Source organism: Vibrio sp. 03_296, assembly GCF_002265885.1.
Genome location: NZ_NPKW01000052.1, coordinates 57,672 through 108,878, shown reverse-complemented (window position 1 = coordinate 108,878; position 51,207 = coordinate 57,672). Strand labels below are relative to the sequence as shown.

At 48.9% G+C, this 51,207-nt stretch carries 37 protein-coding genes (1 of these 37 cut by a window edge); 21 read left to right on the top strand and 16 right to left on the bottom strand.

Annotated elements, in window-relative coordinates; translation table 11 throughout:
* Positions 1-498: 498 nt before the first annotated feature.
* The 4 genes from csdE to CIK04_RS05370 all read right to left on the bottom strand — a co-directional run bounded on the left by csdE (position 499) and on the right by CIK04_RS05370 (position 3,616).
* Positions 499-927, bottom strand: coding sequence for a cysteine desulfurase sulfur acceptor subunit CsdE (gene csdE, locus CIK04_RS05385; RefSeq protein WP_038941322.1), 429 nt, complete (start codon positions 925-927; stop codon positions 499-501).
* Between the two features lie 80 nt (positions 928-1,007).
* Positions 1,008-1,817 (bottom strand): tRNA cyclic N6-threonylcarbamoyladenosine(37) synthase TcdA, encoded by an 810-nt coding sequence (gene tcdA / locus CIK04_RS05380; RefSeq protein ID WP_043877295.1) that lies wholly within the window; start codon positions 1,815-1,817, stop codon positions 1,008-1,010.
* 81 nt (positions 1,818-1,898) lie between these two features.
* Positions 1,899-3,002 carry a murein transglycosylase A gene (gene mltA / locus CIK04_RS05375; RefSeq protein WP_097352130.1) on the bottom strand — a complete coding sequence of 368 codons (1,104 nt, stop codon included), beginning with the start codon at positions 3,000-3,002 and terminating at the stop codon, positions 1,899-1,901.
* Positions 3,003-3,148: 146 nt separating this feature from the next.
* On the bottom strand, positions 3,149-3,616 hold the full coding sequence (locus tag CIK04_RS05370) for a DUF2850 domain-containing protein (protein WP_039561461.1): 468 nt from the start codon (positions 3,614-3,616) through the stop codon (positions 3,149-3,151).
* A gap of 144 nt (positions 3,617-3,760) precedes the next feature.
* Here CIK04_RS05370 and argA point away from each other — a divergent pair, with 144 nt between their 5' ends.
* Positions 3,761-5,098, top strand: a complete 1,338-nt coding sequence (gene argA, locus CIK04_RS05365; RefSeq protein ID WP_017420239.1) for an amino-acid N-acetyltransferase — start codon at positions 3,761-3,763, stop codon at positions 5,096-5,098.
* A 225-nt stretch (positions 5,099-5,323) separates the two neighbouring features.
* Positions 5,324-5,506, top strand: a complete 183-nt coding sequence (locus CIK04_RS05360; RefSeq protein ID WP_011079706.1) for a hypothetical protein — start codon at positions 5,324-5,326, stop codon at positions 5,504-5,506.
* 71 nt (positions 5,507-5,577) lie between these two features.
* On the opposite strand, the gene recD is transcribed toward CIK04_RS05360, so the two are convergent.
* From recD to recC, 3 genes are all read right to left on the bottom strand, one after another.
* Entirely contained in the window at positions 5,578-7,692 is a 2,115-nt protein-coding gene (gene recD, locus CIK04_RS05355; RefSeq protein WP_097352129.1) for an exodeoxyribonuclease V subunit alpha, read from the bottom strand.
* Positions 7,689-11,309, bottom strand: a complete 3,621-nt coding sequence (gene recB, locus CIK04_RS05350) for an exodeoxyribonuclease V subunit beta (RefSeq protein WP_097352128.1) — start codon at positions 11,307-11,309, stop codon at positions 7,689-7,691. Before recB ends, recD begins: the two co-directional genes overlap by 4 nt.
* A 309-nt stretch (positions 11,310-11,618) precedes the next feature.
* Entirely contained in the window at positions 11,619-15,107 is a 3,489-nt protein-coding gene (gene recC, locus CIK04_RS05345; protein ID WP_097352127.1) for an exodeoxyribonuclease V subunit gamma, read from the bottom strand.
* Between the two features lie 265 nt (positions 15,108-15,372).
* Here recC and CIK04_RS05340 point away from each other — a divergent pair, with 265 nt between their 5' ends.
* On the top strand, positions 15,373-17,196 hold the full coding sequence (locus CIK04_RS05340) for a DUF3413 domain-containing protein (protein WP_176463287.1): 1,824 nt from the start codon (positions 15,373-15,375) through the stop codon (positions 17,194-17,196).
* A 78-nt stretch (positions 17,197-17,274) separates the two neighbouring features.
* On the opposite strand, the gene CIK04_RS05335 is transcribed toward CIK04_RS05340, so the two are convergent.
* A complete protein-coding gene (locus tag CIK04_RS05335; protein WP_045611146.1) occupies positions 17,275-18,252 on the bottom strand; it encodes a TDT family transporter in 978 nt (325 codons plus the stop codon).
* A 108-nt stretch (positions 18,253-18,360) separates the two neighbouring features.
* Between CIK04_RS05335 and CIK04_RS05330 the strand changes: the two genes are divergently transcribed.
* The 8 genes from CIK04_RS05330 to CIK04_RS05295 all read left to right on the top strand — a co-directional run bounded on the left by CIK04_RS05330 (position 18,361) and on the right by CIK04_RS05295 (position 27,691).
* On the top strand, positions 18,361-19,257 hold the full coding sequence (locus CIK04_RS05330) for a LysR family transcriptional regulator (RefSeq protein ID WP_017790000.1): 897 nt from the start codon (positions 18,361-18,363) through the stop codon (positions 19,255-19,257).
* A 104-nt stretch (positions 19,258-19,361) separates the two neighbouring features.
* Positions 19,362-19,676 (top strand): YebG family protein, encoded by a 315-nt coding sequence (locus tag CIK04_RS05325; protein ID WP_017420245.1) that lies wholly within the window; start codon positions 19,362-19,364, stop codon positions 19,674-19,676.
* Between the two features lie 366 nt (positions 19,677-20,042).
* Positions 20,043-21,074, top strand: a complete 1,032-nt coding sequence (dapD, locus tag CIK04_RS05320; RefSeq protein WP_045594066.1) for a 2,3,4,5-tetrahydropyridine-2,6-dicarboxylate N-succinyltransferase — start codon at positions 20,043-20,045, stop codon at positions 21,072-21,074.
* Between the two features lie 494 nt (positions 21,075-21,568).
* The gene (locus CIK04_RS05315) at positions 21,569-22,420 is read left to right on the top strand and encodes an MIP/aquaporin family protein (protein ID WP_011079697.1); all 852 of its coding nucleotides are present in this window, start codon (positions 21,569-21,571) and stop codon (positions 22,418-22,420) included.
* Between the two features lie 67 nt (positions 22,421-22,487).
* Positions 22,488-24,005: a glycerol kinase GlpK gene (gene glpK, locus CIK04_RS05310; protein WP_011079696.1), complete on the top strand. Its 1,518-nt coding sequence runs from the start codon at positions 22,488-22,490 to the stop codon at positions 24,003-24,005.
* A gap of 180 nt (positions 24,006-24,185) precedes the next feature.
* Positions 24,186-24,953, top strand: coding sequence for a DeoR/GlpR family transcriptional regulator (locus tag CIK04_RS05305; protein ID WP_011079695.1), 768 nt, complete (start codon positions 24,186-24,188; stop codon positions 24,951-24,953).
* A 171-nt stretch (positions 24,954-25,124) separates the two neighbouring features.
* Positions 25,125-26,660 (top strand): glycerol-3-phosphate dehydrogenase, encoded by a 1,536-nt coding sequence (gene glpD / locus CIK04_RS05300; RefSeq protein WP_128824598.1) that lies wholly within the window; start codon positions 25,125-25,127, stop codon positions 26,658-26,660.
* 101 nt (positions 26,661-26,761) lie between these two features.
* Positions 26,762-27,691, top strand: coding sequence for a zinc transporter ZntB (locus CIK04_RS05295; protein WP_097352125.1), 930 nt, complete (start codon positions 26,762-26,764; stop codon positions 27,689-27,691).
* Here the strand turns inward: CIK04_RS05295 and CIK04_RS05290 are convergent, their stop codons facing one another.
* Positions 27,692-28,795: a GNAT family N-acetyltransferase/peptidase C39 family protein gene (locus CIK04_RS05290; protein ID WP_045594060.1), complete on the bottom strand. Its 1,104-nt coding sequence runs from the start codon at positions 28,793-28,795 to the stop codon at positions 27,692-27,694.
* 66 nt (positions 28,796-28,861) lie between these two features.
* On the opposite strand from CIK04_RS05290, the gene CIK04_RS05285 reads away from it, so the two are divergent.
* Positions 28,862-30,313 (top strand): RimK family protein, encoded by a 1,452-nt coding sequence (locus tag CIK04_RS05285; protein ID WP_017789994.1) that lies wholly within the window; start codon positions 28,862-28,864, stop codon positions 30,311-30,313.
* 91 nt (positions 30,314-30,404) lie between these two features.
* On the opposite strand, the gene CIK04_RS05280 is transcribed toward CIK04_RS05285, so the two are convergent.
* Positions 30,405-31,589, bottom strand: a complete 1,185-nt coding sequence (locus CIK04_RS05280; protein ID WP_097352124.1) for an NnrS family protein — start codon at positions 31,587-31,589, stop codon at positions 30,405-30,407.
* Positions 31,590-31,723: 134 nt separating this feature from the next.
* On the opposite strand from CIK04_RS05280, the gene CIK04_RS05275 reads away from it, so the two are divergent.
* Positions 31,724-32,278 carry a gamma-glutamylcyclotransferase family protein gene (locus tag CIK04_RS05275; protein ID WP_026060787.1) on the top strand — a complete coding sequence of 185 codons (555 nt, stop codon included), beginning with the start codon at positions 31,724-31,726 and terminating at the stop codon, positions 32,276-32,278.
* 14 nt (positions 32,279-32,292) lie between these two features.
* On the opposite strand, the gene CIK04_RS05270 is transcribed toward CIK04_RS05275, so the two are convergent.
* Complete coding sequence (locus tag CIK04_RS05270) at positions 32,293-32,625, bottom strand: tRNA-binding protein (protein ID WP_011151020.1); 333 nt, start codon at positions 32,623-32,625, stop codon at positions 32,293-32,295.
* A gap of 167 nt (positions 32,626-32,792) precedes the next feature.
* On the opposite strand from CIK04_RS05270, the gene CIK04_RS05265 reads away from it, so the two are divergent.
* Positions 32,793-33,794: a substrate-binding domain-containing protein gene (locus CIK04_RS05265; RefSeq protein WP_017789992.1), complete on the top strand. Its 1,002-nt coding sequence runs from the start codon at positions 32,793-32,795 to the stop codon at positions 33,792-33,794.
* A 13-nt stretch (positions 33,795-33,807) separates the two neighbouring features.
* Here the strand turns inward: CIK04_RS05265 and CIK04_RS05260 are convergent, their stop codons facing one another.
* From CIK04_RS05260 to galE, 5 genes are all read right to left on the bottom strand, one after another.
* Positions 33,808-35,409, bottom strand: a complete 1,602-nt coding sequence (locus CIK04_RS05260) for a methyl-accepting chemotaxis protein (protein WP_097352123.1) — start codon at positions 35,407-35,409, stop codon at positions 33,808-33,810.
* Between the two features lie 222 nt (positions 35,410-35,631).
* Positions 35,632-36,690, bottom strand: coding sequence for a galactose-1-epimerase (gene galM, locus CIK04_RS05255; RefSeq protein WP_097352122.1), 1,059 nt, complete (start codon positions 36,688-36,690; stop codon positions 35,632-35,634).
* A gap of 9 nt (positions 36,691-36,699) precedes the next feature.
* On the bottom strand, positions 36,700-37,860 hold the full coding sequence (galK, locus tag CIK04_RS05250; protein WP_097352121.1) for a galactokinase: 1,161 nt from the start codon (positions 37,858-37,860) through the stop codon (positions 36,700-36,702).
* 110 nt (positions 37,861-37,970) lie between these two features.
* Entirely contained in the window at positions 37,971-39,023 is a 1,053-nt protein-coding gene (locus CIK04_RS05245) for a UDP-glucose--hexose-1-phosphate uridylyltransferase (protein WP_039447058.1), read from the bottom strand.
* A gap of 83 nt (positions 39,024-39,106) precedes the next feature.
* A complete protein-coding gene (gene galE / locus CIK04_RS05240) occupies positions 39,107-40,126 on the bottom strand; it encodes a UDP-glucose 4-epimerase GalE (protein ID WP_097352120.1) in 1,020 nt (339 codons plus the stop codon).
* Between the two features lie 307 nt (positions 40,127-40,433).
* Between galE and ebgR the strand changes: the two genes are divergently transcribed.
* The 7 genes from ebgR to ygjK form a co-directional block, all read left to right on the top strand.
* The gene (gene ebgR, locus CIK04_RS05235; RefSeq protein ID WP_038941348.1) at positions 40,434-41,441 is read left to right on the top strand and encodes a transcriptional regulator EbgR; all 1,008 of its coding nucleotides are present in this window, start codon (positions 40,434-40,436) and stop codon (positions 41,439-41,441) included.
* Positions 41,431-42,306, top strand: a complete 876-nt coding sequence (locus tag CIK04_RS05230) for an SGNH/GDSL hydrolase family protein (protein ID WP_097352119.1) — start codon at positions 41,431-41,433, stop codon at positions 42,304-42,306. The genes ebgR and CIK04_RS05230 overlap by 11 nt, the downstream gene beginning before the upstream one ends.
* Positions 42,307-42,651: 345 nt before the next feature.
* Positions 42,652-45,750 carry a beta-galactosidase subunit alpha gene (gene ebgA / locus CIK04_RS05225; RefSeq protein ID WP_097352118.1) on the top strand — a complete coding sequence of 1,033 codons (3,099 nt, stop codon included), beginning with the start codon at positions 42,652-42,654 and terminating at the stop codon, positions 45,748-45,750.
* A gap of 3 nt (positions 45,751-45,753) precedes the next feature.
* Positions 45,754-46,206 carry a beta-galactosidase subunit beta gene (locus tag CIK04_RS05220; RefSeq protein WP_017428719.1) on the top strand — a complete coding sequence of 151 codons (453 nt, stop codon included), beginning with the start codon at positions 45,754-45,756 and terminating at the stop codon, positions 46,204-46,206.
* 107 nt (positions 46,207-46,313) lie between these two features.
* Positions 46,314-47,747 carry an amino acid permease gene (locus CIK04_RS05215; RefSeq protein ID WP_038969676.1) on the top strand — a complete coding sequence of 478 codons (1,434 nt, stop codon included), beginning with the start codon at positions 46,314-46,316 and terminating at the stop codon, positions 47,745-47,747.
* 161 nt (positions 47,748-47,908) lie between these two features.
* Entirely contained in the window at positions 47,909-49,345 is a 1,437-nt protein-coding gene (locus CIK04_RS05210; protein ID WP_097352117.1) for an amino acid permease, read from the top strand.
* 65 nt (positions 49,346-49,410) lie between these two features.
* Positions 49,411-51,207, top strand: the 5' portion of a protein-coding gene (gene ygjK, locus CIK04_RS05205) for an alpha-glucosidase (RefSeq protein WP_097352116.1). 567 nt of this gene lie beyond the right edge of the window; the window shows 1,797 of its 2,364 coding nt (coding positions 1-1,797); the start codon lies at positions 49,411-49,413; its stop codon lies off the right edge, out of view.

Here is a 51,207-nt window from a genome sequence, read left to right as displayed (position 1 = left end):
CGAGCAAGAGCCAAGGGCGGTAAGAAATTTCGCCACTTTCGATATCCGTCATTCCCGCGCAGGCGGGAATCCATTCCTCAGCAAACGCTGAACGCACTCTTTTCGTTGGTTTAATCGATTCAAAAACATCCTCTCGCTTTAAGATGGATCCCCGCGTTCGCGAGGATGACGAGCAAAAGCGAGGCGAGTAAGCACAAGCGAGGGCAGTAAGAAATTTTGCCACTGTCTACATTCGTTATTCCCGCGCAGGAGGGAGTCCATTCCTCAGCAAGCGTGAACGCACTCTTTTCGTTGATTTAATCGGTTCAAAAACATCCATTCGCTTTAAGATGGATCCCCGCGTTCGCAAGAATGACAAACCAAATGAGAAACGTCAGAAAAGCAAAAGTGGTGAGAAATAATAAAGAAAAGGAAACGCTGGAAGAAATCAGAATTGTCAGCACAGATCAGGCGTGCGAAAACCAACATGGATGCTCGCTACGCCCTCCGGGACGTAAACTAGCTCGCGATATTCTTAATCTGCTCAACAATTGCTTTAAGGCCATTGCCGCGTGATGGACTCAAGTGGGCAATTAAGCCTAGCTGCTCAAAGTAGGCTTCAATATCAAAGGCTTGGATCTGCTCTACCGTTTTACCATTGTAGGCAGCTAAAACTAAAGCAATTAAGCCACGAACGATTCTCGCGTCTGAGTCGGCACAAAACGTCCACATTCCGTTTTCTTGTTCTGCCACTAACCAAACTTGGCTTTCGCAACCTGCAACCATAACCTGCTCAGACTTTAGCGCATCAGGCATCACTGGCAATTTTTTACCCCATTGAATCACCTGGCGATAGCGGTCTTCCCAGCCTTTGAATTGCTGCATGGTGGCGACGATGTCCGAGCTGGTAATCTCGTTACCAAATGGAGAGGCTGGCAAATTCGACATGGCTAGGCTCCTACACAATAGGGATAAAAAGTGATGATGACATAAAGCGGTGTCAGAAAGCCGCTTGGTATTGGAGGCAGTTAGTTTTTATGCTTTTGAATCAACTTTTCAACGATACGTGCCACCGCAACAAAACCAAAGGTCGCGGTCACTACCGTCGCAGCACCAAAACCGCTGGCACAATCCATGCGTTTTGGACCTTCTGCCGTTGATTTTACGTTACAAACAGAACCATCCGCTTGCGGGTATTTTAGCTGCTCAGTGGAAAAGACACAGTCAATACCAAACTTTCGCGCGGGATTTTTTGGAAAGTTATGATGGCGACGCAAGGTATCCTTGATCTTCTTCGCCAGTGGATCTTGGATTGTTTTGGTCAAATCCGCCACTTGGATTTGTGTCGGGTCCACTTGGCCCCCTGCACCACCAACGGTAATCACTTTGATTTTGTTACTGCGACAATAAGCCAGCAAAGAAGCTTTCGCTTTGACGCTGTCAATGGCATCTAGCACGTAATCAAACTCTTTGCTGAGGTATTCGTGTTGATTGTCAGGCGTGATGAAATCGTCAATCAGGTTCACTTTGCACTCAGGGTTAATGAGTTTGACGCGCTCTGCCATCACCTCAATCTTGCTCTGGCCGACTGTTCCCGTCATTGCATGAATTTGACGGTTAATATTGGTCACACACACGTCATCCATATCGATGAGTGTCAGTTCGCCGATACCTGTGCGGGCAAGAGCTTCTACCGCCCAAGAGCCAACACCACCAATGCCAATCACACAAACATGGGCAGCACGAAGAATCTCAACTTCGCTGTTGCCGTATAAACGGCGCGTACCACCAAAACGTTGGTTGTAGCTATCAGAAGCAGGAGTATCAAGTTCGCGCATAGTGATGATTCCAAAGTCGCCAGAAAAACAAAGAGTGCGATTTATACGCACTCTTCAACAAAATGTCCAGATAGAGAAACGCTATTGTAGCTTTTCTGGTGGCAAAGCCCAAGGTGCTTGCGTTGGAGAGTTTTCCAAGCCCAGTTTCCACACGCGGCCAAAGTGTTTGTAATGGCCCGCTTCGGTGCCCGCTCGTGGGCCCATTCCGTGGTAGAGATCGAGATGATTCTGTTTTACTGCGCCACCGGTATCGAGCACGATCAACAAACGCAGTTGATGCGCACCACTCCAAGTACCGTCAGCATTCAGTAATGGCACTTCTGCCAAAATCGGCGTCCCCATTGGGAAAATCGTGCGATCGCCCGCCACCGATGCCATTGGAAGTAATGGAATCCCTGCAGAACCTGTTACAGGCGCCGCCGCTCTCGGCTCAAAGAAAACAAAAGAAGGATTTTGCTCAAGCAACTCTTGAACGGTGGCCTCATCGTTTGCAAGCACCCAGTCTTTGATCGCTTTCAACGACATCTTCTCTCTTGCAACTTGATCACGTTCAATCAACACGCGGCCAATGCTCACATAGGCTTTGTTATTTTTTCCCGCATAAGCGAAGTATTCCAATGTATCGTCATCTTCAAAATGGACAAAACCACTGCCCTGCACTTCCATGATAAACGGGTCAATCATGTTCTCTGCATAGCCCAGTTCAAGCCCTAATCCATCGAGTGCCCCATCGTAGATCTGAGCTCGCGTCGGGCAATCTTCACTGCAGTCAGGTTTAGCGTAAACTGGGTATTTAAAACGTTCATCGGCTTGATGGCGCAGCTCCATGACTGGTGAAAAATAGCCAGTAAACAGGACGTTACCTTGCTTATCTCCCCCACCTAACTGGGCCGTTTCAATGCCATAAGCACCGAGTTCGCTCGGGTCACCACTTTGCAGTACCCACTCATTTAAACGCTCATAAAGCGGTTGATACAAGTTGGCCAAACTAGGTGAATTGCTGATCACCGCTTCAGATTGACGTTGAAATTCGGTGAAGTCGCGAGGTTTGTCCGAGCTCACAAAGTCGACTCGATTGAGCACATCACTGAATTCATTGTCGAGATACTGCTGTGCACGATCGGTTGGCTGAGCACAGCCAAACAACAAGACCGATGCAAAGAGCGGAAAATAAGCTTTAATCACTGGTTACTACCCATCAAATAGAATTTGATGCAGCATGACAAAGTCGAATTTTAAGTGCAAATGAAAAAGGGACGCGATTGCAGTCCCTTACAAAAAAATGACGGATATTGAATGAGAAAACATCAATTTGGCAGCAGCATCACTGCTTATCTCAGCGAGAGATTCTGCTTCCCTTCTAATTGAAAAACGGGAAGGTAGTGCGCGTCACTATCCAACTTCATTTCGATGTACTGCTGACCAATGAATCGAAAGCGACGAGTTTCACCACCGACACGATACTCAAAATACTTGCCATCAAAATCAAAATTGGTCGTCACCAAAGAGCCGTTAACGGTGACACCACTTTCATTGAGGATCAGCACCTCACGAGCATAGGGAGCGACATCCTGCTCAACCCATTTTCCGTAAATCATGCTTTTCGGCATCGGCGGATTGATCAATCGAGTAATCAAATCGCCATACATCAACAATACAATCACGGTTCCTACAAGGGCCAAGCCCATTAGGATTCGCTCTAATAATTTGCGTTTTTTACGACGTAGCTCTTCAGTGAGTAACTGTCCGTTGACGGCGGTTGACTTTTTACTGGCAGAAGACATTTTTTTCTCGTTCATGTTTACAAGCCGCCTATGTTACACCGCTGGTCAAAGCAAACAACTCACTCAGATCAAAGGTGGTTAAATTAATAAAAAACCGCTTGCCAACAAGGGAATAAAAAGACAATATTTCAGCATAAATAGTCACAAGGAAGTCATATTGTGAAAATTCGCAGCACGGCATTAGTTAAAGGTTTCAGACAATCCACTCCATACGTAAACGCGCACCGCGGTAAAACCATGGTTATTCTCCTTGGTGGTGAAGCGATCGCTGACAAAAACTTCAGCAATATTATTAATGATATAGCTCTAATGCACAGCCTTGGTGTTAAAGTGGTTTTGGTCTATGGTGCAAGACCGCAAATCAATCATTTACTTGATAAGCAATCAAGCCAGACCCCTTATCACAAGCACATTCGTGTGACTGACGAAAACTCACTTTCGATAGTTATGCAAGCCGCCGGACAGTTGCAATTGGCGATCACTGCCAGCCTCTCCATGAGCTTGAATAATACGCCGATGGCCGGAACGCACCTCAATGTAGTCAGTGGCAATTTTGTCATCGCTCAACCATTAGGTATAGATGAAGGTGTCGATTACTGCCACAGTGGTCGCATTCGTCGCATTGATACTGAGGCCATTAATCGTTCTTTGGATCAAGGATCCATCGTTCTGCTTGGGCCAATTGCCAGTTCGGTCACTGGTGAATGTTTTAACTTGCTTTCTGAAGAAGTCGCGACACAAGTGGCGATCAAACTCAAAGCCGACAAACTGATTGGCTTTTGTTCTGAGCAAGGCGTGATTGACGACAATGGCAACGCCGTAGCCGAATTGTTCCCTAGCGACGCAGAGAAGTTTATTCAAAAACTCTCGATTGATGTGGATCCGGAAAGTGATTTCCACTCAGGCACATTGCGTTTTCTCAAAGGGGCAGTGGCAGCTTGCCGCGCAGGTGTTCCTCGTAGCCATCTCATCAGCTACAAGATCGACGGTGCGTTGATCCAAGAGCTGTTCTCGTTTGACGGTATCGGTACACAAGTGGTCATGGCCAGTGCTGAACAAGTTCGTCAGGCTTGCATTGATGATATTGGTGGCATTCTTGAACTTATCCGCCCTCTGGAAGAGCAAGGCATTCTAGTAAGACGCTCTCGCGAGCAACTTGAGCAAGAGGTCGAACGCTTTACCATCATTGAGAAAGATGGCCTGATCATTGGCTGCGCCGCCTTGTATCCTTATATCGATGAGCATATGGCGGAAATGGCATGTGTGGCCATTCATCCTGATTATCGCGATGGTAACCGTGGTCTGTTGCTGCTCAATTACATGAAGCATCGCTCGAAATCCATCGGCATTGAGCAAATTTTTGTTCTCACCACGCACAGTGTTCATTGGTTTAGAGAGCAAGGTTTCTACGAAATTGGCGTCGATTCACTGCCAATGGCGAAGAAAAGTTTGTACAACTATCAGCGTCGTTCAAAAATTTTGGCACTACCGCTTTGAGCTAAAGTTAGAGTTTCCTACTGATGAACAGGGTTAACACCATATGCAATGCATTACATTTAATTAGGCCATAATTTGCGCTTTTTTTCATCAAGCGACTCATCTATAATCCTGCGCAAATCGGGGTTAACCCGAGCCAAGGAACTTGGTGACGAGACACCGCACGGACTGCTCGATTCATTACTTACCCCGTCAGTTGGGATTAAGCAATCAAAGAGCATTACTATGAGAACCATTATTTGTAACTCGCTGCAAAGCTTTTGGGATATGGCTGATAACCAGTTTCTAGAGGGACTTGACGTTCATTGCGTCTTCCCAGTGACAGAAGCACTTCGAGAGTTCATCTTGAACTACAAAGAGCAATACCACATTCGCAGCATTACTTTTACGCAAGCATTTCAACGCTAGCTAGAATGTGAAAGGCCAGAAGTTCCACTTCTGGCCTTTTTCCTTATCGACTTAGGCTACTCTCATAAACCTTACTGGCCCAAACGGTATGGCAGGCCACTCGCTCGCTGTGTCTTTATCTTCATACCACGTTTCAGGACTTGAAGATCGGCATACAGTGCTAAACGCTTTTTCGCTCGAGTAATGCCGGTGTAGATCAGCTCTCGCGTCAGTATTGGGCTGAAGTCAGCAGGCAAAATCATCAAGGTAAAATCAAATTCGCTGCCTTGTGATTTATGTATTGTCATCGCATAGGCTGTTTCATGTTCTGGCACTCGGCTTGGTAATACCGCTTTAACGCTGCCGTCGGCCAGCTCAAAATAGACTTTTAAACGCGGATCTTCATCAGTGTCATCCCACATGCAGATGCCAATGTCACCGTTGTAAAGCCCAAGCGCGTAATCATTACGCGTCACCATCACTGGCCTGCCGTGATACCAAATCTCGTCCTTCACTTTAATCAAGTTCCTCGCAGCTAAGGCTCTTTCAATGCGAAGGTTAAGCCCGGCCACACCAAAATTCCCTTCACGCACAGCGCAAAGTAACCGACAACGATGAAACAAATTCAGTCCCGCTTTGGCTCGATCAGCACTGCTTTCTCTCTCTTTCGGCTCAATATGCTGCTGAGTTAAGGCAATGCGAGCAAGATAACGTGAGTACTCACTTACAAGCGTTTGCAACATATGGTTGTAGTGGCTGGCATCCAATGGGTGATGTTCGATATCGCTAAACTCTCGCTGCCATACACTCTCTAGCGCCGCCACGGAACCGGCATTGATCGCTTTTGCCAATTGGCCAATTCCTGAGCGAGCATCAAAACGATAGCTCTTTTGCAACATACACAAGCTATCTGCGACGGGAGCCAAACGGCTGGCACTCTTTGGCAGCGCTTGATAACCCGTTAACTTCGTGAGCGTTGCTGCTTGCTCTGCGCTGTATCCGGAAGCAGAAAATGCGCAGATATCCCCCAGCACCGCCCCCGCTTCAACAGAAGCAAGCTGATCTTTATCACCGAGTAAAATCAAACGAGCATGTTTAGGCAACGCATCAATCACTTTATACATCATCGAAAGATCGACCATTGAGGCTTCGTCCACCACCAGCACATCCAAATGCAGCGGGTTTTGACTGTGATGACGAAACTCAGCACTACCGGGGATTGCGCCTAACAAGCGATGTAAGGTTGAGGCTTCTGTGGGGATTAACGCCTTTAAACTCGGCTCTACGGCTAAAGATTGCACCGCTTTACCGATGGATTCGGTCAAACGTGCAGCCGCTTTACCCGTTGGTGCCACCAAACGAATGGTGGGCGTTTGTGCTCCGGCTTGCTCAATCAGCGCCGCCAACAATTTCGTGACGGTGGTGGTTTTGCCTGTTCCCGGCCCCCCAGAGATCACCGCAAAACGACGCGTCAACGCCACTGCGGCAGCCACCTTTTGCCAATTAATGCAGGCCGCATGAGGCACGAGATGATCCAGCGCGTTGAGATCCGAGACTTTGCTTACTTGGCTAAGCACTTGTTCAATCGCCGTCCAATCCAAACGGTGCTCTTCAACCACATCGAGAAAATCACACACCCATTGCTGTCGCTGCACTTGGGTACTGCCGCTCGCTTGCGCGGCAATCAGCGTTTCAAACAAAAAGCGGTAATCGCGCGCAAACAATCGATCCAGCAGTGCGGATAACGATGCCGCTGAGCTGGCGTTAAGTTCAATACCGTGACTCAATTGATTAAGTTTTTGCGCCAAAACGACTTCATAGTGCCAATAGCGATGCAGATAAACTCGTTCCCCATCGAACATCAAGGGCACCGCTTCCCCTTGGGTGCCAACCAAGCGACTGGTTTGCAGCAACGCTCGCCAGTCGATCGGCTGCAACTGGGCGTTCAGCTCTGTGGCCGCCTCACCAAACAAGCCAATTTTACTGGCCAATTCACTGACTTGGCCAAGTTCATCAAACAAAGGCAAGCAAATATGCCCTTTGCCTAACTCGGCACTGACCGCAGCGGCCAACAGCGCTAATCCGCTGTGCTGACTCTGCTCACCAATGAAGCGCGCAAATTGATAATCCAATAAGCGCAGGTAGCCTTGTTGGGCTTGCTGTTCAAGCATCAACAGCGTCGCTTGGAGTGACCCATTCAACATCATAGTAACTCCATCTGACCACCTTGGGTCGATCTAGGTTGAGGCTCAAGACCGTCAATCAAACGGTCCATTTCCGTTAATAAATCCAACGAAGGCTTGGCAGAAAAAATACCGTGTTCACTTTCGCCATCCATACCACGAAGAAACAGATAATAGACGCCACCAAAATGATGCTGATAATCATAATTGGCCAAACGGCTGCGCAGAAAACGGTGTAGCGCCAACGCATAGATTTGGTATTGCAAATCGTAGCGATGATCAACCATCGCCCCTTGCAATGCCTCACCATGATAAAAATGCACCGCGTCACCCAAATGGTTGGACTTCCAGTCCAGCACGTAATATTTGCCTTGGTGTTCAAACACCAAATCAATAAAGCCTTTGAGCATGCCTTGCACCGTTTGGAAACCGAGATCCCCCGCGCGAGCAGAAAGGGGATCATGACGCTGAATGACTTGGTTTAAACTGGCAGCGCTGAGCACTTCTATCGGCAATAAGAACTCCATTTCCACCAGACGCTGTGACGGCGTTTTTTGGTTGAGGTACAAATGTTTGCCATCAAGCGGCGTTGACAACACGGTATCCACCAGCTGCTGCAAAACGGGCAACCATTCAAGGTCGATCAAGTTTTTTTCCATCAGCTCGGTGATCACTTGGCGATTCTGTTCAGAGTCCGCCGCTTGAGTAAACTCCACCTCTTCAAACAACGAGTGCAAAAACGTACCAGCGCTGGCACCACGGGGGAAGGTAAAAATCGACTTCTCCACTTCTTGGATTGGCGCTTGCGGATCTTCGGTGGAAGAGTCGATATCAAACCCCACCACTTCCAAACTGGCGTCATAGTCGCTTTGATGGCTACCTTGTTTGACCAAACCAGAGTAACTGGTGATGCGCCATAAACGATCGATCGGCGTGGCCAGCTCTTGCGCAGAGAGCGGCAACGCAGGCGTTGCGATAGGTTGATATCGCTCATCCGGCAAGGTTGGCGGTGAGGTAACGACAATGCTGTCTGACTGCGTTTGTTGTCCTGCCAACGCTTGTTGCAGCGTGGCAATTCCCCCTTCTTGGCCATTTTGCACCAAATACCCCATGGCACTGCGATGCACGCCCGTGGGTTCTTTAGTGGAGCGACCGTTGCGCAGTGGCGCCGCGCCAATGAAACAGCCATAAACGGCGCGAGTGAGCGCCACATAAATAAGGCGTAAGTCTTCCGCTAATCGTTCTTTGTCCGCTTGTTGCAGCGCGGCATCACTGGCGGTGATATCTAACACGGTGCGATCGGTTTGCGCGTCGTAAAACTTCGCTTCGCTGGCTTCGCGATGGGCAAAGACAAACGGGAGAAAAACCAGATCGTACTCAAGCCCTTTTGATTTGTGGATGGTAACGATCTGCACCAAATTGCGTTCCGATTCGAGACGTTGGATCTGCTCATCGCTGCCGCCAATACCATTGTGCGCATCGCTAATGGCTTGAGCAAACCAACGCAACAAACCGTGGTCGCTGCCGATCTCATTGCTTGCTTGCTGCAGCAGCTCTGCTAAATGCATCAAGTCAGTGAGTGTGCGCTCACCCTCTTGCTGAGTCAGCAAACGTTCTGCAATATGGCGTTTGGCCATCACCGCTCGCAGCATCGGCATCACGCCACGAGAAAGCCACAGCTTACGGTATTCTTTAAACTCACTGAGCGCTTTTTCCCACGCATTTTCATCGTTATTCAGTTTATCCAGACTGGCGGCATCAAGGGCAAACAGCTCACAAGCCAACGCCGCCCGCAATGCGCGATCGTCTTCACTGGTGAGCACCGCTTGCAATATGCGCTGAACATCTTGCGCGACGGGGCTGAGAAAAACGCTGTCGCGGTTCGAGAGATAGACACTGGCGATGCCTTGCTTAGCGAGAGTTTGCTTAATCAATCGCCCTTCGCTGCTGGTTCGTACCAACACCGCAATGTCACCCGCTTGAATGGCGTGCTGTAGCTCACCTTGCTGGAATGACGCCTGACCTTGCTGTGAGAGCGTCAGAATCTGCTGAATCTGACTGGCGGTCGCCTCGGCCATCGCTTGCTGATATTCCCCTTTCGCCACGGGTTTTTCTTCGCACTCTTGTAACCAGTAGGTCAGGGCTGGCTGCTTTTGGCCTGCCATGTTCCAAATGCGTTGTTCCGCTTTGGGGCTAAAACTGACTGGCAAAAATGGAATGTCTTGATCATAAATAAATGGGCTGTCTGGTTGTTGAAACAGTTGGTTTACCGCCAACACCATTTCAGCACTGGATCGCCAGTTTGTTCCCAAGGTGTAGTGGGCATTCACTTGGTTACGCGCTTTGATGTAAGTGAAGATATCAGCCCCACGGAAGCCGTAAATCGCCTGCTTCGGGTCGCCGATCATAAACAGCCCAGTTTGTGGGTGTTCCAAATAAATACGACTAAAGATACTGTATTGCAAAGGGTCGGTATCTTGGAACTCGTCAATCATGGCAACGGGGTAAAGAGTACGAATTCGACTTGCCAATAACTGGGCTTCATCTTGATCGATCGCCGCGGATAAACGCGTTAACAAATCGTCAAACGACAAACGCTGTTTCTGCTCTTTGGCTTTGGCCAGCCATGCGCGACATTGCTCAATCGCGTGTGCCAACAATGGGGCTTTTAAGCTAGCTGGATTGGCCAAAAACGCGTCAATTTGCTCAAATAGCGGATGCGTTGGCGCAGTGCCTTTGGCTGTTTTGGCCAGCAGCTCGCTTTGTGCAAATTTGGCCAGCTTATCTGGGTAGTGGTAATCAAACGTGTCGCTTTCCGCCCAGCGATTCACCGTATCTAACCACTCTGGTAATGACTTTTTGGTGTAACTGCGTTTGTTGATATCAGATTGTTCTATGAGCGTTTGCAGTTCTGGCTGCGCCGCTCGCCAAGCACTTTTGAGTTGCGTGATTTTTTGCAGGTTTTCTTGATGCAACGCTGCAAGATCACCACTCATCGCGTTGACGCTCAGCGCCAATGGCGCACCAGTGAGATAACGGCCAATGTCGCTCAACAACGCCGCGGGTGAACCCCAAATCTGGCGCACTTCACCTGCCAATGTTGTGGGCAAGGGATAGAAATTGCGTCGCCAATAATCGGCCACTACTTGCGCTTTTAACTGACTTTCATCGGTGACAAATTCATTGTTAAAACGGCTGCCCGACTCAAACGCATTTTGCGTGAGCATCCGTTGGCAAAAACCGTGAATAGTGAACACCGCCGCTTCGTCCATCTGTCTTTCGGCTTGCAGCAAAATAGCGGCAGCCTGCTTGTGATCGGGAAAGTCACGCAGCAGCGGCTCAATGACGGGATCTTGGCTGTGTCCTCGAGCAAACGCCAAACGCGCATCATGAATACGCGCACGAATGCGATCACGCAGCTCACCGGTTGCGGCTTCGGTAAAGGTCACGACCAAGATTTGATCCACCGTCAGTGGAGCTTGATGACGCGTCTCTTCACTACCATGCCCAAGCAGTAAGCGCAAATACAATCCAGCAATGGTGAAAGTTTTACCTGTCCCCGCCGACGCTTCAATTAACCTTGCGCCATGCAATGGAAAGGTCATGGTTTGTAACGGGGTTGGCTCAGGCTTGTGCGTCATCTTACTCACTGTCTCCGGATCATCTGCTGTTTGATCTGTGATCAAACCTTAAAAACGCTATGAATTTATCTTAACTCTCTAAATATTAGGATGTTGTGGGATCTTACTCACGGAACATCCTCGCCGCTCTGGGTAGTATGCGCCTCACGAGATCAAAGGGTTCGACACGAACCACTCAACCGAATCATGGTCCCTCTGACCTTGTGGCCGTACAGCAAACGCCCTACACGATAATGATTTTCTGGCGGCCACCCTACTTCCTCTCCATTGCAGCGCTTTTAACCCATTGTTGATGTTGAACGACATCGTTTATGCTTCCTCTGACGCATCCACAACGGACAATCTTGCCCCTTGCAGCACCAAACTACTCATCAAACGCACTTGATGGGCCAGTTGATCATTCCATTTTGGCCAAATACGACTGATGTAACTGTCTGCGCCTTCCCCTGCGCCCAAGAAACCATCATTGAAGGTATCCGCCATTTTTTTCAACGCTTTCTCTTCATCATCATTCCATTGCCCGCGGCTTATGCCAGCTTCGATGGCCGCCAATGCGGTTTTGGGGAAATATGCCAAAGGCTGGGTCATGCCTTCGATATACAGGCGGATCAATTCGTTAAGCAAGGATTTGGCTTGGCCAGCATCCGCCATCGCCGGGTATTTGAGGTGCACAACCCCCTCTTTCTTGTCGTAGCCGATCAAATGCGTCACTTTGGCGACGCCCATAGCCGACATCGAAAGGTGATCAATCCAACCCGCTAAGTAATCTTGAGAGCGAATTTTGCCACTGCGATAACGCAGTAACCCAGATTGATAGTGCTGTGTTAACCAACCGCTCAAATGAATCGTTTTGCCTTCACCAACTGGCGTAAAGGCCAGATCCACTTCGAGATCATCCAAAGCAGCGTGAGATAGCCCGGTTAATTTTTCCATTAATGCTTCAGCTTGCACGCGGTTAGTATCAAATTCCAACTCGCCAAAGGCACCGATCGGCAATTTCCCCTGAGCGCGCAATTCACTGCGTACTTCCTCAATCAGCGGCTGTGCCATGTCAGGCGTGCTGTTTTCATCCGATAAGAGACGATGCAGCAACTGTTCACGCAATTGGAAGCTGTTGAGTCCATCCAAAATAAACGGCTCTTCATCGGCCATCACGGCCATTGGTGGCTCGAAAACGACTTTCAAACGGCGATTGAAGAAGTACTGCACTGGCAGTCGCCAGAAACGTTGCAACTCAACCAGATCCAGCTCAAGCGGGAACGTGGCACCCAGTAAATAATCGTCAAGGGCTTGATAAAATGGCGCACTTTGCTGCAATGGCATTTGGCCTTCGCTCTGCTGCTGGGCCGCTGGAATCCACTCTTTGGCATAGCTTTTCGCGTTGCTTGGAGGTTCGCCTAAAAACGCTTGGGGGCTAAATGGCACCATGGGATGCTCGCAGGTGATCATCTTTAATAGGCGCGCACCAGATTCATCCATACCGAGATGCTCATCTCCCGCTAAACAGTAGTTTTGCTGGCAATACTCCATCAACTCAGCCACCAGCACCGACGGCACTTTCTCGGTGTTGTCTTGCACGGAACGTCCGACATAGCTGATGTAAACACTTTGCTGCGCAGACAAGAGAGCCTCTAGGAACAAGTAGCGGTCATCGTCGCGGCGAGAGCGGTCCCCCGCTCTGGCGCGGCCATGAATTAAATCAAATCCTTCCGGTGCCACACTGCGTGGATAGACGCCATCGTTCATCCCCAATAAGCAGACGGTGCGAAATGGAATCGAACGCATCGGCATCAAGGTACAAAAATTCACTTGTCCAGCAAGAAAACGCTGACTTACACGGCTACCGGACAGTTTATTGAGCAGGTATTGACGAATCACACTCGGTGATAATTCCGCCTCAAATGCCGCATCACTCAACTGTTCTTTTAGCTGACCCAACGTATCGCGAATCGATTTCAACGCCACTTCGCCTTCCAAGTCGACGGCAAAGAAATCCGCCAAGACACCGTGTAGTTGCTGTCGCCATGCGTCAATGTTTTGCGCTTGAGCTAAGGCGTGGCGATAGCTGCGAACTTTTTCAATGAAGTAGCTCAGTTTGCCCGCCAGCTCCGCCCCCATTCCCTGAACTTCGTTGTAAGGTGCGAGCCATTCGTCGCCACTTTGGAACAAGCCAGCCGATTCTGGCATGGCGTAGCCAAGTAACATGCGTTGAATACCAAACTGCCAGGTGTTTTGTTTTGTCTGCGGTAGGTCAAACTCACATCCGGTCTGCTCATCCAGCCCCCAACGGATACCCGACGCTTCCACCCATTGTTTTGCTTGCAGGAACTCCGTTTCACTCAAGGAGAATTTCTGCAAAATCGCGGGGGTTTCTAGCAGTTCCAACAGCTCTGACGCCAAACAGCGCATTTGTGGCAGATTCACTAAAGTCAAAAACGCATTGAGAATCGGGCTTTCTTGATCGGCGGTTCGATCCGAAATGGAATAGGGGATGAATCGCTCACCTGGGGCGTTACCGAACACCGCTTGAATCGCTGGGCTGTAGGCATTGATGTCTGCCACCATCACGATAATATCGCGCGGTTTGAGTGTTGGGTCGGCATCGAACATCGCCAGCAATTGATCGTGCAGCACTTCCACTTCACGCATTGGGCTGTGGCAAACGTGCAGGCTCAAAGAGCGATCATTCGCCTCGATGAGCGGTTTATGATGGCTACTCTCGATATGGTCGTCATCTTGGTGCTCCTCCAAGTTGAGGATATCGGCTTGCAGTTGATGCAATAGCGAATCTCGGTCGATATCGACAAACGCTTCAATCTCATGCGATTCCAACTGAGACAACAAGTACATGTTGTCACGGCCAAGTTTGCCCATGGAAGCCAACAAACTGTTGCCCACCACCTCGGTATGCAGTTCATCAACAAGGTTGTCTTCAATACTGCCTTTCAGCTGCTCACTTTGTCCCTGAAGCTGCGAATGATCTTGTTGCCACACAAGGTGCTGACGCTGCTTTGCCGCCAAACGAGCAAGAAATTTTCGATCGCGCACTTCACCCCAATAGTATCGACAAGGGTTGGTAAACATCAGATGCACGTCAATATGCTGGCCGAGCGCTTTCAGCGCGTCCATGTAGCGTGGCGGCAATGAGGTAATACCGAAAACAAACAAGCGCTGCGGCAAGTGTTCAAACTGGCCCGTGTAGTTGTCTAAGCTATCAATGAAGTGTTCGTATAAGTTGGCGCGATGGTACGGCGATTGCCCAAGCGCGACGGTATGGTCATACAGCGCTTGCCACAACATGGGCTGCCAAGGGTGCTCATCACCAATCTCAGCCACGGCCTTCCCCGCTTCCCAATCACGTATCCATTCAGGGCGATACACCAAATAACCATCAAAAATATCGGCAATTTTTTCCGACAGTTGGTAAAGCTTTGCACCTTCTTCATCGTCTTGAAGATAGCGAGCTAAGGGCGAGAACTCCGCCAGTGCAAGTTGCTGCGGCAACAAATGCATCAGCTTCCACGTCATCGCTTCTTTGTTGAAAGCACTGCGTTTTGGCACATCCGCCAAAACGTGAGTAAACATATCCCAGATAAATGTCGCGGGTAGCGGAAATTCGATGTTTGCAGCCACGCCAAACTCTTTCGCCAGTTCCATTTTCAACCATTGAGACATGCCAGGGCTTTGTACCAAGATCTGCTCTTTGTCGAAGGGATTTTGCAAAGGATTGAGGCGAATCAGTTCCACCAACAGAGATTTGAGCACATCCACTTGATTGGAGTGATAGACAGTAAACACGAGTTAGCTTCCGGAAAGACAATCACTAAGCGTTAGCTTAGCACAGCTCGCTGAGTGGCCACATAGTTCTAACTCACTGATTTCCAGAAAGGTTATATCGGTAGCGATTCTTGGTCAGTTTGTCAGCAAAAGGCATTGTCAGGAGAAACTTACACTTCCGTACCAAATGTGACACGCTTCACGTCTTTAAAGTTAAAAAACACTGTTTTATACTTCTGCTCGTTTTTATCAATTTTATTTATAACTCGCTATGGGATTCAAAAAGATGTTGCGAAAACTCTCCTCCAATAGCGCGTGGCTGATTGCTTTTTTTGCTTGCTTCACGGTTTATCTGTCCATCGCCTGTTACCCGTTTGTACTCTCGTCTGATCCCTCTCAAGATCTGACTGGGATACAGAGCGTCTATCTTATTGCCACCCAGTTGGGCTGGCTCGGTTTACTCAGCTTCCCCATCATGCTGCTCAGTCTTCCACTGACGCTGTTGCCAACTCGGCTGTTTAAAGGCATCGTCATCACACTTGCCGCTCTGTTAGTGATTGCGCTGAAGATCGACATCACGGTTTTCCAACACTATAAATTTCATATTAACGGCTTGCTGATCCGCATGTTTTTTGATGGCGGAAATGAAGTCTTCAATATCTCTTGGCTAAGTTGGTTGATTTTCATCTCTGAGATTGCGGTGATGTTCATTGGCCTCGCCATCGCGGTATGGCTCAGCAAGCTTCTCGCTAACAGCAAACTCAAGTTCGCTTTTGTCGCATTGTGGTTTGTTATGTTGCTGAGCAGCCAAATGGTGCATGCGTATAAAAATGCGTTGTACGACAATGAGGTCAGCCAATTTACCAATAACTGGCCGCTTTATTACCCACTCACCGCCCGCTCCTTCATGTACAAAAATGGCTTTGTCGATGAAAGGATTGCGGCGCAAAATCGCGTTGAGTTGAAAAACGTCGAGGGCAGTCAACTGGACTACCCACTTGAGCCCGTCAGCTTGCCGACACAAACAAAACAACCCAACGTGCTGTTTATCTTAGTGGACGCTTGGCGACACAGTGACGCCACGGCTGAAATCATGCCTAACGTCAGCCAGTTTGCACAAAAGACGGCCAACTTTTCGCAGCACATGAGTGGCGGCAATTCTACCCAAGCGGGCATATTTAGCCTGTTCTACAGCCTGCCTGCCACCTATTGGGACAGTTTTTACGCCAGTCAAACCGCCCCAGTGTTTATGGATAGCCTGCAAAGCGCCGGATATCGCATGGGAATCTTCGGTTCAGCGTCGCTAACCAGCCCTCCACTGTCACGCACAGTGTTTAAAAACGTCAAAGATCTGCGCTTGAAAACACCAGGAACAACGCAAGTTGAACGCGACGCGCGCATTACTGAAGACTTTATCGCCTTTGAAGCTCAGCCGAGTGACCAGCCCTATTTCGGTTTTCTGTTCTACGACTCTGCCCATGGCACCGAATTCCCTGAACCAGAAGGCGCGAAATTCACACCGTATTGGGAACGCGTGGATCACATCTTGCTCAACAACGATTTTGATGCCGAGCTGTACCATAATCGCTACAAGAATTCGCTCTACTACATTGATGGCTTAATCGGCAAAGTACTGAGCAAGATTGATTTGGAGAACACCATCGTGGTCATCACCTCGGATCATGGTGAAGAGTTTAACGATAATCGCATGAACTATTGGGGGCATTCAGGCAATTACAGCCAAGCGCAAATTCATGTACCTTTGTACCTCTACGCACCAGGCCAAGCCGCCAAGACTTACGATTATCGCACCACCCACTTTGATGTGGTGCCCACACTGATGGCAATGCTTTTTGATAATAAAATGAATACTGCCGATTTTAGCGTCGGAGACAACTTGTTCGACGCGAGCAAATCTCGAGATTGGTTTATCGCGGGGAGCTACTACAACTATGCACTCGTCGGCCAAGAGATGATGATGGTGGTTAACCCGGCAGGAAACTCAAAACAGCTCAACAACCAATTGAAAATTGTTAAAGACCACAAAGTGCCGGTTAATGTGATTCAGCAATCACTGGAACTGATGTCGCGCTTCTATCACAAGGGCTAACGACCGTTTTTCTCGCCATTAAGCAAAAACGCCTCGCATGATCTGCGAGGCGTTTTTTCTCTACGACACCATTCGATACTAGGCAAATTTGCCAAGCACGCTGCGTTTTGGCAACACCACTAAATTGTAGAAGTATTGCACCGCGACGTATCCCACCACAACCGTGGCCACCAACAGCTCGATGCCAGCCAGCATTCTCACTTGTTCAACATAGTGGCCGCTTAAACCTGCCTGTTGCATCCAGTTGGCCATTTTAAACAGTGCAGTGGCACCAATCACCATTGGGAAAGTAAACGCCGCATAGCCTGGGCTAAAAGGCAAACGAAGCAACTTAACAAACGCGAGGTAAATAATCGCCGTCATCAGTACGGCAATACCAAATAGCAACGCAATAATCACTGGCGAAGGTTGAGCCGTCACGGTTAAGTAACCTGCCAATGAAAGGCTCGCTGGCGCGGCCATAATTGCCATCGTTGGTTTGGCGGCATCTGGCACTTCATGAGTAAACATAAAACGGTAGATCATCAATGGCAACATCACCGCGTAAGCCACCATACCAAACACAAGTGCACCGTGCGCAATAGGGGCTAAAGCAGGGTTACCCGAGAAAGAAACATCCGCAACAATGATACCGACCGGTGGTACAAACCAACTTGGTACCATGTGGTGAAGTTCGAAGTTTTGAGCACGATGGTACAAGAAGCTCACAAGAAACACGATATGCAGTACAACGGCGACCAACCAAAGTACATCTCCCGCAACAGGGAAAAAGTGCCCTAGCGAGTTTGAGACGACCATCGTTCCCATCGCAAATGTTGGTACAACACTCCCCACTACTGGGTGTGCAAGATCTTGCTGCAATAGGTGGCGATGAAATAGAAATTTAATCGCCAAGATAACCAGCAAACCGCTGGCGATTGCCGCACTTATCCACTGTCCATAGCCGTTTAATGTTGCCAAGTTTTCCCAACTCCAGCCTAAGCTCGCAATACCAAGCGCCAAACCTGCCATCGGTGTTGGAGCGCCCATTACTTTTGCTTTTGTTCTTTGAATCATCACGACCTCAACAAGGCTATCTTTGTATGGCGCTATTTTATGCTTGCTTAATGTTTGAAGATATCTAATTATTTAGAACCAACGTTCAAGATTATTTAACGAGAGAGCATGGCAAGTCACATTTCTCTGAAACAACTCAAAGTGTTTACCACCATCACTCAGCACAACACGCTCACCGCGGCTTCGGAAAGTCTCTTTCTTTCCAAAGCGGCAGTGAGCATGGCGCTGTCCGAGTTGGAGAAGCAAATTGGTCATCATCTGTTTGATCGCGTTAATAACCGTTTGATTCTCAATCAAGAAGGGCAAAAGCTCTTGCCATTGGCCGATGAGCTGTTGAGCCGAGCCAGCGCGATTGAGTCGCTGTTTGATCAAGACATGACACTGTCAGGTCAACTTCGTATTGGCGCTAGCGACACCATCGGTAATCAAGTTGCGCCCTATTTGCTCAGCGATTTTCGCCGCCACACCCAGCATCAAGCACAGAGCCTGTTCATTTCTAACTCGGCGCAGATCTGCGATATGCTGGTGGACTACGAGCTCGATATCGCCCTGATTGAAGGCAAAACACTGCATCCCGAGCTCAATGCGACCCAGTTTAGCGAGGACGAAATGTGTGTCATTTGTCCGCCCGATTTTCCCCTTGAACTGAATGGCTCAATCTCACTCACTGAACTGGAGAACAGTCAGTGGATTTTGCGCGAAGCCGGCTCTGGCTCACGTGAATTTTTCCATCGAGTCATCGCGCCACGCATAGAGCATTGGCATGAAGCCTTTCAGCTCAACACTACCGAAGCGTTGATCAATTCGGTTTCCGCAGGACTTGGGCTTGGCTGCTTATCCCGCCTCTCGGCTGACCATGCTGTACGAGATGGTCGCGTGAAAATGCTCCCGATGCCACTCGACATGAAGCGCCGCTTTTGGCTGCTGGTACACAAAGAAAAGTATCAAAGTCCGTTACTTAAAGCTTTTATCGATTTTTGCCACCATTGGCATCCCGAACGATAGCGGAATTCAGCTCTCATTTTGACGCGAGTCAATGGACATTACTGATGAAAAGCTGTATAAACGCACAGTGCAATTTCTGGACTATTTAACTTAGAGGATTAACCATGGCTGTTATCGTCAAGTACGTGGTAGAACGCAACGGAGAAGAGAAAATGACTTTTACCTCTAAAGCGGAAGCTGACGCATACGACAAAATGCTGGATATGGCAGATGAGCTTTTCGACTTACTAGGTAAAAGCGATCTTCTTGAAGATGAAGGCAAACAAGAAGACTTGGCGATGTTCCTCGCTCAGAACAAAGAAGAGCTTCTTTACGCGCTAGGCGCAAAACGCCGCCCAACGCCGAAAAAAGAAAAGAAGCTAGCCGCGGTTGCTGATGACGCAGCCGGCGAAGATGAATCAGCAGAAGACGCCGCTTAATCTTCGCAAACAATGTCGAATAAAACCGTCGCCCTGTGCGGCGGTTTTGATTTTGGCGACAAAATACAAAATATACCCAAACAACTTGAAGTTGCGGGTAGGCGGCAAATGAGTGAATCCCATGAGCATAGATAACCTATATGATTGGTGTGAACGAATGCAGCCAACACCGCTGCAGCTTCAAGTAGGAAGGATATAGCCATACGAAGAAATATATCGTTAAAAAGACAAAGGGTATCCATCTACAGACTTTCTCCCTTTGAGGGGTTTAAAGTCTTTTTTTGTCTCTTTATGATGGCTATAACTTAATTCCAGCGCTTGCCAGTGAATGGCGCGTGACAAAGACTCAACACATGGAGATCAACTATGGCTTTCTTTTCTCTCGCCTTTGGTACAGCAACCAAAAACCGCGACGGCAAAATCATCGAAGCGTTTTTTCCAAACCCTGTTCTTAACCCAAGCGAGGCGCTAGTCAACGCTCTAGCAGCCCTTGCGGGCTACGAGCAAGGCAACCAAGCTATCGAGATCTCTGCGGCGCAAAGTGCAGAACTGGCAGCAGCGTTTGAAGCAAATGGTGATGCAGCAAACGCCTCTTTCGCAGCAAAAGCGGCAGAGTCAGCACAACCACTGGTACTGGTTATTCTTGCTACTGACGAGCAGCCACAAAGCGTTGCTGAAGGTTTCCTAAAACTGCAACTCATCTCTAACCGCCTAGTTCAACCACACGGTACCGTACTGGACGGCATTTTCGGTCTACTGCACAACATCGCATGGACCAACGAAGGTCCAATCGATCTACCTGAACTGGCAGAACGCCAAATCGAAGCGCGTTTAGCTGGCCGTGTCCTCACTGTCGATTGCGTCGACAAGTTCCCTAAAATGGTGGATTACGTGGTACCAACAGGCGTGCGTATCGCCGACACGTCTCGCGTGCGTCTTGGCGCTCACGTAGGTGAAGGCACAACTGTCATGCACGAAGGCTTCATCAACTTCAACGCGGGCACCACAGGCGTAAGCATGGTTGAAGGCCGTATCTCTGCGGGTGTTGTTGTCGGTAACGGTTCTGACATTGGTGGTGGTGCATCGATCATGGGTACCCTATCTGGCGGCGGTAAAGTGGTCGTGTCTATTGGTGAAAATTCACTACTTGGTGCAAACGCAGGTCTTGGTTTCCCATTGGGTGATCGCTGTACGGTAGAATCTGGCCTTTACGTAACCGCTGGCTCTAAAGTACGCATGCTTGATTCAACCGGTCAAGAAGTCGAAATGGTTAAAGCGCGAGATTTAGCAGGCGTATCTGACCTACTGTTCCGTCGCAACTCAGTGACTGGCCAAATTGAATGCTTGGCGAACAAAACTGCGGTAGAGCTCAACAGCGAGCTGCACAAAAACAACTAATCTCGTGCATTCAGAGATAGCGTTAGTTCGAGCCCTTCATCAATGAAGGGCTTTTCTTTTTCGAAAATTCTCCTCAACCGCTTCGCTTTCCTTTTCACTCCAATTGGTACGACCAGAACAGCATCAATCTGCTGAGATCGTATCCAAACAGCAATAGACAACAAAATTCATATCACATTTCCACAACACGCTTCAGACGCTTACGTTAATTAAATGTAATATTCACAGCTACTTACACTCATTCACCACACATATACCTCCTTTAACAATGCTTACGGAAGCTGATTTATTGCAGCCTTCTTATCCGTAAGAGTGAAAAAGTTCAAATGATGACTTAATTAACAAAAAACCTACCTTTCATTAATGAATTTATGCTCGAACGCGCATTTTGAGTGTTTGTTTATTTTCGCAATCGTTTAAATGTGCAAAATAGCTTGTGTGCATGCAGTAGATAATAAAAAGCACAAATAACGTGAACTTAAAGGACGCTTACCATGACTAACAAAAAACACACTCTTTTCGGAGAGTGCTTGGCCGAATTCATCGGTACAGGGCTACTTATATTTTTCGGTGTTGGCTGCGTGGCAGCACTGGTGCTTGCTGGTGCTCAGTTCGGCCAATGGGAAATCAGTATCGTTTGGGGCTTTGGTGTCTCGATCGCGATTTACTGTACGGCTGGGGTATCCGGCGCGCATATCAACCCCGCGGTCACCATTGCCTTAGCGGCATTCCACGGCTTCGATAAAGCGAAAGTGGTCCCTTACATCATCGCGCAGTTACTGGGCGCATTCTGCTCTGCGGCTCTGGTTTATACCCTCTACAGCAACTTGTTTACTGACTACGAGATCGCGCATAACTTTGTTCGCAGCAGCCAAGAAGCCCTTGCTACAGCAGGTATCTTCTCCACCTACCCACACGCTTCACTCTCCTTCTTTGGTGCGTTTGCGGTGGAATTTGTCATTACTGCGGTATTGATGTTTGCCATCCTCGCCTTAGGTGACGAGCACAATGGTGCACCACGTGGCGCTATGAACCCGCTGTTGATTGGTATCTTGATTGCGGTGATCGGTGGTTCATTAGGTCCACTAACGGGCTTCGCTATGAACCCAGCACGTGACTTCGGACCAAAACTGTTCGCTTACTTCGCAGGTTGGGATTATGCCCTAAGCGGTGGTCGAGACATTCCTTACTTCATCGTACCGATTTTGGCGCCGATTGCAGGTGCGTGTTTTGGTGGCTGGCTCTATCCAAAAGCGATTGCGGCATACTTACCGAAAGTAGGCTCAGGTTGCACCATTCCGAACCAATGTGAAACGGAAGAAGAAGCCAAAGAAGCACGCGCATAATTAGCCGCTTGCTCTGAACGACACAAAATTAACTAAAATAGTAATAACGAAACAAAAGGATCCTACCATGACTGAGCAGAAGTACATCGTTGCACTGGACCAAGGCACCACCAGCTCTCGTGCTGTGGTTTTAGATCACGACGCGAACATCGTTTCTGTCTCCCAGCGCGAATTCACTCAGATTTACCCACAAGCAGGCTGGGTAGAACATGATCCAATGGAAATTTACGCGACTCAGAGCTCTACACTCGTTGAAGCACTGGGTAAAAAAGGCATCCGCAGCGACCAAGTGGCTGCCATCGGTATCACCAACCAACGTGAAACCACCATCGTTTGGAACAAAGAAACAGGTAAGCCTGTTTACAACGCCATTGTTTGGCAGTGCCGTCGTACTGCCGACATCTGTGAGGACCTAAAAGCGCGCGGATTGGAATCTTACATCCGCGAAAACACGGGGCTTGTACTTGACCCTTACTTCTCGGGCACCAAAGTAAAATGGATTCTCGATAATGTTGAAGGGGCACGTGAAGACGCCGAAGCGGGCAAACTGCTGTTTGGTACCGTTGATACTTGGCTGGTCTGGAAGATGACCCAAGGCCGCGTGCACGTCACTGACTACACCAATGCCTCCCGCACCATGCTGTTCAACATCAATGACCTATGTTGGGATAGCAAACTGCTCGAAGAAATGGGCATCCCAGCGTCGATGATGCCAGAAGTAAAACGCTCATCGGAAATTTACGGCCAAACCAACATTGGTGGTAAAGGCGGTACGCGTATTCCTATCTCAGGCATTGCGGGTGACCAACAAGCGGCTCTGTACGGCCAAATGTGTGTCGAAGCAGGCCAAGCGAAAAATACCTACGGAACGGGTTGCTTCTTGCTGATGAACACCGGACAAGAGAAAGTGACCTCACGCAACGGTTTGTTGACCACACTAGCGTGTGGACCAAAAGGCGAGCCTGCCTACGCACTGGAAGGGGCGGTCTTTATGGGCGGCGCTTCGATTCAGTGGCTGCGTGATGAGCTGAAACTGATTTCCGATGCGCATGATTCCGAATACTTCGCCACAAAAGTGGACACATCAAACGGCGTGTATGTGGTGCCAGCCTTTACGGGTTTAGGCGCACCGTACTGGGATGCCTATGCTCGTGGTACCATCGTAGGCCTAACTCGTGGCGTCAACTCAAACCACATCATCCGCGCAACGTTAGAAGGCATTGCCTATCAAACTCGTGATGTACTGGACGCCATGCAAGCAGACTCTGGCATTAAGCTCTCTGCCCTACGCGTAGATGGCGGCGCTGTCGCCAACAACTTCCTCATGCAGTTCCAATCTGATGTGCTTGATACCGAGGTGCATCGTCCAAAAGTCACTGAAGTGACCGCACTGGGCGCTGCGTACCTAGCGGGCTTGGCCGTGGGTTACTGGAACAGCATTGATGAGCTTCAAGGCAAAGCAGAGATCGACCGCAGCTTCCTTCCTCATCAAGATGAAGAGAAACGCAGCCGACGCTATAAAGGCTGGAAACGCGCAGTCAAATGTGCGCAAACTTGGTCTGAATTGCGCGATCTCGAAGATTAAAATCACCTCCCCCCAATTTTGGGCGTCTTTTGACGCCCTTTTTTGTTGTTTCACACGAATTCTTGACCTCGACAACTTCTATGAACTCATCATTTAGCGCACAATAGCCTGAGTGATTATTTTCGAATGCCAGCATTTCTGCCAAAAGGATCATTGAGGCAGAGGCATCAGGGAGACAAAGTGAAACAGATTCCAAGACACCAACAAATTATCGAGATGGTGAAAAAACAAGGCTACGTGAGTACCGACGAGCTAGTCGAGAAGTTCAATGTCAGCCCACAAACCATTCGCCGCGATCTGAATGAGCTTGCCGATGCAAACAAAATTCGCCGCTACCATGGTGGAGCAACTATCCCACTCAGTTCAGAGAACACCTCTTACTCCACGCGCAAAAAAGAACATTTCACCGAAAAAGATTTGATTGCCGAAGAGTTGGTGCAGCACATTCCCGATGGCGCAACACTGTTTATTGATATCGGCACTACACCAGAAGCGGTGGCCAAAGCTCTGAATAAAAACCACAAGCAGCTGCGCGTTGTCACCAACAACATCAACGTTGCCAGTATTTTGCTGAGCAATCCTGAGATTAAAGTGATTCTTGCCGGCGGCGAAGTTCGTAACCGTGATGGCGGTATCGTCGGTGAAGCAACACTCGATTTCATCAAGCAGTTCCGTTTGGACTTCGGCATTCTTGGCATCAGTGGCATCGATTACGATGGCTCACTACTCGATTTCGACTACCATGAAGTGCGTGTGAAACAAGCCATCATCGAAAACAGTCGCAGCGTGTATCTGGCCGTTGACCACAGTAAATTTGGCCGCAATGCGATGGTCAAGCTGGGGAATATTTCGCAAATCAATATGCTGATCACCAATGAACAGCCACCAGAAGAGATCACGGCGATTTTGAAAGAGCAGCAGATCCCTTGCGTTGTCGCCGGCGAATAAACTTAAAAGGCATTTCCAAGCCCCGTCACTAAGTGTCGGGGCTTTTTTGTGTTCAAATCACACAAACGAGCACAAACGAAAATAATAGCTGATCTCATTCGAAACTTAAGTTATGCTCATTTAAGTTTCAAAAATGCTCGTTCGAACAAAAATAACATTAGGTCAGCTCAAATGAAGAACAACTCCTCCACACCTACATCAACACTCGACATCTTGGTTGTCGGGGGCGGTATCAATGGCGCAGGCATCGCAGCAGATGCGGCAGGACGTGGCCTTAGCGTCGCACTTTTTGAAGCCAAAGATTTTGCCTCGGCGACCTCTTCAGCCAGCTCGAAACTGATCCATGGTGGTTTGCGCTATTTGGAACATTATGAGTTTCGTTTGGTCTCGGAAGCTCTGGCAGAGCGCGAAGTGCTGATCAAAAAAGCGCCGCACATTGCCTTTCCAATGCGTTTTCGCTTGCCGCACCGCTCCTATCTTCGCCCCGCGTGGATGATTCGTTGCGGGCTGTTTTTGTATGATCACTTAGGTAAGCGCACCACACTGCCTAGCAGCCATAAGGTGAACCTTGCTGAAACCGGGCTGCTGAAAGACGAAATGAAAATTGGCTTTGAGTATTCCGATTGTTGGGTCGACGATGCTCGCCTCACGTTATTGAATGCCATCAGTGCCAAACGCAATGGCGCAGAAGTGCGTAATTACTGCAAAGTGAGCAAAGCTGAGCGTGTTGACGGCCTTTGGAAAGTCACCATTGAAGATCAGCAAAATGGTGAGCAGTTTGTGCGTTACGCCAAAGCCTTGGTCAACGCCGCGGGCCCTTGGGTGAAACAATTTTACGATGACAGTTTAGATGGCCCATCACCACGCAACATTCGTTTGATCAAAGGCTCTCACATTGTCGTGCCACGCGTACATCCCGATCCGCAAGCTTACATCCTGCAAAACAACGATGGGCGGATTGTGTTTGTGATTCCTTATTTGGATAAATTTTCAATTGTCGGCACAACGGATGTCGAATACACCGGTGACCCTCGCCACGTGGCGATATCAGAACAGGAAGTTGACTACTTAATTGATATTGTTAATCAGCATTTTGTCCATCAACTGAGCAAACAAGATGTGGTGTGGACTTACAGCGGCGTCCGCCCACTGTGTGATGATGAATCCGATTCACCACAAGCAATCACACGTGATTACACCATCGAGCTGGAACAGGAGCTCGATCAAGCTCCGCTGCTCTCTATTTTCGGTGGCAAACTGACGACATATCGCAAGTTGGCGGAGTCTGCCATGCGTAAACTCGCCCCTTACTTTGACAATATGGGCACACCGTGGACGGCACAGCAAACACTTCCCGGCGGTGATTTTAGCTGTACACGAGAGCAACTCGCCCACGCGTTACGCCAACAATATCCTTGGTTAAGTGCAACCTTAGCCTTCCGTTATGTCTGCCAATATGGCAGCGATGCGCGCCTGCTGTTGCAGGGCGCTAATGAAGAAAGTGCGATGGGCGATATGCTCGCACCGAATGTCTATACACGCGAACTGGACTACCTCATTGAGCATGAGTTTGCTCAGTGCAGTGAGGACATTTTGTGGCGTCGAACTAAACTCGGGCTTTACCTCACCCCAGAACAAGTACTTGATGTCGATAACTACGTAGGAAAAAAGCACTTTAGGAAACCAACACTAAAGCAAGTCTGTTGAACTGCTTGTACCATTGTTCAATCTTCATAAAGTCAGTAGCCAAACGTCATCAAGTCGAGTAACTTGATGACGATACTCACGGACAAAGGTAACTGACTATTATGGGATTTTTAATTGACCACTGGGATTTTTCTACCTCTCCAGCGACTCGATATGAAAACAACTTTAAGCACATACAAGCCAGTCATTGGTATCACTGTGAGCGACATCATCCAGATATTCGAGCTTGGTTGATCGAGAATCAAGTTCCTCTCAGCACGGTAAATCACCTTCTCGCTGACGAAACCCGCCCCTCTTTCCATCATTATGATGATGATAGTTTTATGCTGATTCTTCGCGGAATCAATATGAACGACAACGCAATACCAGAAGATATGCTCAGTATCCGCATCCTTTATTATAAAGGCGCGTTGATTTCGACACGTAAGACCTCCTCCAAAGCGATTTCAGAAATCAGAGCCTCTCTCGCCGAGAAAAAAGGCCCGAACAGCATCGCCGATCTACTCCTAACCATCATCGATGGTTTGACAGGAAAAATGCAGCAATATCTTCAAGATATTGAGGAACAAATAGAACAGTTTGAGCTCGACACCGAACAAATTGGCGACATCATTGAAGTACAAAAAGCACTGTTGAGAATCAAACGCTTTATTCGTCCGCAACAGTACGCCATTGCTGATTTTTCGAGCTCTGAAGTCGCCCTTTTGACTAACAAAACCTTAATGGTCAATTATGCACTAAGTAATATTACTCGCATTAACGAAACCATAGAGTTCTTTCTTGGCGAGCTCGCACTGCTCAAAGAACAAATTCAACAACTACGAGAAGATAAAATCAGCCGAAACAGCTACTTGTTTACATTGATTGCCAGTATTTTCCTGCCTACCAGTTTTTTAACTGGCTTGCTTGGTATCAATATCGGTGGCATTCCGGGGGTAGAATCCCCGGTCGCCTTCTTGTGGTTCTGTATTGGATTGGTGGTCATTTTTGCCGCCGAAGTATTGCTGCTCAAGCGGCTCAAATTCTGGTAATTAGCCTTTAAGCTTACGGTCTTGGTGAATGACGACACAGGCCGTGTGCTTTTGCTTGCCAAAACCGATAATTTGCGACAGTGCTTTTTTACTGACCGTGACATGTGCAGACGCTATCGCCTCTTCTTCCGATTCCGCGTGGGGATCATGAATAAAGAAAAAATGCTCGCTCATTCCACTCAAAAGAACCCAATGCGGCTCTTTACTGCCATTAAATCGATAGGTACTGATGAGAAGTAGCACGCTTGCCCCTTCTCCTACCCACGCTTCCAATTGAGTTTGTGACGGAGGCGCTTCAATCATTGTCACCTGATACTCCTCCAATTGTTGGCAGAAATCTTGGTGAACAATCTCGATCACTTGCTTCTTGTTTTCGTCACGTACACTATCAATGAACGGGGTCGACTTCGCATGGCTCCAAAGCTCAACTTTATAACCTCGGCGCGCAGCCGCTAACGCCAAACCATGTCCACTGCACCCACCGTGCCCTGCGGCCATAAAAATGGTGGTCGCTTCGCGCCAAAGCTGCAGCTCTAGCTTGCGTGATGGCTGAAAGTTACGGTCATAGTGAGCAAACGCCATCAACAAACAAGCCGCACCACAAGTAAAAGGCGTGGTCTGTACGTAGAGTGGCATAGGCAGCAAAGTTTTGGGCCCATAATGCGCCAAACGCTTCTGCATTCGGATCCCATCACTCAAGTCATCATAATAGTGAATAAGGATTTTAAGCTTTTGATAACCCAGCTTTTTGTACAAATTTATTGCGGCACTATTGTCTTCACGAACTTCTAGGCGTAATGTAGTGAAACCCTGTTCGATGGCTGACTGCTCACAGAGTTCAATCAGCGACTGAGCAATCTTCTGCCCTCGAAATTCAGGTCTAACGGCAATCGAATACAATCTTGAGAGTTGTGTTCCTTGATGAAAAAGTAACAGTGCATAACCCGCGAGCTGTTGGCCATTATCTGCCACCAACAAAACGGCATGTTCAGATTGGATAAAACGCTTCATTTGTCTTGGTGCAATTCTATCACCAACGAAAAGTTCCCTTTCCAATCGGTTTAACGCGTCAAGATCGGCAATTTTCGCAACACGAAAATCCATGTAACACCTTCAGGAATAAGTGAGAAAGCACCCTCATCATAGCGCGTTTATTAAGGAAAGAAATAGATGGCAAATCTTTTAATTGTGACTGACCAAGCTAGCGATTGGCAGCAGTATTTCCCATCTGAACAAGTGGTTGATGTTGCCCAGTATCTCGACAGTGACTGGCAACACAATCAACGTAGCGTGCAGGTTGTTAACCTGTGTCGCGATTATGGTTACATGAGCAGCGGTTACTATTGCTCACTGATGGCTGGTGCACGTGGTCATCGAGTCATTCCGACGGTGACCGCCATTAATGACATCACTCAGCCTCTACTGATTTCATCTGGTTTTCTCAAACTGGGTAAATTGGCGAAAGATCAAGAGAGCATCAGTTGTAAGATCTACTTTGGTCGTACTGAGCACAAAGGTTTAGAGAAACTTGCCCGTCGTCTGTTTGAGCAGTTTATGGTGCCCGTCATTGAGTTAAAAATGACCAAAAACCAGCATAATTGGCAAGTTGACTCTGTTGCGCCGTTTCCTTTCCAAGAACTTAACGATACGGAAGAGAACTTCTTTATCGAGTCACTGGAACTGTTCTCCAACAAGGTTTGGCGTAAACCTAAACAAGAGAAAAAATATCGTTACGACATCGCGATGCTGATTGATGAAGAGGAAAAAATGCCCCCTTCATGCCCACAAGCGTTGAAACGCTTTAAACGTGCAGCATCGCGCTTAGGGATGAACTTAGAGACCATCTCTAAAGATGAAATTTCTCGTTTAGGTGAGTTTGATGGCTTGTTTATTCGTAGCACCACCAACATCAGTAACTTCACCTACCGTTTTGCTAAAACAGCGGAAAAACTGGGCCTAATCGTGATGGACGACTCCGAGTCGATCATGAAATGCACCAACAAAGTCTTTCTCACTGAATTGCTGAAAAACAACAAAGTGCCCGCGCCAGCGAGCGTTATTTTGAAAAACTTTGACCCAGAATGGAAAAGTGATCTGCTCAATGAGCTGGATTTCCCAATGGTGTTGAAGATTCCAGACGGCGCATTCTCACGTGGCGTGGTGAAGGTACGTAACGAAGAAGAGTTGGAAAAAGAAGCGGCAGCGCTGTTTGAAAAAAGTGAGCTAATTTTGGCACAAGCCTTTATGCCAACAGACTTTGACTGGCGTATTGGTATTTTGAACCGCCAAGCGATTTTCAGCTGTAAGTACATGATGAGTCGCGGCCATTGGCAAATCTACCAACACCACAATAGTGGCCGAGTGTCGTCCGGTGGTTTTGAAACCTTGGATTTGAAACAAGTGCCGAAAAACGTGGTTGATGTTGCGCTCAAAGCCGCCAACTTGATTGGTAACGGTCTGTATGGTGTTGACCTCAAAGAAGTGGATGGCCAAGTGTATGTCATCGAAGTCAATGACAACCCAAGTATTGATCATCACGTTGAAGATGCTTTCCTTGGCGATTTACTCTACGACCGTGTGATGACCGAGTTCTTACGCCGCATTCAAATGCGCGGGTTTTAACATCCCGCTTGAATGCACTTTTAAGCAATAAGCTTTGAATAGCAAAAAGCCACTCCTCGTGAGTGGCTTTGTTGTTTATCTCATGCAGAGCTTAGCCCGGGTGGCCATCAGCTCGCGGCGTCACGAGCATATAACCAAACTTCCAGACAAACAGTGTAAACGCGAATACCCACAGCGCGGCACTGATGTCGATCCAGATAAACAGTTGTGCGGGCGCAAAAATAACGCCAAAACTGCGCACCAAAGCCGCGAGGAAGAGTGCGCCAAACGCCAGACTCATATTCGGCCCTTGGTAAATCATTCGTCCCGTGTGCCCCATGGTGACTCGCGCAATCATCGCCAGAATAAGCCCAGCCAAAGCCCCAATCGCAAATAAGTGGATCAAGTTGTGTGACGCGAACGGATTATCCAGCAAACCGCGCAACAGCAGGCTCAGCGGTAAACACAGATAAGCGGCGTGCAACGACCAAACTAACGGCTCACTTAGGGTCAACCAAGGTTTCCAACAGATAAAGCGCACCAGTTGCGCCACACCCGCGATCACCATCAGTGGCTGGCCAAGTTGTGCCATGGTCACTGGGAAAAAGCTGAGCAAAAACAGCATCACCAAAGGTAAGTTTGCTACCCAATCAAGCCAAACAATCGGATTGGCTTTTTCAAAGTTGAAACGACGCGCGGTAAAGAATGGGATCACGCGTGCCCCCATCACCGACAGCAGCAAGGTGAACCACCAGAGCATCGCTTGCCAAACTGCTGAAGAAGTAAATGGCGGCATGCCTTTTATTGTCGCGTAGCTGGCAAAATTAGCACCAATCGCCAACAAAAACAGTGGGACGAAAAAGAGATTACGCCAACCTTTGGCCTGCACCACTCGACTACCGATTTCAAAGGCCACCAAAGCAAGAAACAGCGCTTCAATGCTGGAGGTTAACCACAGTGGTGCTGGCGTCCAAAGCAAAATTCTCGGCAGCAACCACAGTGCCACCAGCAGTGCCAAACGATAATGTTTGGTGCCGTTGATGCCCGTCCAGTTTTGTACCGCGGTTAACAGGAACCCAGCCACGATCGCCATCGCAAAACCAAACAGCATTTCATGCACATGCCACCACAGTCCTGGCACCTGGAGTTGCGCTGGCTGACCGGTTTGAAAAATCCATACCCACACCGCAATGGCAATAATGGCGTATACCGAGCCTAATAAAAAGAAAGGTCGAAAACCCAATCTCAGCCAAGCGGGAATTTTTTCTTCCACTTTTTTGTCAGTAATATTTAGCACGTTTCGCCCCCTCCACATGCTGATTAAATTCACAACAAATGCAGTGTAGCACTAAAGGTGCATTAAAAATACAACTTTAAAAATTTTACCTCTTAGGTATAACGGTCATTAGGAATATGGCTCAAGGAATAAAGATGTACATTTTTGGTTATGGCAGCTTAATCAATGCTGCGTCGCGTCAACTGACAGGTCAAACGGGTGAGGCTATCCCGGTGATTGCTCACGGCTTGGTGCGCTATTGGGGCAAAGTCGACGACAGCTACATTCTCTCACCGTTGGTTGTAAACCGTGGCGAGAGCCAAGTGAATGGTGTGCTACTGGAAATTGATGATCGTGCACTCGCTGAGTTCGATCGCCGAGAGAGAGGCTACCATCGCATTGAAATTACGCCAGATCAGATAGAAACCGACCACGCATTCAATCGTGCCCATCCAATTTGGGTGTATGTAAAAGACGATCCGCAACCACCCTGCCCTCTGAGCCCAATCATGCAAACGTATGTCGATACGGTACTCGCGGGATGCTTAGAGATCTCCGAAGCGTTTGCCCAACATTTTGTGCAATACACCGTAGGCTGGCACTTTCCTAAAGAAGACGATCGCCACGCGCCAAAATATGGCAATTTGGCTGGAGTGGAGCCACATCACTATCCATTGATTGACGCGCTCATAATACAAAAGGGAGCATGACGCTCCCTTATCAACTACACAATTCTCACTCCCGTCGGCATCGCTCTTTCTGGCGTTAAGAGAACACTTTCGCTTTCATCGTCTGTTTCCGCGCACAGCAACATGCACTCTGAGGTTTCTCCACGCATTTTCGCTTTGGCAAGGTTGCACAATACCACCACTTGTTTGCCCATCAGCTCTTCTTCGCTGTAATACGGCACAAGGCTAGTGACGGTTTGCAGCGTTTTCTCGCCAACATCAATTTGTACGATATAGAGTTTGTCTGCATTCGCATGACGGGCGACTTCAATAATTTTCCCAGTACGAATTTCCAGCTTAGCGAAATCAGCGTAAGCGATCGTTTCCATGTAAGATAACCTCGGTAAAGTTTTACTAAAAAGATAACGTTTACACTATCATTGGAGCCTGATATTACAAGTGGTAAAGATCGCATTTTTAAAATGAAAACTCGCAGTTATTTGCCTAATTTACAGTTCAGAGGTTTAATGAGAGCAGCATAGAAATGAGGTAACACATGGCCACAATTAAAGATGTTGCTCGCGAAGCAGGCGTTTCCATCGCCACCGTCTCACGAGTGATTAATAAATCGCCCAAAGCCAGTAAAGCGTCGATTGAATCCGTCACCCTAGCAATGGCCAAATTGGGCTACCGCCCTAATGCCGCCGCCAAAGCGTTGGTGAGTCAAAGCACCAATACCATGGGCGTATTAGTCGGTGATGTATCGGATCCCTTCTTCGGCACGCTGATTAAAGCCGTTGATGAAGTGGCCCATGAGAATGGCAAGCACCTACTGATTGGTAATGGCTATCACAATGCCGAGGAAGAGCGCAGAGCCATTGAACTGCTGATCAATAGCCGTTGCGATGCGCTGGTGATTCATTCTAAAGGCTTGAGTGACGAAGAGTTGCTGTCATACGCGCAAGAAGTCCCGAGCTTAGTGATCATCAATCGCCATATTCCACAAATCGCGCAACGCTGCATTTCCCTCGATAACTACAAAGGAGCCTATTTGGCGACAGAGTATTTGATTCGCCATGGCCATCAACACATCGCCTGCATTTCATCGAGCCACAAAATTGAAGACGCCGACGCGCGCATCGCTGGGTATCTCGCCGCATTAAGAGACAATCACATTGAGCTCTCTAGTGCGTATATCGAACAAGGCGAGCCTAATAGTGATGGGGGGGAAACGGCAATGACTAACTTGCTAACAAAATCTCTGCCGATCACTGGCGTGGTGGCTTACAACGACTACATGGCGGCAGGTGCGCTATCGGTATTGGATGAGAATGGCTTAAAAGTGCCAGAGCAAGTCTCGATGATAGGATTCGATGATGGTTTGATTGCTCGCTATGTCAGCCCTCGCCTCACCACCGTGCGCTATCCAATACAGATGATGGCAGAGAAAGCGGCAAGACTGGCGATCGATTTGGCTCGCCAGCAAGAGGCAGACCACAGCACCATGATCTTCTCACCCACTTTGGTAAGAAGAGATTCTGTGGCCAAGCTCTCTTAGCGCCTTTTCCTCATCAAAGCTTAAATCGCGTCATCTTCTGATCAAGCTGGCGCGACAAATCGGCCAAGGTTTCACTCTCTTCCGCTAAGAAGTTGGCCGCTTGCGACATCTCCATCGCCGCGTCATTGATACCACTGACGTTGCGATTCATCTCCTCTGCCACCGCACTCTGCTCTTCCGCTGCGGTAGCGATCTGCGTTGCTTTATCGCTCACGTGACGAATGTGATTGACGATCAATTGCAAATCCTCTCCCGCGTGCTCCGCTCGAGCGACACTGCTTTGTGCCAGTGATTGGCTTTTCTCCATCGCCGCCACGGCAGAAACGGCTAACTGCTGCAGTTTATTAATAGTGGTTTGTATTTCATCGGTCGATTGATGAGTGCGCCCAGCCAGATTTCGCACTTCATCAGCCACCACCGCAAAACCCCGCCCTTGCTCTCCCGCCCTTGCCGCTTCTATCGCAGCATTGAGCGCAAGCAAATTGGTCTGCTCTGAGATACTGCTGATCACATTGGTGAACTCGCTGATCTGCATCACCCCTTCTTTGAGCTTGGCGACCTGATCATTGGCCACTTCGAGTTCAACAGACAGCGACTTAATGCTGTCCACGCTGGAATGCACGTCTTTATCGCCCAAGTTGGCTTCTTTGGTCGCATCCAGCGTATCTCTGGCGGTGTCCTCGGCGTGGCCGGCCACATCAGCAACCGTTGCGCTCATCTCATTCATTGCCGTGGCTAACTGATTCAGTTGGTCTCGCTGGCTCAGCACCGCTTGGCTGGTCTCTTCCGCTGATGATGCAATGCGCACCGCGGCATCAGCCACCTCGGAAGCAGATTGAACCGATTCAAACAGCGCCTCTCTGACCGAGCCGATACTCTGATTGATGTCCTGCGCCAAGCGGCCAAATTCATCCTTACCCAACACCGCCACTTGAGCGGTTAGATTTCCGGCCGCAACTTGCTTCATGCTCTGACGAATGGCGTTTAACGGCTCAATCACCGCGCGGCTAATCAGCATCCCCAGCGCACTCATGACCAAGGTAATCGCGAGAGTGGCAATGCCCATTTTGAAAATTTGTTGATTCACCGCCGCTTCGATATCGTCCAATAACATCCCAGCGCCAATGATCCAGCCCCAAGGAGCAAAACCGTGCACCACGGAGAGTTTGTCGGCGGGTTGACCTCGACTGTTTTGCCACAGATAGGTGAGTGAGCCTGTGCCTCCCGCCCGGCCTAAATCCACCATGGTGAACCAAAACTGACCATCGCTGCCATTGCCCATCTGCTGACCAACCAACTCAGGTTTGATCGGATGAACCACAGTATTACGATTTTCATCTATGACAAATAGATAGTTGTTTTCATCAAAACGCGTTGCTGAGATTAACGCCTTGGCCAAATTTTGTGCCTCTGATTGAGCGTACGTTTGGCTAAGTGATTCCACTTGTGACAACACGGTATGGATCACGGCGTTCAACCGCGCGTGACGCTCAGCAATCAAGTTCGTTTTGAGAGTATTAACGGAGATAAACAGTAGGAGTAGGAATCCTAAAATTCCGACAGCAACAATCATTGCCAGCTTATAGCTGACTTTCATATTTCTTAGCTTCAACATGACGTACCCATCCCGACAGAGATTCTGACTCAGATTTTCAAGACTGATAGATTTGTTATTTTTATAAATGCTCTTTATAGGATGGTAGAGAGGAAACACTTTGCCACTGGCAACACTGAGTTTGTTAACTGGATCACTAAAAAATATGCAACCAAGAGCACTGGTGGTTTTTGCGGAAATAATGAAAAAGGCTCCGACATGCAGAGCCTTTTATTTAAACGTTTAAAAATCAAAACGATAGGAGGTAAAGTAACGATACTCTTCTCCGGGGGAAAGTAGGCAACTGGGTTGTGGCCAGTCCGGATGGTTCGGCGAATCCGGTAAAAATTGGGTCTCCAGCGCCAAGCCTGCATAGTCTCGATATTCACTGCCACTGCGGTTTGGTGTGCCTGCCAGCCAATTACCCGTATAGAGCTGAATGGCGGGTTTGTTGCTACAAACAGACAAACGAATCAACTCATCAGGCGAGGTCACACACGCAACGGGCAGAGACACATCGCGCTCTCGTTCAAACAGATAGCTGTGATCATACCCTTTAGCACATTGTTGCTGCTCATCTTGTAGCAAGGTTGCACCAATGGTTTTTTCTGTATTGAAATCAAAACTGGTACCAGAAACCCTTCGCAGCGTACCCAATGGGGTGCCAACATTATTGGTCGGCAAATAACATGGGGCATTTAACATCAACTTATGCAGCAAGCAATCGTGGCCCGACTCCGCGCCCATTAAATTGAAATACGCATGGTTAGTGAGATTCACTGGCGTCACGGCATCGGTTGTCGCCCAGTAACGAATGGTCAGTTGATTCTCGTCGGTCAACTGATATTGGACGTTAACGCTAAGATGACCGGGAAACCCCTGATCGCCATTTGGAGATTCGAGTGCAAACGTCACTTCATCACTTGATTGCGATTCAATATGCCAACGCCGTTTATCAAAACCTTGAGCTCCACCGTGCAAACAGTTTCCTGCTTGGTTTACCGAAACTTGGTAAGCCACACCATCAATCGAAAAAAGCCCATTGGCGATGCGATTTGCATAACGCCCGACGGTTACCCCCATGTAACTCGCCTGTCGCTCGAAGTTCTGCATCGTCCCCACGCCTAACAGAACTTCTCTTCGCTCCCCGCTCGCCAACGGTAATTGGCAACTCAGCCAAGTCGCACCAATGTCCATTAAGGTCACGGACATACCAGCACGATTTGACAATTCCACTAATTGGGCAGGCTGGCCATCAAAGGCCGCCTGCTCAGTCATAGTTTGGTTCAATTGAGCAATCATCCCGCGGTCCTAAAGCACTTCAACCAAACCTGCGCCATCTTTGGCTTGGCAAACATAAATCGACTCTTTTAGGCCCGTTGCCGCTTGGTATTTTGCTGCAACGGTGGCTTTCACTTCATCAACCAGTGTCGGTGGTACCAGTGCCACGATACAGCCACCAAAGCCACCGCCAGTCATGCGCACACCGCCTTGATCGCCGATCACCGCTTTAACTATCTCCACCAGCGTATCGATCTCTTTTACTGTGATTTCGAAATCATCGCGCATTGAGGCATGAGACTCGGCCATCAGCTCGCCCATACGCTTCATGTCGTGCGCTCGCAGCGCTTGCGCTGCTTCCACCGTACGATCATTTTCGGTGATGACGTGACGGGCACGTTTTGCCACCATTTCATCCAGCTCAGCAACTTTCTCGTTGAACTGCTCAATCGTCACATCGCGTAGCGCTTTCACACCGAAAATGCGCGCCGCTTCTTCACATTGCTGACGGCGAGTGTTGTATTCACTGTCGACCAAACCACGCTTTTTATTCGAGTTGATGATCACGACGGCCATCTCTTCTGGCATGGAAACCGATTCCGTTTCTAGGCTACGGCAGTCCAATAGCATTGCGTGATTTTCACGCCCTTCCGCTGAAATCATTTGATCCATGATGCCGCAGTTACAACCGACGAACTCGTTCTCGGCTTGTTGACCATTTAAGGCAATTTCGGCTTGGCTGATCTCAAGATTGAACAGCACTTTAAACGTCTGGCCAATCACCACTTCCAACGCCGCCGATGAGCTCAAACCCGCACCTTGAGGTACGTTGCCGCTGACTGAAATATCTGCACCTGTGAACGAGTAACCGCGTGCAAGAAGGCACTTGACCACGCCGCGAATGTAGTTCGCCCACATTTTGTCTTGCTGGAAGGTAATGGCTTGCGTGATATCGAACTCATCCACTGCGTTGCCGTAATCGACTGAGACAACACGCACGATATTGTCTTCACGCTTTGCTGCTGCAACCACGGTTTGGTAGTTAATGGCACATGGCAACACAAAACCATCGTTGTAGTCGGTATGCTCACCAATTAGGTTCACGCGTCCAGGCGCTTGGATGATGTGGCTTGGTGCGTAACCCAGCACTTGTTCAAAAGCGGTTTTCACATTTTGGATAAGTTCAGACATAGGAACGTTCTCTTAACATAGTAATTTGATGGGGGATAGCGCGTTGAGCCTAACTTTCTATCGATAAAGTCGCGCTATCCCGTAATTCGTTATCAGTCCAATTTAATGGCTTAGCATTCTTTGTAATGGACATCACTCACATCACGCAGACGCTGCGCCGCCTGCTCTGCGGTAAGGTCTCGTTGGCTTTCTGCCAGCATTTCGTAGCCCACCATAAACTTGCGAATCGTCGCGCTACGCAGTAAAGGCGGATAGAAAAGAGCATGAAGTTGCCAATGGTCGATGTCGGTGCCTTGGTCAAAAAACGGCGCGTAGTGCCAGCCCATTGAGTAAGGGAAAGAACACTGAAACAAGTTGTCGTAGCGGCTGGTCAGCTTCTTAATCGCTCGCGCTAAATCGTCTCGTTGCTCATCGCTAAGTTCGCTCATACGGCGAATGTGCGTTTTCGGCAGCAGCATGGTTTCGAATGGCCACGCCGCCCAGTAAGGTACCACCGCCAACCAGTGCTCGGTTTCCACCACAATGCGCGAGCCATCTTTGAGTTCTGCTTGCACGTAATCCACCAGCAAGTTGCTGCCGTGTTCTTGATAGTACGTTTTTAGGTTGTGCTCTTTACGCTCAATTTCGTTTGGTAAGAAGCTATTCGCCCAGATCTGACCGTGTGGATGCGGCTGAGAACAGCCCATGGTCTCTCCTTTGTTCTCGAATGCTTGAACCCAAACGTACTCTTTGCCGAGCTCTTCAATTTGTTCGTTCCAGGTCTCAATCACGCCGCGTATTTTTTCCACTGGCAGTTCAGGTAAGGTTTTGCTGTGATCTGGCGAGAAGCAAATTACTCGGCTTAAACCGCGCACACCTTGGGTTTTGAATAGCGGGTTGTCTGACTCCGGCGCATCCGGTGAGTCCACCATCAAAGCAGCAAAATCGTTCTTAAACACGTAAGTGCCTTGGTAATCTGGATTAACATCGCCGGAGACACGTTCGTTAGTTGGACACAAGAAACACTTCTCATCGTAACTTGGCAATTCATCAATGGCCGGTTTCTCATCGGCGCCGCTCCAAGGACGTTTTGCACGATGAGGGGAAACCAAAACCCACTGCCCCGTGAGTGGATTAAAACGACGGTGTGGATGATCCACAGGGTTAAACTCAACATTCGACATAGTACTTACTCAACTCTTCAAAATTCTTCAAACTCAGCTTCCCAACACCGTGAGAAGCGCAGATGACAACGCAGAAACGTCAATTACGCTGGAGAATAGCCATTGGGATTATTTGACTGCCAGTTCCACGTATCGGCGGTCATTTCCGCCACCGAACGTGTTGCCTTCCAGCCAAGTTCGCGCTCGGCTTTTTCTGTGCTTGCCCAACATTCGGCAATGTCACCCGGACGACGCGGGCATAACTCGTAAGGCACCGGTTTACCGCAAGCGGCCGCAAACGCCTCCACCATCTCAAGTACGCTCGAACCTTTACCTGTGCCTAAGTTGTAAATGTGCAAACCCGATGTTGCCCCGACCGATTTCAATGCGGCGATGTGGCCATCGGCCAGATCCATCACATGGATGTAATCGCGCACGCCCGTGCCATCAGGGGTTGGGTAGTCATTGCCAAACACGGAGAGTTTTTCACGGCGACCAACGGCTACTTGGGCGATAAACGGCATCAAGTTGTTGGGAATGCCTTGTGGATCTTCTCCCATGCTGCCCGATGGATGCGCACCAACCGGGTTGAAGTAACGCAATAGGGTGATGCTCCAGTCATTTTCCGCGTGAAACAGATCGCTTAAACACTGCTCCACCATGTATTTGCTGCGTCCGTATGGATTGGTGGTGGCGCCTGTTGGTGAATCTTCCGTAATCGGAACCATTTCTGGGTCACCATAAACCGTTGCCGATGAACTGAAGACGATGCTTTTCACGCCGGCTTTGCGCATGCAGCGCGCCAGCACCAACGAGCCATTGACGTTGTTGTCATAGTACTCGAGTGGTTTTGCCACCGATTCGCCAACCGCTTTGAGGCCAGCAAAGTGGATCACCGCTTGAATATCATGCTTGGCGAACACGGAGTCCAAAAAGGCTTCGTCACGAATATCACCTTGGTAGAAGATAGGTTGCTTACCCGTGAGCGCTTCAATACGGCTTAACACGTCCACTTTCGCATTGCATAAGTTGTCGACGATGATCGGTTCCATACCGGCTGCCATCATCTGCACACATGTATGGCTACCGATGTAACCCATGCCACCTGTCACTAAAACGTTCACCCTTTCCTCTCCTGATCTCAAATTTGCTCAATGGCTTTGCTTGTTTAAAAGCTTACCAAGCATGTTGGATCGGGTTCCGTGATCCAATTCGCAAAGTGTAAACGTTTTCACTGATTTTCATAAACAATCCTTTTTACACTGAGATTTAGTGAAAGAAATTCCACCATGCTGCGAGCGTTCCAGTATCATAAAAACGCTCATGGCTCGATTTTTACTAAAAAAAACGGATGCATCACGCAGCCTCTTGATTACAATAGAGAACAGATGATTTCACTCAGCACAGTGCGCTGTGCCAACAGGAAGAAGAATGGCTACGTTAAAAGATATTGCCACGGAAGCGGGCGTTTCCCTGGCCACGGTGTCGCGAGTGCTCAATGAAGACCCGACCCTGAGTGTCAAAGAAGAGACCAAACACCGTATCTTAGAAATTGCGGAGAAACTGGAATACCGCACCAGCAGCGCGAAAAAGAACAGCATTGCCGCCGTGCCGGCCCATCATTTCCTAGCATTGTACAACTACAAGCCAGAAGCTGAGATTAACGATCCTTACTATCTCTCTATTCGCCATGGCATTGAAACCCAGTGTGAAAAACTCGGCATCGATTTAACCAACTGCTACGACAGCAAAATCGACCCCGACGTGAAAAAGATCACGGGTGTCCTTATGGTAGGCAAAACCACCCCAGCCGCGATGTTGCGCGCCAGCAAGATGACCGACAACATCTGCTATCTCGATTTTAGTGATGACCATGGCAACTTCGACAGCGTGGATATTGATCTGGTAAAAATCAGTAAAGAAGTAACCGATTTCTTTATCAGCCAAGGTTTTGATCGCATTGGTTTTATTGGCGGTCAAGACGAACCCGGCCAAGCCGACATTCGCGAAATGGCCTTTGCTGAATATGGTCAGTTGAAAGGCGTGGTCAATGATGCGGACATTTATCGCGGCGATTTCTCCAGTTCATCTGGCTACAAGTTGGCAAAAAGCATGTTAGAACGCAGTGATTATCCGAAGGCGCTGTTTATCGCTTCCGACTCCATCGCGATTGGCGTGCTGCGCGCTTTGCTCGAACATGGGCTCAACATTCCCCGCGATATTTCGCTGATCAGCGTTAACGACATTCCCAACGCCAGATTCACTTTCCCGCCGCTCTCAACGGTGAGAATTCACTCGGAAATGATGGGCATTCAAGGCGTAAACTTACTGGTTGAAAAAGCGCGTGATGGCCGAGCACTGCCGCTTAAAGTGTATGTGCCAAGCAAACTCAAGCTCCGAGGAACGACGCATGAGAGAGGAAGCATGCATGAACAGTGAGAAACTGCTTAAAGAGCTGGAAGAAAACGCCTGTCTTGATCTGCATAAGCTCTATTACGCCAACCCAGATAAACGTTTTTATGCGCTGCTGGCGCAGCTTTACCAGTTACGCGAACAACATGGGCTGACAACTCGCTTATCTCCTTACGTCACGGAAATTGAATCTCTGATCAAAGCGCTAGGCCTGACCAAAGAACGAAGTCTTAGCGATGAGCAAAAGGGTCACACCGTGACAGCAGAGCAATTTGACCACTTAGTTGAAACGCTCGACTTTAACCAAAGGGCCCACCGCATTAGTCGTTTTATTTTGACCAAAGATAACCACAAAACGTTTAGTAAACCAGTTGAGCTGGTGATGTACGGCGATTCCATCACCGAGTGGGGCCCTTGGCACGATGCTTTTTCCGGTTTTCAAGTCGCGAATCGCGGGCTTGCGGGGGATACCACCGCAGGCATGCTTGAACGCATTGACACCACGTTGGTGTGTCAGCCGAAACTGGTGTGCATCATGGCGGGGATTAACGATTTAGCGCAAGGCTACTCGGTGCAACAAGTCGTAGAAAACTACCGTCGAATGCTGACCATTTGGCAAGAACACGGCATTGAAGTATGGGTGCAGTCCACGCTTTATGTGGGGGAGCGAATGTCATCATTGAACCCACTGGTCAGCGAGCTAAATCGTCAATTGAGGCAAATATGTCAGGCGCAATCGCTGCGTTTTATCGACCTCAACGCCACGCTCTGCCCAGAGCAGACACTGCCTCTTGAGTGCAGTTGCGATGACTTACACCTTAACTCGCACGCTTACGCACAATGGCTCTCTGTGCTCACGCCAATGCTGGATGCTCGTTTCGCTGCGGCATAAGGCGATGACGCCAGTTTTATCCAAAGCACGCTGAGCGTGCTTTCTTTTTATCTTTATTTTTCAATAAGTAAAGTATAAACCCTTTCCATTCTTGCCGTATTTCCTCTTCATGTAACACTCCTATCCGCCACGGAAAAGCCGCTAAAACTGGTTAAACATTATTCTTTAACTCGGATCACACCTTTCACTCTTTCCCACTGAGAATTCGTGATCAAGTTAAAGTAAAACGTTTTCACCAATTCTATTTAGTAAAAGTTTTACTAATATATTTTCCAGATATCCAAATCTCTATTTAACAGAACGTCGGCGGATCCTTTGATCGAAGTCGCCGAGGGGAGAAAAAACGTGAACAACTGGGAAAACTTCCTTCATTTACATGAGAACAGAATGGCGCCGCGTGCGTACTTCTTCTCCTATGATACCGTTCAACAAGCTCAAACCTTTCAGCGTGAGTTGAGCAGCCGCTTTATGCTGCTAAGTGGTCAGTGGCAATTTCATTACTTCAGCAACCCAATGCTGGTACCTGATGAGTTTTACTCGCAAACCATGAACGACTGGGGGCACATTACCGTACCCAACATGTGGCAAATGGAAGGCCACGGCGATCTTCAATACACAGACGAAGGTTTCCCATTCCCAATTGATGTGCCTTTTGTACCAACCGACAACCCAACGGGCGCTTATCAACGCACCTTCACTTTGGGCCCTCAATGGGACGAAAAACAAACCATCATCAAGTTCGATGGCGTAGAAACCTACTTTGAGGTGTACGTCAACGGCCACTATGTCGGTTTTAGTAAAGGCAGCCGTCTTACTGCAGAGTTCGACATTTCTGCCTACGCACAACAAGGCGAAAACTTGCTCTCTGTGCGAGTGATGCAATGGGCCGATTCGACTTACATTGAAGACCAAGACATGTGGTGGACGGCAGGGATCTTCCGTGATGTTTACCTTGTGGGCAAAGAGCCGGTTCACGTCCAAGATCTCACTATTCGCACCGATTTCGCCGACGATTATCAAAGTGCGACGCTCAGTGCTCAGGTTGAATTGGAAAATCTTTCTACCGCGATTGCGTCTGGCTATACGCTGGAGTACGCACTGCATGACAAAGGCACTGTCGTAGCCTGCGGCCACTGTGACGCACTAACCATTCAAGAGACCAACCACGTGAACTTCGCCATTGATATGGTGAACCCAACGCATTGGACAGCAGAAAACCCTTACCTTTACCACTTGTTCATCACCTTAAAAGATCACCAAGGCAAGGTCGTGGAAGTGATCCCACAACGCGTCGGTTTCCGTGACATCAAAGTGCGTGACGGCCTGTTCTACATCAACAATCAATACGTGATGCTGCATGGTGTCAACCGACACGACAACGATCACCTAAAAGGTCGCGCTGTGGGCATGGACCGCGTGGAAAAAGATCTGATTTTGATGAAGCAGCACAACATCAACTCAGTTCGCACCGCGCACTACCCGAACGACCCGCGCTTCTACGAACTGTGTGATATTTACGGCCTGTTTGTGATGGCAGAAACCGATGTGGAAACCCACGGCTTTGCCAACGTTGGCGACCTAAGCCGCATCACCAATGATGCAGCATGGGAAGCGGTGTTTGTTGATCGCGCAGTGCGCCATGTGCACGCACAGAAAAACCACCCATCGATCATCATGTGGTCACTCGGCAATGAGTCTGGTTACGGTTGTAATATCCGCGCCATGTACGCCGCCACCAAAGCCCTTGATGACACACGTTTGGTGCACTACGAAGAAGACCGCGATGCTGAAGTCGTCGACGTGATTTCCACCATGTACTCGCGCGCGCAACTGATGAACTACTTTGGTGAGCATCCACACGAAAAACCGCGCATCATCTGCGAATACGCCCACGCGATGGGTAACGGGCCGGGTGGTCTAACCGAATACCAAAATGTGTTCTACGCGCATGACCACATTCAAGGCCACTATGTGTGGGAGTGGTGTGATCACGGCATTCTAGCGCGTGATGAGCACGGTCAAGAGTTCTACAAATACGGCGGCGATTACGGCGATTACCCGAACAACTACAACTTCTGTATGGATGGTCTGATTTACCCAGATCAAACCCCAGGCCCAGGCCTGAAAGAATACAAGCAAGTGATTGCACCGGTGAAAATCCGCGCCGTTGAGGGTTGCCACGACCGCTTCATCGTTGAGAACAAACTGTGGTTCACCAACTTAGATGACTACACCATCACCGCTGAAATTCGCGCCGAAGGCGAAACCTTGCGTAGCGTGCAATTTAAAGTCGAAGCACTGGCCGCCAATAGCGCTCGTGAAGTGAGCATCAACTTGCCAGAATTGGATGAGCGCGAAGCCTTCATCAACTTTACCGTACGCAAAGACAGCCGTACCCTGTACAGCGAAGCCAACCACGACATCGCGGTGTACCAGTTCCAGCTGAAAGAAAACACCGCCACGTTGTCTGCGTTGCTCAACCACAATGTTCAACCATTAGTGCATGAAGAAAGCCGCCTGGAGCACGTGATCACAGGTCATAACTTCACGCTCACTTTCTCGAAAGTAAACGGCAAACTGACCTCATGGCGTGTGAATGGTGAGGAGTTGATTCAATCAGAGCCAAGGTTGAACTTCTTCAAACCAATGATTGATAACCACAAACAAGAGTACGAAGGGCTGTGGCACCCTGCGCATCTGCAAATCATGCAGGAACACTTCCGCACGCTGAGCGTGGAAGCGAGCGAAGAGGCCGTACTGATCACCACCAGCAGCATTGTTGCGCCTCCTGTGTTCGATTTTGGCATGCGTTGTACCTACCGCTACCAAATCAACGCGCAAGGCCATTTGAACGTGGAACTGAGTGGCGAGCGCTACGGCGACTACCCTCACGTGATTCCGGTCATTGGCTTGGATTTGGGCATCAACGGCAACTTTGATCAAGTGAGTTACTACGGTCGCGGCCCTGAAGAGAACTATCAAGACAGCCGCCAAGCCAACATCATCGATCTGTACCACACCAACGTGGCGGACATGTTCGAGAACTACCCGTTCCCACAAAACAACGGCAACCGCCAGCACGTGCGTTGGGCATCGCTCACCAACCGTCATGGCAGTGGGTTATTGGTGAAACCTCAGCAAGAAATCAACTTGAGCGCGTGGTTCTACACCAACCAAAACCTGCATCAAGCGCAACATACGATTGAGCTAGAAAAAAGTGGCTACATCACCCTTAACCTTGATCATCACGTGATGGGCTTGGGTTCAAACTCTTGGGGCAGTGAAGTGCTCGACTCTTACCGCGTGTATATGGATACGTTCCGCTATGGCCTCACCCTGATGCCATTGCAAGCAGGCGATTGCAGCGCTCAAGTCATGGCAAACCATGATTTCGACAACGCATTTTTCACTTCAACCGATACCAAAATCGTTAACGAGGCGTAACCCATGATCGTGTTAGACAGCTTAGAGCAATTCAAACAGGTATATCGCAACGGTCGTAAATGGAACCGCTGTGTGGAAGCGATTAATAACCTCAACCATATCAAACCAGGGGTGATGCATTCGATTGGTGATTCCTTGGTTTATATGCTGGTGGAAGGCAGCTCTCAAAGCGGTGAAACCTTTACCGGAAACCGTCGTTACTTTGATGTGCATTACTACCTCGAAGGCGGCGAAACCGTAGAGTTTGCCGCCAAATCCGAACTCGAGACCGTGACCCCTTATCGCGATGAAACCGATCGCGAGCAACTGCAAGGCCAAGGAGAAACGCGCCAACTACAACAAGGTCAAGTGGCCATTTTTGAAAACGACAAAGCCTACCGTTTTTGCGGCAACCAAGCGGTGAAAAAGGTGGTGCTGAAAGTGACGATCGAGGATGGCTATTTCCTCAATAAATAAACACTGCCACGGCAAAAAATAGACCAATAAAGATAAATAAAGACGAGAGCGACAGCATGAACTGTCGCTCCACCCTACAAAATAACGTGCCTCTTCGGAGAAAAAACATGTCTGATACTAAACGGAACACCATAGGTAAATTCGGCCTCTTGTCCCTGACATTTGCCGCTGTGTTTAGCTTCAATAACGTCATTAACAACAACATTGAGATCGGGCTGGCATCAGCGCCGATGTTCTTCTTAGCGACCATTTTTTACTTCATCCCTTTCTGTTTGATCATCGCGGAATTCGTTTCACTCAATAAAAACTCCGAAGCGGGTGTTTACGCTTGGGTGAAAAGTTCACTGGGCGGCCGTTGGGCTTTCATCTCCGCTTACACCTACTGGTTTGTTAACCTCTTTTTCTTTACCTCGTTGCTGCCGCGCGTCATCGCCTATGCGTCTTACGCGTTTTTGGGCTACGAGTACATCCTTACCCCGTTTGCCACCACCGCATTGAGCATGCTGTTGTTCGCTTTTGCCACTTACGTCTCCACCAATGGCGCGAAAATGTTGGGCCCGATCACTTCAGTAACCTCTTCACTGATGCTGCTCCTCACACTCTCTTACATCTTGCTCTCTGGTGCTGCGCTGCTCGGTGGCGTGCAACCGGCGGACCCAATCACAGTGGAAGCGATGGTGCCAGAATTGAGTTGGGCCTTCCTCGGCATTACTACTTGGATCTTCATGGCTGCCGGCGGCGCTGAATCGGTCGCGGTCTACGTGAACGACGTGAAAGGCGGCTCAAAATCGTTCGTTAAAGTGATCATCGTGGCTGGCATCTTCATCGGTGTGCTTTACTCGGTTGCTTCCGTGTTGATTAACGTGTTTGTTTCCAGCAGCGAGCTGAAATTCACTGGCGGCTCAGTGCAAGTGTTTGAAGGGTTAGCGAGCTACTTTGGCTTACCTGAAATTATGATGAATCGCTTTGTTGGTTTGGTCTCATTCACCGCGATGTTTGGCTCGCTACTGATGTGGACTGCAACCCCGGTTAAGATCTTCTTCTCTGAGATTCCAGAAGGCATCTTTGGTAAGAAAACGGTGGAACTGAATGAAAACGGCGTGCCTGCACGTGCCGCTTGGATTCAATACGCCATCGTTCTACCGCTCATGGTGATCCCAACATTGGGCTCAGACACTGCGCAAGATCTGATGAACACCGTGATCAACATGACCGCAGCCGCATCGATGCTACCACCGCTGTTCATCATGCTGGCGTATCTGAATCTGCGTCTGAAACTCGACCATCTCGAGCGCGATTTCAAAATGGGCTCTCGTATGACGGGCATTGCTGTGGTTTCGATTCTGATTGGCATCTTCACGGTTGGATTCTTGGCCTCCACCTTCCCAACCGGAGCCGACATCATGACCATCATCTTCTACAACGTTGGCGGCATTGTGATTTTCCTTGGCTTTGCTTGGTGGAAATACAGCCAGTACGAAAAGTCACTCAACAGTGAAGAACGCGCGAAAGAGGCCAGCCCAAGCGCCGTCCTTCCATAAATGACGCTCAACCATTCTAGGTTGATGACCGAAAACTTGGGCAGAGAAAAACGCTCTGCCCTTCACCCTGCCCGCCCCCATAACAACTCTAATGGCTGGCAGATTATTTTCATTCACTGATCCATTTTTTTGTTTTACTGCAGACGGATACGGGAGGAACTATGTCTGAATCACTGCGTGGCACCATAGGCAAATTTGCCTTGCTGTCGATGACCTTTGCGGCGGTTTTCAACGTGCGCAATATCGTCAACAACAACATCGAACTGGGGCTCAGCTCTGCCCCCATTTTTCTCTTAGCAACCGTGGTCTATTTCATTCCATTCGTTTTTATTATTGCCGAATTTGTTTCTGCTAATAAGAACTCAGAATCCGGCATGTATGACTGGTTGAAAAAGCCTTTAGGCAGCAAAGCCGCTTATTTGGGCTCCTTTCTCTACTGGTTTGTGAACCTGTTCTGGTTTGTTTCCTTACTGCCTAACGTCATTGCCTATGCGTCTTACGCCATGTTGGGTTACGAATACAGCTTCTCACCCATGGTGACGTCACTCATCTCGATTGTGTTGTTTGCCTTCGCCACTCACATCTCTACCAAAGGCGCGAGCTGGTTGGGCAAGATCTCTGAAATTGTCGCTTATGGCGTGTTTGCTTTGTTTGCGATTTATGTGTTGGGTGCGCTGATGGCCCTTGGTGGTGATCTCACCCCCGCCGAGCCCATCACGTTACAAGCGATGACCCCAACCATCAACTGGGCAACCCTTGGCATCATGTGTTGGATTTTCCAAGCTGCTGGTGGTGCGGAAACCGCAGCCGCTTACCTTAACGACGTCAAAGGCGGCCATAAATCCTTTATCAAAGTGATCATCATCGCCGGTGTAGTGATCGGCGCGATGTACGCCATCGGCTCGCTCTTGGTCAACGTGTTTGTTGCACGTGAAAACCTCACTTACGCAGGCGGCATGGTGGAAATTTTCACCGGCATGGCGAATTACTTTGGCATCTCGCAAAGTTTGGTTGGCCGTTTCGTTGGCATCATTTTGTTCATTGCGATGTTTGGCTCAATGATGATGTGGACCGCCGCTCCGGTGAAAATTCACTTCTCTGAAATTCCAAAAGGCGTGTATGGAGAGAAAACTACGGAGCTGAACGAACACGGTGTTCCTGTACGTGCGGCGTGGTGGCAGTTTGCCTTTGTGTTCGTGATGCTGGTGGTAAATGGCTTTGGTTCGGAATCGGTGCAAGACATGATGAATCAAGCCATCAACCTCACCGCAGGAACGGCGATGCTTCCGCCCATCTTCATCATGGTGGCGTATTTTGTCTTCCGATTGAAGTTCGACGATACACCACGAGATTTCCGTATGGGCTCACGCAAAGTGGGAATGAGCATCGTATCCGTGCTGATTGCCATCTTTATTATCAGCATGACGGCGTCTGCCTTCCCAACCGGTGTTGACTTGGTGAGAGCCTTCTTTATCAATGTCTTCATGACCGCGGTGTTCTCTGGCCTTGCTTGGTGGTGGATCTCTCGCTTTGAGAAAAAGCAGACGTTGAACTCCCATGAGCCAGAGGCTAAACACACCGCCTCGCAAACTCAATAACGCTAATAACAAAAGCGCCAATATCCTTTGGCGCTTAACCGTTTTCTCCTACCAGAGACTTTTCTATGAAGATGAAACCCCTTATTGCTGCTATGACTCTGGCGATGCTAACAGCCGGCTGTTCAACCACCACCGACGCACCAACACGTGCTTCGCAGTTTAAAAACGTGATCGACCGCAGTGGTTCCCCTGAATACATGCGCGATTATGACTTTGATGACCACCAGCGCTTTAATCCATTTTTCGATATGGGTGCATGGCACGGCCACCTATTGCCTGACAATGCAGAAGGCATGGGCGGCTTTCCCGGCACAGCACTGCTGACCGAAGAATACATCAACTTTATGGCCAATAACTTTGACCGCTTGAGTGTGTTTAAAGATGGCAAGCGAGTTGAATTTACGATGGAAGCCTATAGCCTTCCGGGCGCGTTAGTGCAAACACTGACGGCCGATGAGGTGACCGTCGAAATGACGCTGCGCTTTGTATCAAATCGCACCTCACTGCTAGAAACCCACATCATCACGGGTTCGCCCCTCGAACTGGTTTGGGATGGTCAATTGTTAGAGCAATACCATGCCAAAGAGGGCCAATCGCAATCCGCTAAAACCATCGACGAGCAATACCCAGATTACAACCGCACCCTCGTTGCCACCGATGACGGATTAACCGTGACATTTGGCAAAGTGCGCTCAACCTGGGATCTGCTGACTTCTGGCGAGTCTGAGTACCAAATCCATAAGTCCGTGAAGATGAACACTCAAGTGAATGGCCACCAATTTACTTCTACGGCAAAAATTGACGCGTCTACCAAGATTTACACCACTTACACTCACGTCCTAACCGCAAAAGAGAACCAAACTGAACAAGCGAAGATTCAAGATATTTTGGCCAATCCACAAGCCTACCTTTCAGCTTCTGAGCAACGTTGGGAAGAGTATCTCACCAAGGGCTTAACCAACCCGCACGCCACATCAGAGCAAGAACGCGTGGCGGTGAAAGCAATGGAAACGTTGAACGGCAACTGGCGCGGCGTTGCTGGGGCGATGAAGTTTGACTCCGTGACGCCATCGGTGACCGCACGTTGGTTCTCTGGCAACCAAACTTGGCCTTGGGACAGTTGGAAACAAGCCTACGCCATGGCGCATTTCAACCCTGATGTGGCGAAGAACAACATCCGCGCGATGTTCGCTTACCAGATACAAGCTGATGATGCGATTCGTCCTTGGGATGTTGGCTATGTGCCCGATTTGCTCGCGTATAACCTTAGCCCAGAACGCGGCGGTGATGGCGGCAACTGGAATGAGCGCAACACCAAACCCAGCCTTGCAGCATGGGCGGTAATGGAAGTGTACAAGACGACCCAAGACAAAGCATGGCTTGAGGAGATGTACCCGAAATTGGTCGCTTACCACGATTGGTGGCTACGTAATCGAGACCACAATGGTAATGGCGTTCCTGAGTATGGCGCGGCGCGCGACAAAGCCCACAATAACGCCGCTGGAGAGATGTACTTTGAGGTCATCAAAGGCGATCGCACCACCACCATCACTGGCCAAGCGGCGTATGAGAAAGTGCTCAAGCAAGGCGATTACGATCGCATTGAAAGCCCAGCACAAACGGCGGCCTCTTGGGAGTCAGGTCGAGACGATGCGGCGGTATTTGGCTTCATCGACCAAGATCAGCTCGAAGCCTACCTTGCCAACGGCGGCCAGCGCTCAGATTGGGTGGTGAAATTCGCGCAAAACCGCGCTAAAGATGGCACCTTACTGGGTTACTCGCTACTGCAAGAATCGGTAGACCAAGCCAGCTACATGTACAGTGACAACCAATATCTGGCGCAAATGGCCGATCTTCTTGGC

Bases quoted from the DNA above. Each gene is read 5' to 3' on its own strand.
- recB (WP_097352128.1), bottom strand. From the start codon at position 11,309: ATGACGCACAAGCCTGAGCCAACCCCGTTACAAACCATGACCTTTCCA.
- dapD (WP_045594066.1), top strand. From the start codon at position 20,043: ATGGCTTTCTTTTCTCTCGCCTTTGGTACAGCAACCAAAAACCGCGAC.
- recD (WP_097352129.1), bottom strand. From the start codon at position 7,692: ATGATGTTGAATGGGTCACTCCAAGCGACGCTGTTGATGCTTGAACAG.
- ebgR (WP_038941348.1), top strand. From the start codon at position 40,434: ATGGCTACGTTAAAAGATATTGCCACGGAAGCGGGCGTTTCCCTGGCC.
- CIK04_RS05290 (WP_045594060.1), bottom strand. From the start codon at position 28,795: ATGGATTTTCGTGTTGCGAAAATTGCCGATCTTGACGCGTTAAACCGA.
- CIK04_RS05315 (WP_011079697.1), top strand. From the start codon at position 21,569: ATGACTAACAAAAAACACACTCTTTTCGGAGAGTGCTTGGCCGAATTC.
- CIK04_RS05285 (WP_017789994.1), top strand. From the start codon at position 28,862: ATGGCAAATCTTTTAATTGTGACTGACCAAGCTAGCGATTGGCAGCAG.
- glpK (WP_011079696.1), top strand. From the start codon at position 22,488: ATGACTGAGCAGAAGTACATCGTTGCACTGGACCAAGGCACCACCAGC.
- CIK04_RS05330 (WP_017790000.1), top strand. From the start codon at position 18,361: ATGGCAAGTCACATTTCTCTGAAACAACTCAAAGTGTTTACCACCATC.
- CIK04_RS05265 (WP_017789992.1), top strand. From the start codon at position 32,793: ATGGCCACAATTAAAGATGTTGCTCGCGAAGCAGGCGTTTCCATCGCC.
- CIK04_RS05260 (WP_097352123.1), bottom strand. From the start codon at position 35,409: ATGTTGAAGCTAAGAAATATGAAAGTCAGCTATAAGCTGGCAATGATT.
- csdE (WP_038941322.1), bottom strand. From the start codon at position 927: ATGTCGAATTTGCCAGCCTCTCCATTTGGTAACGAGATTACCAGCTCG.
- CIK04_RS05335 (WP_045611146.1), bottom strand. From the start codon at position 18,252: ATGATTCAAAGAACAAAAGCAAAAGTAATGGGCGCTCCAACACCGATG.
- CIK04_RS05275 (WP_026060787.1), top strand. From the start codon at position 31,724: ATGTACATTTTTGGTTATGGCAGCTTAATCAATGCTGCGTCGCGTCAA.
- CIK04_RS05270 (WP_011151020.1), bottom strand. From the start codon at position 32,625: ATGGAAACGATCGCTTACGCTGATTTCGCTAAGCTGGAAATTCGTACT.
- tcdA (WP_043877295.1), bottom strand. From the start codon at position 1,817: ATGCGCGAACTTGATACTCCTGCTTCTGATAGCTACAACCAACGTTTT.
- CIK04_RS05295 (WP_097352125.1), top strand. From the start codon at position 26,762: ATGGGATTTTTAATTGACCACTGGGATTTTTCTACCTCTCCAGCGACT.
- CIK04_RS05215 (WP_038969676.1), top strand. From the start codon at position 46,314: ATGTCTGATACTAAACGGAACACCATAGGTAAATTCGGCCTCTTGTCC.
- CIK04_RS05340 (WP_176463287.1), top strand. From the start codon at position 15,373: ATGTTGCGAAAACTCTCCTCCAATAGCGCGTGGCTGATTGCTTTTTTT.
- CIK04_RS05370 (WP_039561461.1), bottom strand. From the start codon at position 3,616: ATGAACGAGAAAAAAATGTCTTCTGCCAGTAAAAAGTCAACCGCCGTC.
- CIK04_RS05220 (WP_017428719.1), top strand. From the start codon at position 45,754: ATGATCGTGTTAGACAGCTTAGAGCAATTCAAACAGGTATATCGCAAC.
- CIK04_RS05360 (WP_011079706.1), top strand. From the start codon at position 5,324: ATGAGAACCATTATTTGTAACTCGCTGCAAAGCTTTTGGGATATGGCT.
- glpD (WP_128824598.1), top strand. From the start codon at position 25,125: ATGAAGAACAACTCCTCCACACCTACATCAACACTCGACATCTTGGTT.
- CIK04_RS05210 (WP_097352117.1), top strand. From the start codon at position 47,909: ATGTCTGAATCACTGCGTGGCACCATAGGCAAATTTGCCTTGCTGTCG.
- CIK04_RS05245 (WP_039447058.1), bottom strand. From the start codon at position 39,023: ATGTCGAATGTTGAGTTTAACCCTGTGGATCATCCACACCGTCGTTTT.
- CIK04_RS05230 (WP_097352119.1), top strand. From the start codon at position 41,431: ATGAACAGTGAGAAACTGCTTAAAGAGCTGGAAGAAAACGCCTGTCTT.
- galK (WP_097352121.1), bottom strand. From the start codon at position 37,860: ATGTCTGAACTTATCCAAAATGTGAAAACCGCTTTTGAACAAGTGCTG.
- galM (WP_097352122.1), bottom strand. From the start codon at position 36,690: ATGATTGCTCAATTGAACCAAACTATGACTGAGCAGGCGGCCTTTGAT.
- CIK04_RS05325 (WP_017420245.1), top strand. From the start codon at position 19,362: ATGGCTGTTATCGTCAAGTACGTGGTAGAACGCAACGGAGAAGAGAAA.